At 70.2% G+C, this 40,864-nt stretch carries 38 protein-coding genes (1 of these 38 cut by a window edge); 13 read left to right on the top strand and 25 right to left on the bottom strand.

Annotated features, from left to right (window positions below; all coding sequences use genetic code 11):
- Window positions 1-138 precede the first annotated feature (138 nt).
- On the top strand, window positions 139-702 hold the full coding sequence (locus ACZ63I_RS27010; RefSeq protein ID WP_469341649.1) for a GNAT family N-acetyltransferase: 564 nt from the start codon (window positions 139-141) through the stop codon (window positions 700-702).
- Window positions 703-717: 15 nt separating this feature from the next.
- Here the strand turns inward: ACZ63I_RS27010 and ACZ63I_RS27005 are convergent, their stop codons facing one another.
- The 6 genes from ACZ63I_RS27005 to ACZ63I_RS26980 all read right to left on the bottom strand — a co-directional run bounded on the left by ACZ63I_RS27005 (window position 718) and on the right by ACZ63I_RS26980 (window position 8,140).
- Entirely contained in the window at window positions 718-2,361 is a 1,644-nt protein-coding gene (locus tag ACZ63I_RS27005) for a TraM recognition domain-containing protein (protein ID WP_469341648.1), read from the bottom strand.
- A gap of 1 nt (window position 2,362) precedes the next feature.
- A complete protein-coding gene (locus tag ACZ63I_RS27000; protein WP_469341647.1) occupies window positions 2,363-3,811 on the bottom strand; it encodes an ATP-binding protein in 1,449 nt (482 codons plus the stop codon).
- Window positions 3,812-3,843: 32 nt separating this feature from the next.
- Complete coding sequence (locus ACZ63I_RS26995) at window positions 3,844-5,397, bottom strand: SCO6880 family protein (RefSeq protein ID WP_469341646.1); 1,554 nt, start codon at window positions 5,395-5,397, stop codon at window positions 3,844-3,846.
- Window positions 5,394-6,800 (bottom strand): hypothetical protein, encoded by a 1,407-nt coding sequence (locus ACZ63I_RS26990; RefSeq protein ID WP_469341645.1) that lies wholly within the window; start codon window positions 6,798-6,800, stop codon window positions 5,394-5,396. Before ACZ63I_RS26990 ends, ACZ63I_RS26995 begins: the two co-directional genes overlap by 4 nt.
- Window positions 6,790-7,650 (bottom strand): hypothetical protein, encoded by an 861-nt coding sequence (locus tag ACZ63I_RS26985; RefSeq protein ID WP_469341644.1) that lies wholly within the window; start codon window positions 7,648-7,650, stop codon window positions 6,790-6,792. Before ACZ63I_RS26985 ends, ACZ63I_RS26990 begins: the two co-directional genes overlap by 11 nt.
- 181 nt (window positions 7,651-7,831) lie before the next feature.
- Complete coding sequence (locus ACZ63I_RS26980; RefSeq protein WP_041986745.1) at window positions 7,832-8,140, bottom strand: hypothetical protein; 309 nt, start codon at window positions 8,138-8,140, stop codon at window positions 7,832-7,834.
- A gap of 478 nt (window positions 8,141-8,618) precedes the next feature.
- On the opposite strand from ACZ63I_RS26980, the gene ACZ63I_RS26975 reads away from it, so the two are divergent.
- From ACZ63I_RS26975 to ACZ63I_RS26955, 5 genes are all read left to right on the top strand, one after another.
- Window positions 8,619-9,005 (top strand): hypothetical protein, encoded by a 387-nt coding sequence (locus tag ACZ63I_RS26975; RefSeq protein WP_469341643.1) that lies wholly within the window; start codon window positions 8,619-8,621, stop codon window positions 9,003-9,005.
- Complete coding sequence (locus ACZ63I_RS26970) at window positions 9,002-10,900, top strand: alpha/beta hydrolase (protein ID WP_469341642.1); 1,899 nt, start codon at window positions 9,002-9,004, stop codon at window positions 10,898-10,900. The genes ACZ63I_RS26975 and ACZ63I_RS26970 overlap by 4 nt, the downstream gene beginning before the upstream one ends.
- Window positions 10,897-11,511 carry a hypothetical protein gene (locus tag ACZ63I_RS26965; protein WP_469341641.1) on the top strand — a complete coding sequence of 205 codons (615 nt, stop codon included), beginning with the start codon at window positions 10,897-10,899 and terminating at the stop codon, window positions 11,509-11,511. Before ACZ63I_RS26970 ends, ACZ63I_RS26965 begins: the two co-directional genes overlap by 4 nt.
- Before the next feature lie 68 nt (window positions 11,512-11,579).
- On the top strand, window positions 11,580-12,602 hold the full coding sequence (locus tag ACZ63I_RS26960) for an NlpC/P60 family protein (protein ID WP_469341640.1): 1,023 nt from the start codon (window positions 11,580-11,582) through the stop codon (window positions 12,600-12,602).
- Between the two features lie 272 nt (window positions 12,603-12,874).
- Window positions 12,875-13,597, top strand: a complete 723-nt coding sequence (locus ACZ63I_RS26955; protein WP_469341638.1) for a phosphatase PAP2 family protein — start codon at window positions 12,875-12,877, stop codon at window positions 13,595-13,597.
- Between the two features lie 20 nt (window positions 13,598-13,617).
- Here the strand turns inward: ACZ63I_RS26955 and ACZ63I_RS26950 are convergent, their stop codons facing one another.
- From ACZ63I_RS26950 to ACZ63I_RS26935, 4 genes are all read right to left on the bottom strand, one after another.
- The gene (locus ACZ63I_RS26950) at window positions 13,618-14,283 is read right to left on the bottom strand and encodes a sortase domain-containing protein (protein ID WP_469341637.1); all 666 of its coding nucleotides are present in this window, start codon (window positions 14,281-14,283) and stop codon (window positions 13,618-13,620) included.
- Window positions 14,284-14,285: 2 nt separating this feature from the next.
- Entirely contained in the window at window positions 14,286-15,257 is a 972-nt protein-coding gene (locus ACZ63I_RS26945) for a COG4315 family predicted lipoprotein (protein ID WP_469341636.1), read from the bottom strand.
- Window positions 15,258-15,367: 110 nt separating this feature from the next.
- A complete protein-coding gene (locus ACZ63I_RS26940; protein ID WP_469341634.1) occupies window positions 15,368-16,984 on the bottom strand; it encodes an FAD-binding oxidoreductase in 1,617 nt (538 codons plus the stop codon).
- A gap of 213 nt (window positions 16,985-17,197) precedes the next feature.
- Window positions 17,198-17,386, bottom strand: coding sequence for a hypothetical protein (locus ACZ63I_RS26935; protein WP_469341633.1), 189 nt, complete (start codon window positions 17,384-17,386; stop codon window positions 17,198-17,200).
- A 123-nt stretch (window positions 17,387-17,509) separates the two neighbouring features.
- Here ACZ63I_RS26935 and ACZ63I_RS26930 point away from each other — a divergent pair, with 123 nt between their 5' ends.
- Both ACZ63I_RS26930 and ACZ63I_RS26925 read left to right on the top strand, forming a co-directional pair.
- Complete coding sequence (locus tag ACZ63I_RS26930) at window positions 17,510-18,334, top strand: SCO4651 family lipoprotein (RefSeq protein WP_469341630.1); 825 nt, start codon at window positions 17,510-17,512, stop codon at window positions 18,332-18,334.
- A 227-nt stretch (window positions 18,335-18,561) separates the two neighbouring features.
- Complete coding sequence (locus tag ACZ63I_RS26925) at window positions 18,562-18,735, top strand: hypothetical protein (protein WP_469341629.1); 174 nt, start codon at window positions 18,562-18,564, stop codon at window positions 18,733-18,735.
- Between the two features lie 65 nt (window positions 18,736-18,800).
- Here the strand turns inward: ACZ63I_RS26925 and ACZ63I_RS26920 are convergent, their stop codons facing one another.
- Complete coding sequence (locus tag ACZ63I_RS26920; protein WP_469341628.1) at window positions 18,801-19,157, bottom strand: metal-sensitive transcriptional regulator; 357 nt, start codon at window positions 19,155-19,157, stop codon at window positions 18,801-18,803.
- Window positions 19,158-19,355: 198 nt separating this feature from the next.
- Between ACZ63I_RS26920 and ACZ63I_RS26915 the strand changes: the two genes are divergently transcribed.
- Window positions 19,356-19,976 (top strand): DUF47 domain-containing protein, encoded by a 621-nt coding sequence (locus ACZ63I_RS26915; protein WP_040023684.1) that lies wholly within the window; start codon window positions 19,356-19,358, stop codon window positions 19,974-19,976.
- Window positions 19,977-19,981: 5 nt separating this feature from the next.
- Entirely contained in the window at window positions 19,982-20,980 is a 999-nt protein-coding gene (locus ACZ63I_RS26910; protein WP_469341627.1) for an inorganic phosphate transporter, read from the top strand.
- A gap of 138 nt (window positions 20,981-21,118) precedes the next feature.
- Here ACZ63I_RS26910 and pstB read toward each other — a convergent pair whose 3' ends face one another.
- The 8 genes from pstB to mshD form a co-directional block, all read right to left on the bottom strand.
- Complete coding sequence (gene pstB, locus ACZ63I_RS26905; protein WP_469341625.1) at window positions 21,119-21,895, bottom strand: phosphate ABC transporter ATP-binding protein PstB; 777 nt, start codon at window positions 21,893-21,895, stop codon at window positions 21,119-21,121.
- A 23-nt stretch (window positions 21,896-21,918) separates the two neighbouring features.
- Window positions 21,919-23,001 (bottom strand): phosphate ABC transporter permease PstA, encoded by a 1,083-nt coding sequence (pstA, locus tag ACZ63I_RS26900; RefSeq protein ID WP_469341623.1) that lies wholly within the window; start codon window positions 22,999-23,001, stop codon window positions 21,919-21,921.
- A complete protein-coding gene (pstC, locus tag ACZ63I_RS26895; RefSeq protein WP_469341622.1) occupies window positions 22,998-23,993 on the bottom strand; it encodes a phosphate ABC transporter permease subunit PstC in 996 nt (331 codons plus the stop codon). Before pstC ends, pstA begins: the two co-directional genes overlap by 4 nt.
- A 157-nt stretch (window positions 23,994-24,150) precedes the next feature.
- Complete coding sequence (pstS, locus tag ACZ63I_RS26890) at window positions 24,151-25,293, bottom strand: phosphate ABC transporter substrate-binding protein PstS (protein ID WP_469341620.1); 1,143 nt, start codon at window positions 25,291-25,293, stop codon at window positions 24,151-24,153.
- A 341-nt stretch (window positions 25,294-25,634) separates the two neighbouring features.
- Window positions 25,635-26,135, bottom strand: coding sequence for an NUDIX hydrolase (locus ACZ63I_RS26885; RefSeq protein ID WP_469341619.1), 501 nt, complete (start codon window positions 26,133-26,135; stop codon window positions 25,635-25,637).
- Window positions 26,136-26,192: 57 nt separating this feature from the next.
- Window positions 26,193-27,302, bottom strand: coding sequence for a CHAD domain-containing protein (locus tag ACZ63I_RS26880; protein ID WP_469341618.1), 1,110 nt, complete (start codon window positions 27,300-27,302; stop codon window positions 26,193-26,195).
- Window positions 27,289-29,517, bottom strand: coding sequence for an RNA degradosome polyphosphate kinase (locus ACZ63I_RS26875; RefSeq protein ID WP_041986702.1), 2,229 nt, complete (start codon window positions 29,515-29,517; stop codon window positions 27,289-27,291). Before ACZ63I_RS26875 ends, ACZ63I_RS26880 begins: the two co-directional genes overlap by 14 nt.
- A gap of 315 nt (window positions 29,518-29,832) precedes the next feature.
- Entirely contained in the window at window positions 29,833-30,804 is a 972-nt protein-coding gene (mshD, locus tag ACZ63I_RS26870; RefSeq protein ID WP_469341617.1) for a mycothiol synthase, read from the bottom strand.
- A 196-nt stretch (window positions 30,805-31,000) separates the two neighbouring features.
- Here mshD and ACZ63I_RS26865 point away from each other — a divergent pair, with 196 nt between their 5' ends.
- A complete protein-coding gene (locus ACZ63I_RS26865) occupies window positions 31,001-32,842 on the top strand; it encodes a bifunctional metallophosphatase/5'-nucleotidase (protein ID WP_469341616.1) in 1,842 nt (613 codons plus the stop codon).
- Window positions 32,843-34,777: 1,935 nt separating this feature from the next.
- A complete protein-coding gene (locus ACZ63I_RS26860) occupies window positions 34,778-35,080 on the top strand; it encodes a hypothetical protein (RefSeq protein WP_469341615.1) in 303 nt (100 codons plus the stop codon).
- Between the two features lie 975 nt (window positions 35,081-36,055).
- Here the strand turns inward: ACZ63I_RS26860 and ACZ63I_RS26855 are convergent.
- From ACZ63I_RS26855 to ACZ63I_RS26845, 3 genes are all read right to left on the bottom strand, one after another.
- Complete coding sequence (locus ACZ63I_RS26855) at window positions 36,056-36,280, bottom strand: DUF397 domain-containing protein (protein ID WP_469341613.1); 225 nt, start codon at window positions 36,278-36,280, stop codon at window positions 36,056-36,058.
- Window positions 36,281-36,407: 127 nt separating this feature from the next.
- A complete protein-coding gene (locus ACZ63I_RS26850) occupies window positions 36,408-36,632 on the bottom strand; it encodes a DUF397 domain-containing protein (protein ID WP_469341612.1) in 225 nt (74 codons plus the stop codon).
- A complete protein-coding gene (locus ACZ63I_RS26845) occupies window positions 36,604-37,443 on the bottom strand; it encodes a helix-turn-helix domain-containing protein (RefSeq protein ID WP_469341611.1) in 840 nt (279 codons plus the stop codon). Before ACZ63I_RS26845 ends, ACZ63I_RS26850 begins: the two co-directional genes overlap by 29 nt.
- A 181-nt stretch (window positions 37,444-37,624) precedes the next feature.
- On the opposite strand from ACZ63I_RS26845, the gene ACZ63I_RS26840 reads away from it, so the two are divergent.
- Window positions 37,625-38,047 (top strand): ATP-binding protein, encoded by a 423-nt coding sequence (locus ACZ63I_RS26840; protein ID WP_469341609.1) that lies wholly within the window; start codon window positions 37,625-37,627, stop codon window positions 38,045-38,047.
- 11 nt (window positions 38,048-38,058) lie between these two features.
- On the opposite strand, the gene ACZ63I_RS26835 is transcribed toward ACZ63I_RS26840, so the two are convergent.
- From ACZ63I_RS26835 to ACZ63I_RS26825, 3 genes are all read right to left on the bottom strand, one after another.
- Window positions 38,059-39,501 (bottom strand): sensor histidine kinase, encoded by a 1,443-nt coding sequence (locus tag ACZ63I_RS26835; RefSeq protein ID WP_469341608.1) that lies wholly within the window; start codon window positions 39,499-39,501, stop codon window positions 38,059-38,061.
- The gene (locus ACZ63I_RS26830) at window positions 39,498-40,319 is read right to left on the bottom strand and encodes a response regulator transcription factor (RefSeq protein WP_469341606.1); all 822 of its coding nucleotides are present in this window, start codon (window positions 40,317-40,319) and stop codon (window positions 39,498-39,500) included. The genes ACZ63I_RS26835 and ACZ63I_RS26830 overlap by 4 nt, the downstream gene beginning before the upstream one ends.
- A 90-nt stretch (window positions 40,320-40,409) precedes the next feature.
- Window positions 40,410-40,864: the 3' portion of a S1C family serine protease gene (locus ACZ63I_RS26825; protein ID WP_469341605.1), read on the bottom strand. Its footprint extends 649 nt past the window's final position; 455 of the gene's 1,104 nt are visible here — the last part of the coding sequence; its start codon lies off the right edge, out of view — the gene reads right to left on this strand; the stop codon is at window positions 40,410-40,412.

Here is a 40,864-nt window from a genome sequence, read left to right as displayed (position 1 = left end):
GGGGACCCTGTGGGAGAGTAGGACGCCGCCGAACAATCTTTGGTAAGAACAGGGAAGCCCCTGCACCTCACGGTGCGGGGGCTTTTCTGCGTTCAAAACAAGTTGCCTAGCCGGCCGGTCTGCCCGCACGATCTGTGCATGAACCATGTGATACGGGCGGCTCGTGCCGACGAATGGGCCAAGGCGCGGGAGCTTCGGCTGATCGCGCTCCAGGATCCGGCCGCTCCGGTCGCCTTCCTCGATACGTACGAGAACGCCCTCCAAGAGCCCGACTCGTTCTGGCAGGAGCGCTCCGCGCGAGCCACCGCCCTGCCCGGCGCCCCGGCCGGCCAGTTCATCGCCGAGGCGCCGGACGGCAGTTGGGCCGGCTCGGTGGTCCTGTTGATCGAGGACGCGGGGACGACGGACTTCGGGGGCGTCGAGGTGAAGGAGGCGCAGGGGCTTGTCGTCGGTGTCTTCGTACGGCCCGAGCAGCGCGGCACCGGGCTGATCGGGAAGCTGATCGGCGCCGCCCTGGACTGGGCGTGGTCGGTCGAGGCGCCGAAGCTGGGCCGCGTACTGCTCCATGTCCACCCGGAGAACCTGCGGGCGCAGGGGGCCTATCGGCGGATCGGGTTCGAGCCGACCGGCGGCACCGTCCGGTTCGCGTCTCATTCCTCGGTGGAGGAGCTGGAGCTGGCGATCGCCCGCCCCGAAGACTGACCGTTCACACGCCGCTCACCCAGGGGGCGAAGGCCGGAGTGGCGCCTCGTGGAGCGGCTCCTCGTACGGCAGCTCGTGGTCCGGCCAGCGGTCGCGGCCCTGTTCCCGTGAGCGCAGCAGCGCCAGCGCGGGCAGGCCCTGCGATCTGCCCGTGGCGAGCAGTTCCGGCAGGGACGGCAGCGGGGCGACGGCCGCCACATCGTCCAGGACCAGGGTGAGTGGTGGGTCGAGCCGGCCGTCAGATGACCGTGCGGCCATGCGGCGGCCGTGCTCGACCACGCTTGAGGAGAGTGCCGTGAGCAGGGGCATCGCGCCGGGGCGCGAGCGGGGATCCTCGATCGGCTCGCCCACTACGTAAAGCGTGCCCCCCTCGGCGACGAAAGATTCCAGCGTCAGCGAATCTGTCCGATTCGGCGTGCAGGTCTCGCGGATATGGATCGAGGACAGCGACGACAGTGCCCGTGCCGTCAACTGCTGGGCGATCTCCCGCCGTTGAGGGTGCGCGGTGTACGCGGACTCCAGCAGTCCCGCCAGTCCCGACGCGGCCTTCGCGTGCGTACGCAGGATCCGTACCGCCTCTTGGGCGCTGCCGCCCTGCGCCCATCTGTGTACCTGCTTGAACGGCCGGCCGTCGACCGCCGCCGCGTGCAGCCAGCAGCGCAGCAGGGTCTCCGCCGTGTCGGCCATCGCCGCGTCGATCAGGGCGCGGGGCCGTACGGGGGCCAGCAGCGCCGCCGCGCGGGCGGCCGCGGTCGTGGCGTCGGTGCAGCCGGCTGTCGGCGACCAGTGCAGCCGGGCCGGGGTGTCGCACAGGTGCCCCGGGTCGTACACGAGGACCGGCCCGAGCTTCGCCCGCGCGTCCTTGGTCTCGGCCCATACGGTCGGGTCGGACGTGACGACGAGCGCCGGGCCTTCGGCGTCCCGGATGGCCTGTATGGCTGCCGGGCGGCGGGTGTGCCGGTCGCCGTAGCGCACCTGCGGGGCAGCGCGCGGCGCGGGGACGGCCGCAGGGACGGCGGCGATGACGATCCGCTCGGGTTCGGCGGCGGGGGGCTGTTGCTGTACGTGCTGTTCCTGGACCGGCATCGGCTGGACCGGCATCGGTTGGACCGGCGGCTGAGGCGGTGCCTGGGTCGGCACAGGGGCCGGTACGGGCGCCGGAGGCATCTGCCGCTCCACACCCGTGCCCTGTCCCCCGCCCGCGCCGGCCGCCGGGCCCCCGGGGTGCTCCGGGTACTGCGGATACTCCGTGTACTCCGGGTACTGCTTCCGCCGCTTCCGTACCAGCCGCCAGCGCGTCAGTACCCCCATGGCGAAGACCGTCAGCACGGTCAGCACCATGAGCTGGCTGATCAGCAGCCCCCAGAACAGCCCGTATCCGGAGAGCTGCGCGGGCGGCGTGGCCGGCCAGGCGCCCGCCACGTCGTGCGGCTTCGTCACCAGTTCGCGCAGCGCCAGCGGCGTCCGGCCGAAGGTCACCCCGTCCGGCCAGCCGCCGTGCGAGAAGAGCCCGGCGAGACCGGTCGACGTCCAGACGAGGATCGTCAGGCCGAGCAGGAAGGCGAGCAGCGCCAGCAGCAGGCCGTCGGGGATGCCCCCCTGCCGGCCCGAGCCTGCGCCCGCACCGGCGCCTGACGGTCGGTCGTCGCGGGCCGGCATGTCACGCCACCGTCGACTCGGAGGACTCGTTGAACTGGCGTTGCCGCTCCATCAGGGCCGCCCGCTGTTCCGCCTCCCACTCGGCGGCCTGTACGTCGGCGGGCAGTCCGCCGCCGGCTTCCAGCGCGTCGGCCGCGTCGGACGCCTCCGAGTTCTCCGTCATGGCCCGGTCGGTGAAGACCAGGGGGCGTTCGGCCTCCGTCACCAGGTGTTTGACGACCTGGACGTTGCCGTTGACGTCCCAGACGGCGATGCCGGGGGTGAGCGTCGGGATGATCTCCACGGCCCACCGCGGCAGCCCGAGCACCCGGCCGGTGGCTCTCGCCTCGTCGGCCTTCTGGGCGTAGATCGTTCGGGTCGAGGCCATCTTGAGGATGGCCGCGGCTTCCCGCGCGGCGGCTCCGTCGACGACGTCCGAGAGATGGTGGACGACGGCGACGAACGAGAGGCCGAGCCGCCGGCCGAACTTCAGCAGCCGCTGGAAGAGCTGGGCGACGAAGGGGGAGTTGATGATGTGCCAGGCCTCCTCGACCAGGAAGATGCGCTTCCTGCGGTCGGGGCGGATCCAGGTGTGCTCCAGCCAGACGCCGACGATCGCCATCAGGATCGGCATCGCGATCGAGTTGCGGTCGATGTGCGAGAGGTCGAAGACGATCAGCGGCGCGTCGAGGTCGATGCCGACGGTCGTCGGGCCGTCGAACATGCCGCGCAGGTCGCCGTCGACCAGGCGGTCGAGGACGAGGGCGACGTCCAGGCCCCAGGCCCGTACGTCGTCTATGTCGACGTTCATCGCCTCGGCGGACTCGGGCTCGGGGTGGCGGAGCTGGTCGACGATGTCCATCAGGACCGGCTGGCGCTCCACGATGGTCTCGTTGACGTAGGCGTGCGCGACCTTGAGCGCGAAGCCGGAGCGCTCGTCCAGGCCGTGGCCCATGGCGACTTCGATGATGGTGCGGAGCAGGGCGAGCTGGCCGGTCGTGGTGATGGCGGGGTCGAGCGGGTTGAGCCGGATCCCGTCGTCCAGGGCGGCCATGGCGTCGAGACGGATGGGGGTTATGCCGAGCTGGCGAGCGATCAGGGCCCATTCGCCCGCGCCGTCCTCGCCCTGGGCGTCGAGGACGACGACCTGGCGGTCGCGGAAGCGGAGCTGGCGCAGGACGTACGTCTTCTCCAGCGCCGACTTGCCGTTGCCGGACTCGCCGAGCACCAGCCAGTGCGGGGCGGGGAGCTGCTGCCCGTAGAGCTGGAAGGGGTCGTAGATGTAGCCCTTCCCGCTGTAGACCTCGCGGCCGATGATCACCCCGGAGTCGCCGAGGCCGGGTGCGGCGGTGGGCAGGTAGATGGCCTGCGCCTGGCCCGTCGAGGTGCGGACGGGCAGCCGGGTCGTCTCCACAGCTCCGAAGAGGAAGCTGGTGAAGGCGTCCGTGACGATGGACAGCGGATCTCGCATCACAGGCCCCTTTCTCGGCAGTCGGCCATCGGTTAGCGGCGGATGCCGGTCGCGAACGGCAAGGTGTTCACAAAGGCCCGGTGGTGTTCGCGGTCGCACCACTCCAGCTTCAGATACGACTTGCCGGCCGAGGCCCTGATCGTCCTTTTGTCCCTGGCCAGGGCGTCGGGGTTACGGGACGACACAGTGATGTACCCGACGAGGTTGACGCCGGCCGCACCGCTGGCGAGATCTTCACCCCGCTGGTCCATCCGGCCGTGGGCCGCCATGTCGCGCGGGTCGACCGTGCGGTTCATCTTGGCCTGGCGGTTGCGCTCGGCCTCGTCGTTCGTCTTCTCCGTCAGCATCCGCTCGATGGCGATCTCGGTGGGTTCGAGATCCATCGTGACGGAGACGGTGCGGATGACGTCGGGGGTGTGGACGAGCAGCGGGGCGAGGAAGTTGACGCCGACCGGGGTCATCGGCCATTCCTTGACCCAGGCCGTGGAGTGGCACCAGGGCTGGCGGGTCGACGACTCGCGGGTCTTGGCCTGGAGGTACGTCGGTTCCATCGCGTCCAGCTCGGCCGGCCAGGCGTTTCGTTTCGTCATGGCCTGGATGTGGTCGATGGGGTGGTCCGGGTCGTACATGGAGTGGACGAGGGAGGCGAGCCTGCCCTGGCCGAGGGGCTGGCGTACCCGGATGTCGGCCTCGGCGAGGCGGGCGCAGATGTCGGTCAGCTCGCGGGCCATGACGACGGCGAGTCCCGCGTCGTTGTCGAGCTTCTTCGGGCCGCCGGCCTGCCGGGCGGCGCGGGCCATGGTCTGGGCCTCGGCGGCGAGTTCGCGGGTGAAGTGCATGCAGGCGACGAGGTACGCGCGGTGCTGCTCGCTGGAGGTGGAGACCATCGACTGGAGCTGGTCGTACGACTCCTGGAGCCAGCCGGGGGAGGCGGCGTCGCCGCGCTGGGCGACGTCCTTGGCGTGGGCGTCGGGGTCGGCGGGGAGCGTGCGGGCGAGCATCTGGAGGCGGGTGACGAAGCCGTCGCCGTTGGCGACGTGCTTGAGGAGGGTGCCGAAGCGGTCGACGAGGGCTTCCTGGTCCTCGCTGTCGCGCAGTCCGACGCCGGGGCCCTCGATCTCGATGGCGGCGGTGACGGTACGGCGGTCGGCGTGGAGCAGGACGGCGATCTCGTCGGGGCCGAAGGGCGCGGCGAGCCAGTTGATCCGGCCGATGCCGGGCGGCGGGCCGACCTCGACCTCGCGGCCGTCGATGTGCGTGCCGGACTCCATGGCGGCGGAGCGGTAGGTGGTGCCGTTGCGCAGGGTGCGTTTGAAGCTGCGGTTGATCTCGAACCACTTGTAGAACGTGCGGTGCTTGTACGGCACGTACACCGCGGCGAGCGCGATGAGCGGGAAGCCCATGAGCGTGACGATCCGCAGCGGCAGGACGGGCACCAGGAGACCGCACATCATGCCGAGGAACGCGCCGCCGATGATGAGCGCGATCTCGCCGGTCTCGCGGTTCTTGCCGACGATCGCGTTCGGCCGGGCGCGGCCGACGAGATACGTACGGCGGGGCGCGATGGGTTGGGCCTGGGTCGTCAACGCCCGCCACCTCCTGTGCTCTTGTTACCTGGACCGCCGGGGCCGCCGCTGTGGCGGGCGCTGTGCGGGGTGCCGCTGGTCGGGCTGCTGCTGCGGGGCGGGGGTGCGGCGGAGGGGACATGTCCGCCGCCCGACCCGCCCCCGGACTGACCCCCGGACTGGGGCGTACGGGAACTGTGCGCGGCGACGCCGCCGGCGAGTGAATTCCCCGACCGGCCGCCGCCGCCCCCTCCACCGCCGCCTCCGCCGTCGCCGTTGTTGCGGCTGCTGTGGGTCTTGATGCCCTGGGAGACGAGGGCGGCGGGGGAGCTGATGAGGGCCGCGGCCTGGGAGCCGTCGGTGGCCTGCTTGCGGTTGGTGCGTGACGAGGCGATCTCGTCGCCGAAGCCGGGCACGAAGCGGTAGATCATCGCGGAGGCGAAGATCGCGAGGAGGATTATGGCGAGTCCGGAGACGACGGCGGAGAAGCTGTCGGGGCCCTTGTCGGAGGAGAGCGCGCCGGCGAGGCCGAGTACGACGACGATCACGGGCTTCACCATGATCACGGCGATCATGATGCCGGCCCAGCGGCGGACGTGGCCCCACATGTTCTTGTCGACGAGCCCGGCGTAGACGACGGTGCCGAGGAGCGCGCCGACGTACAGCAGGGCGGCTCTGATGACCAGTTCGAGCCAGAGGACGCCGGCGGCGAGGATCGACACCAGCGAGACGACGATGAGCATGATCGGCCCGCCGCCGATGTCGTCGCCCTTCTTGAGGGCGTCGGCGAAGCCGCCGAAGAAGACGTCGGTGTGGCCGCCGGTGGAGCTGGAGATGACCTGCGTGACGCTGTCGGTCGCCGAGACGACGGTGTAGAGGATCAGCGGCGTGAAGGCGGAGGCGAGGACGGTCAGCCAGAGGAACCCGATGGCCTCGGAGAGCGCGGTGGACAGCGGCACCCCGCGAATGGCCCGCTTGGCGACGGCGAGCAGCCACAGGACGAGCGTGAGCACGGTGGAGGCGGCGAACACGACGGCGTACTGCCGGAGGAACGCGGGGTTGGTGAAGTCGACGTTGGCGGTGGAGGTGACGGCGTCGCTGAGCTTGCCGATGATCCAGGAGGCGGCGTCGGCGCAGCCTTTGGCGAGGGAGGAGAGGGGGTCGAGGGCGGTGTCCGCGTTCGGTGGCCCGCCGCCGCCGGGGGTCGACGGGTCGTCCTCGCAGTACTCCCTGGCCATCCCCTTGATGAGGTCGCAGGTGTCTTTGCTGGCGGTGGGCGAGGGGCTGGGAGACGGTGCTGCGGCGGCTCGGGCGGCGAGCAGGAACAAGGACGCCTGCACGCCGGTGAGCGTGAGGAGGAGCGAGCGCGCGAAGCGCCGTGGGCCGCTGCCGGTGATGCCGGTCAGGCCGGTGCTACCGGGCATAGGTGAAGCCTCCGTATCCCTGGACAGCCTTCGCGATGTCGCCCGCGGAGGAAGCGCGGTTGTCGCCGCTGACCGGCGTGGGGCCGTCGACCTGGCTGGAGGACGAGATCTTCCAGTCGTTGCCGAGCCACTTGAGCTTCTCCGTGAGGGTGAACCACGTCTCGGTCACGGGCTTGGTCGACGCGGTGCCGGCGAGTCCCACGAGACCGGTCGACCACACCTCGACGGTGGCCATGTCGCCGTTCAGCTCGGTGACCTTGGTGCCGACGGGGATCGTCCGGGACACGAAGGTGAGCCCGGGGGGTGTGCTGCCGTCCTCGTTGAGACCGATGTTCTTGAAGAAGGCCGCTGAGTAGGCCTGGTCGAGGCTGCTGAGGAGGCTGTTCACGGTCGCCGGGTCGTACGTGGCGGTGACGATGTCCCGCCGGGAGGCGGGGTTGAACATGCCGTCCGAGCCCAGGGCCACCGCGTAGTTGGCCGCCGCGCTCGCCGCGCCCTGTTCGTCCTTCGCGAAGCCCGCCGGGATCGCCCCGTTCGTGCCGTTCGCCCCCGTGACCGGCTTCACGCCCGAGGCCGCCGTCGGGTCGGCCGCCGCGCCCTTGGCGCCGGCGGACGGCGTCTTGTCGTCCCCGCCGCCGCGATTCGCGAAAGCGATCGCCGCGATGAGGACGACGACGACCCCGACCACTGTGACCAGCGAGCGCGAAGCGCGCGCGGGCCGGCGCCCGCCGCCGTACGCGTCGCCGCCGCGGCCGTCGGGCAGGCGGGTGCGCGTCTGCCCGGAGCCGCCGAAGCCGTCGTCGGCGCGGTTCGCGTCGCCGCCGTAACCCTGCTCGTCACCGAAGCTCATGCCGCGTGTGCTCCCTCGACCGATTGCGGTGCCTCGTAGTACGACGGTAGCCGTCCTGGTTCCCGCGCGGGCGGGGTGTGGTGACTGGACATCAGGGAGACGCAACCTCAGCCGGTGGGCGCGAAGGACGGGTGGTGTCGGTGGCGGGGCGGGGGATGGGACGGGGGGATCGGACGGGTGGTCAGACGGCCATCCCGTACACGATGGTGAACAGCGTGCCGAGCGAGCCGATGATGAAGACGCCGGTCAGTCCGGCGACGATCAACCCCTTGCCCTGCTCGGCGCTGAACGTGTCCCTCAGTGCTGTCGCGCCGATCCGCTGCTTCGCCGCGCCCCAGATCGCGATACCGAGGCAGAGGAGAATGGCAACGGCCATCACGACCTCGATCATCACCTTGGCTTCGTTCCCGAGACTGCCGAACGGACCCCAGTTCGGGGCGATGCCACCGATGATGGTGGAGATGTCGCCCTTGTCGGCCGCCAGGTACATGTAACTCACCACCCCTGTTGGGTTGTTCACTGCCCGTGCCGCACGGCATGGGTCACGCTCTATCTTCGCTGATGGAACCGGCCTCGTATGCCGCTTGGCGGGTCTCTTTACCCGATCCCCGCACATATGACCGACCGCAGTGCTCTGACCTGGCGCGGACCGGTGTATGTGAGGACGCGCATGGTGACTCTGTGTATCACGGTGCGTGACTCCGGGCAATGACTGTCGTTGTTCCACCTTGGCGCAAGATCACTCGGCACGACGGGTGGTGACGGTCCGTCGGTTGGTCCGCCCACCGTACGGGTGAACCTCACGAAGGGTGCCGCGCCGCCCGCCCGTCCGTCGAACGGCCCATCACATGGGCGAATATGCCCGCCGCGGAGGGTCTCCAGTCCCGGTCCGCCGCCGGCCGGCCCGGCATGTCATCGGTTCGGGCTTTGGGAGGGTGCCGCCGGAACCGGAAGAACGGGGCGAGGGCATGACGGCGCATTCGGATACGGGCAAGTGGCGATCGCTGATCGAGGAGGCGGGGCTGGGGGCGGCCGGCAGTGGCCCCTCTCTGCGGCACAGCGCGGGGCCGTGGACCAGCGCGGCGGGCGCGGCGGAGGCGCTGCGTACGGACCTCGGGCGGGTACGGGAGGACTTCGCGGCGGCGCACGACGGTCTGACGGCGGGTACGGCGGGCCTGGGCGTCGCGGCGGTGCTGGGGGCGGTACGGGGGTCGTGGGAGCGGCGCGTCGAGCGGGCGATGGGGGAGTGCGGCGGGCTCTCGGCCGGCCTGCGGGCGGTGGCGAGGGACCAGGGTGAGATCGAGACGGCGATCAGGTCGTCGTTCGGGCGGCTGGCGCCGGGGGACGGCCGGTGACGCCGGACTGCGCGGGAGGTCTGACGCTGGCCCAGTTACGGACGCTGGACTGCGCGGAGCTGGAGGGCGCGGCCGACGGCTGGGGCAGGGCGAGCAACCGCGCGGACGCGGCGCGGGACCGTATCGACAAGCAGGTCCTGGTCGGGCTGGCGACCACGCAGGAGGGCGCGGCGGCGCAGGCGGCGGTGGCGCGGCTGCGGGTGCTGAGCCGGGACTTCCAGTACATCTACACGGAGTGCGGCCTGGTCCGTACGACGCTGAACAGCTTCGCGAACGAGCTGAGGGCGCCGCAGCGGGAGCTGCGCCGGGCGCTGGACGACGCGGACGGCCTGCGGTTCAGCGTGCACGAGGACGGGTCGGTGAGCTACCCGCCGGCGGGCGAACCGACGCTGACGGCGCAGCGGCCGCCGGGCGGCACGAGCGCGGGCCGGCTGCTGCGCCCGCCGGACCTGGGGCCGGCGCCGTCGCCGCCGTCGCCGTCGGCGCTGCCGGGCCCGTCGGGCCTGAACCCGAACGCGGCGAAGGCCCAGGAGATCGCGGACCGCATCGCGCGTGCGCTGTTCGAAGCGCGGGACATCGACAGCCGGTACACGCGCACGCTGCGAAAACTGACGGCCCAGGAGGGCCTGGGGGTCACGTCGGCGACGTGGACGGATACGTACGGGGACGCGGCCGCGGTCCGGGGCCTGGCGGACGAGTACCTGAGCGACGCGATCCCGGCGGACAAGTCCCCGGCGGCCCGCAAGGCCTGGTGGGAGGGGCTGACCCAGGAGGCCCGCGAGGAATACCTGGCGGTCTTCCCGGACCGGATCGGCAACCTGGACGGCATCCCGTCGGACGTACGCGACGCGGCGAACCGCGACAACCTCCAACTCCTGATCGGAAAACTCACGGCCCAGGATGACGCGGAGTCGCGCACGCGCCTGGAGGGCCTACGGGAAATCGACCGCCAGCTCAGGTCGGTGGACCCGAGGGTGCCGCCGATGTATTTGCTGGGAATCGGAGACGAGGGGAACGGCCGGGCGATCGTGGCGTACGGGAATCCGGATACGGCGAGGAATGTATCGGCGTATGTACCGGGCTTGGGGACGGCGCTGGACAAAGGGTTCGCGGTGAATGACCTCGCGAGGGCACGGGAGACGGCTGTTGGGGCACGCGAGTATGACCCTTCCAGTGCGTCGATCGTGTGGCTCGGATACGACGCACCGCAGCTTTCCGCCGATGACATCACGGGCAACTCGGATGTCATGTTCGCGGACCGCGCGGTGACCGGAGCAACCGCGTACAACGAATTCATGGCCGGCATCTCGGCAACGAACCAGGCGGAAGACCCTCACGTGACAGCGATCGGGCATTCGTACGGGTCGCTCACCGTTGGTCAGGCGGCGCAGCGGCACGGCGGCATTCCGGGCGCTGACGACATTGTTCTGGTCGGGAGCCCAGGCACCGGAGCCAAGACTGCGGACGAGCTGGGGGTCGGACGCCATCACGTATTCGTCGGTGCGGCGGACAACGACCCGGTCACGGCGATGCCGGCCAAGATCGAAGGGCGTGGCATGGCGCAGGGTGCGATGGGCGGCGCAATGATCGGCAGTGTCGTGGGCGGCCCCGTGGGGGCCGGTGTCGGAGGTGTCCTGGGAGGCGCGACAGCCTTCCTCGCGCAAGACGCACAGGCCGACGACCGCGAGCTCTGGTACGGGACGGACCCAGCGCATGCGGCCTTCGGCGCGCAACGTTTCCGGGTGGGGGATGGGCCGCGCCCCATCGCTGACATGGGCGGCTTTGACGCGCACTCGGGGTACTTCGAGGAAAAGAAGGACGAGGAATCTGCTCAGAACATCGCGAAGATCGTAGCTGGCCAGAGCCACAAGATCAGTACTCAGGAGCCCCGATGAAAGCCGTGCGCCTCGTTGTCGCAATCCTCCTGCTAGTCATGGTGGAAGGATGCGGGGGGAATCCGGACGCAGATAAGGTTGAAAAGGACAGGCGTGGCATGAATATGCAGGCGGCAGCCGAAAAAGCGGACATGATCATGCAGCAGACGCTCTCCGGAGTTACGCCGGAACTACGCTGGACCCACGGGCCGTCGAATGAAAGCTCGTGCACCGACTTCAAGAATGATTCGCAGGGAACTGGTTCGGTGAAGCGTCGCATCGCAGTCATGACCGTCGTCTCAGAAGTGAGGCGCGGAAGTCTGCTCGGTGTCGTGGAGCGCAACTGGAAGAGGCACGGATTCCGGATCACGAGCGTAGATAACGACAAGGACTTGCCAGCGATTTTTGCGTCAACACCGGAAGACTTCCGGATGCGCGTCGCCGTAGGCGGCCGCGGGCAGTTCTTTCTCTCCGTCACCACCCCCTGCTTCCGCGAATCGCCCGTCTCCGCCCCGGCGACCCCGCCGAACACGCCCGACCGGGCCGGTGAGTACCCGCAACCACCAGACGTGCACGACGACTTTTGGTCATCCAGCGAACCTCTTGCGTCGTCCTCGCCCGCCACCCCCTGATCCCTCCCCTCCCCGCCTACACTGGCCCCTGACAGTCGTGGTGTCCCTCTCCCGAAGGGCGTTTGACGGTGCGTAAGGCCTGGCTCGTCGCGGGGGCGCTTGGTGGGGTCGGGGTTACGTTCGTCGGGGTTCTCGTCGTCGGGACCTTTGCCGCCGCCTCCGGGATCGCCGGGGCCGGGGGTGGGGGGGCTGTCGGGTTGGCCAAGGGGGCTGTGCCCGCCGCGTACCGGACGCTCGTCCAGCGGGCCGGCGAAACCTGTCCCGCCGTCAACTCCGCGCTGATCGCCGCGCAGATCTATCAGGAGAGCGGCTGGAACCCCTCCGCGCAGTCCCCCGCCAACGCCCGCGGCATCGGGCAGTTCATCCCCGGCACCTGGGACGCGCACGCCGTCGACGGGGACGGGGACGGCGACAAGGACATCTGGGATCCCGCCGACGGGATCATGTCCGCCGCCTCCTACGACTGCGAGTTGGCGAGCTACGTCAAGGACGTCCCCGGCGACGTCACCGACAACATGCTCGCCGCGTACAACGCGGGGGCGTACGCCGTCATCAAGTACCGCGGGGTTCCGCCGTACAAGGAGACGCAGAACTACGTCAAGACCATCCGCACCCTCGCCAAGAGCTTCACCGCGCCCGCCGGGCGGATACTGCCGTCGCAACAGGCCGCGGGTGCCATCGAGTTCGCGCAGCAGAAGCTCGGGACGCCCTATCTGTGGGGTGGGAACGGCACGCCCGAGCAGGGCGGGCGGTTCGACTGCTCCGGGCTGACGCAGGCCGCGTACCGCAGCGTCGGGATCGAGCTGCCGCGCGTCGCGAACGATCAGTACAACGCCGGTGAGCATCCCGCACGCAATGAGCTGTTGCCCGGTGATCTCGTCTTCTTCTCGGACGATCTCAACAATTCCCGGGCCATTCACCACGTCGGCATGTACGTCGGCGGCGGATACATGATCGACGCTCCTTACACCGGCGCGGTGATCAGGTTCGACAAGATCGACTCCCCGGATTATTTCGGCGCGACGCGAGTTACCGACGACGGCGCGAAATCGCTGCCCACCGACCTGCCGAAGAGCCGGTCAGCGGCCTGACGCCGATCGCGGCGCGGACCGCGCCGACCCGGTCCGATGGCTGGAACTCTCCGTCGGGCGCGGGTCCTGAACTGCGACGACGTGTCACTCTTCGATAACGTCATGGTGATCTTTCGGTGGAGTGCGGAACGTAGACGGTGAGTGGGCCGTTCCCTGGACTGTGACTGCGGTACTGATCACGCAGCACGTCTCGTACTGACCACGGGGGTTGGTAGAAGCGACGCACGAGGAAGTGCGGTCGCAGCGGGCAACAAGGCAAGGGGCCGCAGCAGATGGCTGGACTCGTACTGGATGGGTCGAACCCCGACGTCAGTCTGCTTTACGACATCAACGGACTCGCGAAGGACGCCCCTTCGTGGTTCGACCGCGTCATGGAATTCGTCGGCGAATACGGCATTCTTCTCGGGCTCGTGCTCGTCGTGCTCTGGAGCTGGTGGAGTGTGCGCAGGCGCGGCACGGCCGGGGACTCCGTCTCGGGTGTCGCCGGGCTCGTCTGGGCGCCGCTCGCCGCCGGTGTCGCCCTGCTCGTCAACATCCCCATCCGGGACTTCGTCGGGCGCAACAGGCCGTTCGTCGACCACAAGGGCCTGGACGTCCTCGTCGCGGGCAAGGACGACTTCTCGTTCGTCAGCGACCACGCCACGATGGCGATGGCGATCGGCGTCGGGATCTTCATCGTCCACCGCAAGTTCGGGCTCGTCGCGATCGGCCTCGCGCTGCTCGAAGGGTTCTGCCGCGTCTACATGGGGGTGCACTACCCGACGGACGTGATCGGCGGGTTCGCCCTCGGCACGGCCGTCACGCTGCTGCTCACGCCCGTCGCGCTCGCGCTGCTCACCCCGCTGATGTCGGCGGTCTCCCGGTCGGGCCTCGCGGGCTGGTTCGTACGCTCCCGCTCCGCCCGCGCCGCGGACGCGGCGGCGCTCACCGCGGGCGGTACGCGCGCGCTGGACATCCCCGAGCCCCGGCCCGACGACAACAACCTCGCCGCCTGACCGCCGCCAGCCCCTGCCCGTCAGCCTTCTGGGGCGGTCTGTACGGCGCTGACCACCACGTTCGAGTCCCAGTGGCCCTGCGCGTCGATCACGCCGCCGCAGGTGATCAGCCGTAGCTGCGGCTGAGCCACGGGCCCGTACACCCGGGCCGTCGGGAACCGCCGCGTCCGGTAGGTCTCGACGGACGTCACCCGGAACGGCAGCCGCCGCCCGTCGCCCAGCTCCGCCTCGATCCTGGCCCCTTCGTGCAACCGGCCGATCTTGGCGAAGACGCCCTTCCTGAGGTGGTTGCCGCCGATGCGCCTGCCGTGCTCGTACTCGTTGGCGGGGGCGTCCCGGTGGCCGACCAGCACAGCGGGGCCGCGCTGGCCGGGGCGCGGGCCCAGGGCGTACCAGCCGACCCGCATCGGGTTGCGGAACCCCGGCACCTCCAGCGCGCCCGTCGCGTCGAGCCCCAGCGGCAGGATGTCCGCGTCGACACCGAGCGACGGGATGTGCAGCCGTACCGGCACGGAGTGCGCGTCCGTCACCCGGATCTGCCGCGGTTCGGCCGCCGACTGCGCCGGTGCCTGCGGCGGCGCGGGGCGCGGGGCGAGAAGCTGGAGCAGTACGGCGGCCACGGCGCACAGACCGGCGACGGCCAGCAGCACCTTTATCGCGGTGTCCGCGGGCGCCGTCGCCTTCACGGTCAGTGGTCCCCGCCCGCGGCTCGGCGCTGGAGCCGGCGGATGACGAGCAGCGAGCCCGCCGCCGCTGCCGCCGTGGCGCCGATCGCGAGGGACAGCTCGGCGGGACCCGTCGGGGCCGAGGCGTCGGCCGCCTGCGCCGGATGGTCGGCGCCGCCGCGCGCGGCGCCGGACGGCGTCACCTGGACCGCCCCCACCACCGCGGAGGCCGACCCCGGCGGGGAGGCGATGCCGGATGCGACTCCCGTCGCGGTTCCCGACGACGGCATGGTGGACCGGGTGGCGGACGGGGTCCGGGAGGACGTCGCGGTCGGCCGGGGAGTCGCCGCCGGGTGGGAAGTCGCCGGGTGGGAAGTCGCCGCCGGGCGGCGCGATGCCGTCGTGGAGGCCGTCGCCGCCGGTCGGCGGGATGCCGAGGCCGTCGCCGTCGCCCGCGGCGTCGAGGACCGCGTCGCCCTCCCCGTCACCTCCGACTTCGGCCGCGACGTCGACGAGATCGTCTCCCCGGTCCCCGGCTCGGCCGCCGGGAGCGGCGAGCCGTCCGGGGCGATCAGGCTGAAGCCCGCCACGTGCTGGCCCTGCGGGTGCTTCGGCTCGTCGTTCCGGTAGTAGTACAGCGGGTGCTGGTCGTAGATCACCTGCGGCAGCCGGGTGCCCGGCACGAGCCGCTTCGTCTGCCCGGTGTCCCCCGTCACCCCGCGTGCCTTCGTCGGGAAGCCCACGGCGGCCGGCCAGGTCTTCGCGCACGTGCCCGTACAGCCGGACACATCGGGTTTGTCGGCCTTCCGCAGATACAGCGGGTTGCCCTTCTCGTCCGCCAGGGCCGCGCCGCTCGCGGTGTTGATGAGCGTCAGCTCGCGCGGCTTCGTCGGCCGGTCGACGGCGGTGGCCGCCGTACCGGTCGCGAGACCGAGGGCGAGCAGCAGAGCGGTGGTGACGACGACTGCGGCAGACCGGGGTCCGTAACGGTGCATGCATACAGGCCACCGGCAGCCGGTCCTTCCGGCCACTTCGGTGGGCCGTACGGGCTACCGGAGCGGCCGGGTCCGCAGCGCTGCGGCGACCGCGTCCGCGGCGACCGCCGTTACAGCGCCTGCGGGAAGTCGAACAGCCGGTCCGGGTCGTACTGCTTCTTCAGCGTCGTCAGCCGCCCCGCCGCCGAGCCGTAGTACGCGCTGCGCCAGTCCTTCAGCGTCGGGTCGATGTAGTTCTGGTACGCGGCGCCCGACGCGTACCGGCGCATCGCGCCGTGCGCGCCCTTCAGCCAGCCCTGCTGGGCCGAGCCCGAGGTGCCCTGCTGCCAGGAGCCGATGTACTGCGCCAGCATCCGCGAGCGCCGGTGGACGAAGGCCGTGGCCGACGGGTCGACGCGGTTGACCGCGCCGCCGAGCGCCGTGAGGGCGACGGAGCCGCTGCCGCCGCCCTGGCTCGTCGGGATCTTGGTGAAGTCCTCCACGGCGGATATGAGGGCCTGCCGGCCCGCCGGGGACAGCGAGCGGTCGTAGAAGTCCGACGCCGCCGCGTACGTCTCGCGGTGCAGCCCGCCCTGCTTGCTGCGGCCCGGGGTGCTGCCGGGGAGCTTGCACTGTTCGGCGGTGAGGCCCGAGCAGCCCGCGTACACCTGCATCGCGTCCTCGTAGCCGCGCGGCTTGATCGAGACGGAACTCGCGGGGCCAGGCCCGCCGGGGCCGTCGGCGAGCCGGTCGACCGCGTTGTGCAGCCCGGCCTCGTCGCCGAGCGAGAAGACCGAGAGGGAGAGGGTGGGGGTGACACCGCCGGGGCCCGCGTCCAGGTGCAGCGACGACCAGATCTCGTCCGGCTGCTCGGGGCCCCACTCCTGCCAGGCGGCGAGCAGGGTGTCGGCCTTCGACCAGGGCCAGTTCATGAAGCCCGCGATGCCCTCGGGGGCCGGGTGGGTGTCGAAGCGCAGCTCGGTGACGACGCCGAAGTTGCCGTTGCCCGCGCCGCGCAGCGCCCAGAAGAGGTCCTTGTTCTCGTCGGCGTCGGCGGTCAGCCGCCGGCCGTCGGCCGTGATGAGGGTTGCGGACGTCAGGCTGTCGCAGGTGAGGCCGTACGCGCGGGCGGTGACGCCGTGGCCGCCGCCGAGGGCCAGTCCCGCGACGCCCACGGTGGGGCAGGACCCGGCCGGGATCGTCCGGCCGTGGTCGGCCATGGCCCGGTAGACGTCGGAGAGTTTGGCGCCGGCGCCGACCGTGCCGTCGCCGGCTCCGTCGAGCGAGTTGAGCTTCGATATGTCGATCACGAGCCGGCCGTTGCCGCTCGACCAGCCCGCGTACGAATGGCCGCCGCCGCGTATGGAGACCGGTGTGCGGTGCGTACGGGCGAAGGCCAGGCACTCCTTGATGTCGCCCTCGCCCGTGACGTAGGCGACGGCCGCGGGCTTCAGGTTGTCGAAGCGCGTGTTGTAGAGCTGGCGCGCCGTGGCGTAGTCGGCGTCCCCGGGGCGTACGAGTTCGCCGTCGAGCCCCTTGGCCAGCGCGCCCCAACTCGGCGCGCCCGGCGAAGCGCTCGCCGAAGCGGCGCCGCCGGCCGGCCCGGTGCCGCCCGACGGGGAGCCGCCCGGGGAGTCACCGCCCTTCCCGGCAGTCGCGTCGTCGGGGGAGCAGGCGCTCAGCGCGCCGGTGGCGGCGAGCGCCGCCGCCGCGCCGAGCAGCGTACGGCGTTGGACGGTACGAACCATGGGACGGCCTTCCGAGCGGGCGGCGAACCGGCGAACCGGGGGACCTGGGCGGTCCTCCCCGGAGCGGGACGATCCCCGGGAGCCGCCGGGTTCCGTGGACGAGGTGAAGAGGTGACAAAGGAGGGTGGCAAAGCGCGACAAAGGGACAAGGGGCGCGCGGCGCACGGGTCCTGCGTGCGTCGCGCCTCTTGCGGGTGTCCCGGCTTCGCCGTCTCAGTCCTGCGTGACCTGCGGCTGTTCCTCGATGTGGGCCTGCGCGTCCCTGCGGGCGAGGTCGCGTGATCTTCGGGCGGGGCCGGCCCAGCCGCAGGCGCAGCGGGCGGTGCAGAACGAACCGCGCTCGACGGTCGACGTGGTGTGGGGGGACGCGGTCTGGGCTTCGGAGATGCCTTGCTCGCACACGCCTCCACCGTACCGGGGTCGCCTCGCCGGGTGGTCCGGCGTGACGGGCGACGCCGGGCGTCGTTATCCGGAACGGGTGGAGTTTCGGACAAGCAGCGGTAAGGCGTTGGGGGTTGGCAGGCGATGGCGGTGCGGCAGCACGGACACAGGGGTGTGGCCCTGGCGGCGGTGACCATGGCCGGGGTCGTCGCGACGACCGGCGGATGCACGACGGGCGCGGGCGCGGCGGCCGACGACCGTCCGGGCGCCGACCCGGGGGCGGTGCGCAAGGCGGCCGATGTGCTGCTCGCCTCGGGGAGTGCCAAGGCCCGTACGTCGATGGAGATGGCGGCCGGCGGCACCCGGGTGACCATCAGGGGCGAGGGCGGGTACGACTTCGGCCGCAGGCGCGGCCGGCTCACCGTGACGCTGCCCAAGGACCCGGCGGGCGCGAGTGAGCACCGGCCGATCACCGAACTGCTGTCGCCCGGCGTGCTGTACATGAAGAACCGCGGCGCGGGGGTGCCCGCCGACAAATGGGTCAGGGTCGATTCGACCGCGCTGGCCGACGGAAATCTGGTCACCGGCGGGGTGACCGATCCGCTCGCCGCCGCCGAACTGCTGCGTACCGCTCGCGATGTGAGCTTCGTCGCCGAGCAGGATCTGGCCGGCACGCGGGTGTGGCACTACCGGGGTGTGACGGAGATCGGGCAGGCGGCGAAGGTGGCGTCGGCCGGGACGCGGGCGGCGCTGGCCGCCGCGGCGAAAGGGTTCGCCAAGGACGTCGTCCCGTTCGACGCGTATCTCGACGCGGCGGGACGGCTGCGCAAGGTGCGGCACCGCTTCAGCTATGTCAACGAGGGGAAGACGGTGGTGGTCTCGTCGACGACGCTCCTCTTCGGCTTCGGGACGCCGGTGACGGTGGCGCTGCCGCCCGGCGCCGACATCTTCGCCGGGAAGGTCACGTAGCGGTACGTACCGTTCAGGTAGCGGGATCTTCGCCCGCAAGCACGGCCAACCGGCGGCAAATAGTGGCAAAAGCGGGTAATCGGGGTATCAGGGCCTCTCGGTGACCGGAAATCCTCCAAGATCGTGGCGGAAATGGTCCGGACGTGCCATGCGCGGGGAGTGTCGTGCTCCCTACGCTGGGAAGCCGACACCGGCAGGAAGACACCGGCAGGAAGAGGTGATAGCACGTGGCTCCGTTGCCTACCGCGACAGTCCAGGACCACGTGGCCCTCGCCGAGATCGAGTTGTGCGGAGAGTTGATGATCGCGGCGTCCGCCGCCGACGAGGACCGGCTCAGCCCTGACCGTATCGACGAGGTGCTGAACGTCGCGGCCGAGAGTGGCCGCGAGTCGTCAGAGTGACCCGAGTGGTCATGTGACCATCCGACGCAGGGGTGCGGCTCGCTGCGCCCCTGCGCCCGACGCTCTCAGGTACGCAGCAGCCGGGCGATCGCCTTCGTCGCTTCCTCGACCTTCGCGTCGATCTCCTCGCCGCCCCGTACGGCGGCGTCCGCGACGCAGTGCCGCAGGTGCTCCTCCAGGAGCTGGAGCGCGAAGGACTGCAGGGCCTTGGTCGAGGCCGAGACCTGGGTGAGTATGTCGATGCAGTAGACGTCCTCGTCGACGAGCCGCTGCAGACCGCGGATCTGGCCCTCGATCCGGCGCAGCCGCTTGAGGTGCTCGTCCTTCTGCTGGTGGTATCCGTGCACCGCGTGACCGGTTTCACCCTCCGTCGCGGAGGGCGCTTCGCCGGCCGTCGAACCGGCCGCTTCGGTGGTCGTCATCGCGTCCTCCTGTGGGGTGGCTGGCTGAGATCTTTCGGTGTCCGAAACGGGGGTATATACCCCAGGTAGGTATATGATACCCCGTCGGCAACCTGGTGGCAGGGGGCCTGTTCGGATGGTGTTTCCTGATGAGCGACACTGGGGGCGCACTCATCTAGCATCAGCCTGACCGAATTCCATGTAACCCGAGGACCCCAGGTGCGATTTCGTCTGACCCCAAGGGAGACGAGCTTCTACGACATGTTTTCCGCCTCCGCGGACAACATCGTCACGGGCTCCAAGCTCCTCATGGAACTCCTCGGGGCGGATTCCTCCGCCAGAGCCGAGATCGCGGAGCGGATGCGGGCGGCGGAGCACGCGGGGGACGACGCCACCCACGCGATCTTCCATCAGCTCAACTCCTCCTTCATCACGCCGTTCGACCGCGAGGACATCTACAACCTGGCCTCGCAGCTCGACGACATCATGGACTTCATGGAGGAGGCGGTCGATCTCGTCGTCCTCTACAACGTCGAAGAGCTGCCGAAGGGCGTCGAGCAGCAGATCGAGGTGCTGGCCAGGGCCGCGGATCTCACCGCCGAGGCCATGCCGCACCTGCGCACGATGAACAACCTCACCGAGTACTGGATCGAGGTCAACCGCCTGGAGAACCAGGCTGACCAGATCCACCGCAAGCTGCTGGCCCATCTCTTCAACGGCAAGTACGACGCGATGGAGGTGCTCAAGCTCAAGCAGATCGTCGATGTGCTCGAGGAGGCCGCCGACGCGTTCGAGCACGTCGCGAACACGGTGGAGACGATCACGGTCAAGGAGTCCTGACCCACGTGGACACCTTCGCTCTGATCGTGACCATCGGTGTCGCGCTCGGTTTCACCTACACCAATGGCTTCCACGACTCGGCGAACGCGATCGCGACCTCGGTGTCCACCCGTGCGCTGACTCCTCGTGCCGCTCTGGCCATGGCCGCCGTGATGAATCTCGCGGGCGCGTTCCTCGGGCAGGGAGTCGCCAAGACCGTCAGCGAGGGGCTGATCGACACGCCCTCCGGCGACAAGGGGATGGGCATCCTCTTCGCCGCGCTGGTCGGCGCGGTCGTCTGGAACCTCGGGACCTGGTACTTCGGCCTGCCGTCCTCGTCCTCGCACGCCCTGTTCGGCGGGCTGGTCGGTGCCGCGCTGGCCGGTGGCAGCGATGTCATCTGGTCCGGGGTGGTCGAGAAAGTCGTCGTGCCCATGTTCCTCTCCCCGATCGTCGGCCTCGTCGTAGGCTATTTGATCATGGTCGGGATCATGTGGCTGTTCCGCAGGTCGAACCCGCACAAGACGAAGCGCGGCTTCCGGATAGCCCAGACCGTCTCGGCCGCCGCCATGGCGCTCGGCCACGGTCTCCAGGACGCCCAGAAGACGATGGGTGTCGTGATGATGGCCCTGGTCATCTCCGGCTCCGAGAACTTCAGCGACCCGATCCCGGTCTGGGTGAAGGTCGTCTGCGCGCTGATGCTGTCGCTCGGCACGTACGCGGGCGGCTGGCGCATCATGCGCACGCTCGGCCGCAAGATCATCGAGCTGGACCCGCCGCAGGGGTTCGCCGCCGAGACGACGGGCGCCGCGATCCTGTACTCGACGTCCTACATCTTCCAGGCGCCGGTCTCCACGACCCATGTGATCACCTCGGCGATCATGGGTGTCGGGGCGACGAAGCGGGTGAACGCCGTGCGGTGGGGCGTCGCGAAGAACATCATCCTCGGCTGGTTCATCACGATGCCGGCGGCGGCCGTGGTCGCGGCGGTCAGCTTCTGGATCGTGAACGCCGCCTTCGGCTGAGCCGGCGCCGTACACGTACCTCCGCGCCTGAACGTATGTGGGCCCGCCCCCTGGGAGAGGGGGCGGGCCCTTTCGTCATGCGGTGGCACCGCCATGCAGCACCGCAGACGGCTTGCCGACCGATCGGATCTGTTCGAACTATCCGAAGCGGCCGGAGATGTAGTCCTCCGTCGCCGGCACGGACGGGTTGGAGAATATCCGCTCGGTTTCGTCTATCTCGATGAGCTTGCCGGGCTGGCCGACCGCCGACAGGTTGAAGAAGGCCGTACGGTCCGAGACGCGGGCCGCCTGCTGCATGTTGTGCGTCACGATGACGATCGTGAAGCGCTCCTTCAACTCACCGACCAGGTCCTCGATCGCGAGCGTCGAGATCGGGTCCAGCGCGGAGCACGGCTCGTCCATCAGCAGCACGTCCGGCTCGACCGCGATGGCGCGGGCGATGCACAGGCGCTGCTGCTGACCGCCGGAGAGACCGGAACCCGGCTTGTTCAGCCGGTCCTTGACCTCGTTCCAGAGGTTGGCGCTCTTCAGGGACTTCTCGACGATGTTCGAGAGCTCCTGCTTGCCGTAGCGGCCGTTCAGCCGCAGCCCCGCAGCGACGTTGTCGAAGATCGACATCGTCGGGAACGGGTTGGGCCGCTGGAACACCATGCCGACCGTACGGCGCACGGCGACCGGGTCGACGGTCGACGCGTACAGGTTCTCGTCGTCCAGCAGCACCTTGCCCTCGACCCGCCCGCCGGGCGTGACCTCGTGCATCCGGTTGAGCGTGCGCAGGAACGTGGACTTGCCGCAGCCGGACGGGCCGATGAAGGCCGTCACCGAGCGGGGCTCCACGGTCATCGAGATGTCGTCGATCGCCCGGTGGCTGCCGTAGTACGCGGAGAGTCCGCTGACGTCGATTCGCTTGGCCATGTCAATCACTTCTTTCCGTGGCCTCAGCGGCCGGTCTTCGGGGCCTTCCAGCGGGCGATACCGCGGGCGACGAGGTTCAGGATCATGACGAACGCGATCAGCACCAGCGCCGCGCCCCAGGCACGGTCGTAGCTGGCCGGGTTGCCGTAGCGGTACTGCTCGTAGATGTAGAAGGGCAGCGACGACTGGGCACCCTCGAACGGGTTCGTGTTGATGAACTGGCTGCCGAACACGAGCAGGATGATCGGCGCCGTCTCACCGGCGATACGCGCGACGGCCAGCATGACACCGGTGGTGATACCGCCGATCGCGGTCGGCAGGACCACCTTCAGGATCATCCGCCACTTCGGCACGCCCAGGGCGAGCGCCGCCTCACGCAGCTCGTTCGGTACGAGCTTGAGCATCTCCTCGGTGGAGCGGACCACCACGGGGATCATCAGGATCGTCAGCGCGAGCGAGCCCTCAAGGCCGGAAGGCCCCGCCTTGATGATCAGGACGATCGACAGGATGAACAGACCGGCGACGATCGACGGGATACCCGTCATGACGTCCACGAAGAACGTGACGGCCCTGGCCAGCGCGCCCTTGCCGTACTCGACCAGGTAGACCGCGGTCAGCAGCCCGATCGGCACGGCGATTACGGTGGCGATACCGACCTGCTCCAGCGTGCCGATGATGGCGTGGTAGACACCGCCACCCGCCTCGGTGTTGATGACCCCGCCCATGGAGTGGGTCAGGAAGTTCCCGTCGAGGACCTTCACCCCGCGCTTGATCGTCGTGTAGAGCAGCGAGAACAGCGGGATCACGGCGAGGATGAAGCACACCCAGACGATGCTGGTGGCGAGCCGGTCCTTGGCCTGGCGCTTGTTCTCGACGGCGGTCGTGACGACGTACGAGATGACGATGAAGGCGATGACGGCGATCAGGCCCCACTGGACCTTGCTGTCAAGACCGGCGCCCGCGCCGGCGGCCACGCCGACGACGATCCCGGCGGCGGCGAAGCCCGCCCCTGCCCAGCGCGGCAGCCGGCGCGCGCTCATGCTGTTCTCGCCGTGGTCCGGCGGGGGAACGGGAGAGGGCTTGTCCTGTACGGCTGTGTCGCTCATGCGTTGGCCCCCGAGTACTCCTTGCGGCGGGCGATGATCAGCCGGGCGCCGCCGTTCACCAGCAGAGTGAGGACGAAGAGGACCAGGCCGGAGGCGATCAGGGCGTCCCGCCCGAACTCGTTGGCCTCGTCGAACTTCGCCGCGATGTTCTGGGCGAACGTACCGCCGCCCGGGTCGAGCAGGTGGAGCGACATCAGATAGCTGGGCGACAGGACCGTCGCGACGGCCATCGTCTCGCCGAGCGCGCGGCCGAGGCCCAGCATCGAGGCGGAGATGATGCCGGAGCGGCCGAAGGGGAGCACGGAGAGCCGGATGACTTCCCAGCGGGTCGCGCCCAGCGCGAGGGCCGCCTCTTCGTTCATCCGCGGCACCTGGAGGAAGACCTCGCGGCTGACGCTGGTGACGATCGGCAGGATCATGATCGCCAGCAGGATGCCGACGGTGAACATGTTCCTGGCGACGCCGGGCTGCGTCTGGTCGAAGATGTACGTCCAGGCGAAGTAGTGGTCGAGCCAGAGGTTCAGGCCCTCAAGGTAGGGCACCAGGACGATCGCACCCCAGATGCCGTAGATGATGCTGGGAACCGCGGCGAGCAGGTCCACGACGTAGGCGATCGGCGTCGCGAGCTTGCGGGGCGCGTAGTGCGAGATGAACAGGGCGATACCGACGGCGATCGGCACCGCGATGATCATCGCGACGATCGAGCTGACGATCGTGCCGACCAGCAGGACCGCGATGCCGAACACGGGCGGGGTGAGCCCGGTGTTCCATTCGAAGGTGGTGAGGAAGTTTCCGTGGTCGCCCGAGATGGCGATGGCTGCCCGGTAGGTCAGGAAGCCGGCGATGGACGCCATGACGACGAGCAGCAGGATGCCCGAGCCCCTGGAGAGGCCCGAGAAGACTTTGTCGCCCGCCCGGCCGGTCGAGGTGCCCGAGGGCCGGTTGACGGGCGGCGCCGGCGGGGGCGTGTCTATCGGTGTGGTGGTAGCCATGGTCTTTCCGGTCTGTGTGGGGGAGCTTCGGCTCCCCTGGCGGCGGTGCACCGGATGAGTGGACGACGGAAGGCCGGTCCCGGCAGGAATGCCGGGCCGGCCGCCGTCAACCTTCAGATGAGCAGGACGGGCCGGCTCGTACGTACTGTCGGTAGGACTAGGAGAGCGCGGCGATGGCCGTGCGGACCTTCGCGTTGATCTCCGTGGGGATCGGGGCGTAGCCCGCGGCTGCGAGCTGCTTCTGGCCCTCGTCGCTGGCCGTGTAGTTCAGGTACGACTTGACCGTGCCGAGCGTGTCGGGCTTGTTGCCCTTGTCGCAGACGATCTCGTACGTGACGAGGACGATCGGGTAGGCACCGTCGGCCTTGGTGGTGTAGTCGAGCTTGAGCGACAGGTCGCTGCCCGTGCCGACGACCTTCGCGGCGGCGATGGCCTTGGACGCGTTGTCCGTGGTGGCCTTCGCCGGGGTGGCGGCACCCGTGTCGATGTCGACCGTGGAGATCTGCTGCGAGGTGGCGTAGGAGAGCTCGAAGTAACCGATCGAGCCGTCGACCTGCTTGACCTGCGTGGCGACACCGGCGGAGCCGGAAGCGGCCTGGCCACCGGGGGCGGGCCACGACTTGCCGCCCTCGAACGTCCAGTCCTTCGGCGCCGCGGCGGTCAGGTACTTGCCCAGGTTGTCCGTGGTGCCGGAGTCCTCGGAGCGGTGGAAGGGCTGGATCGCCTTGCCGGGCAGCTTCGCGTCGGGGTTGAGCGCCTTGATCGCCGGGTCGTCCCACTTCTTGATCTTCGTGGCGAAGATCTTGGCGAGGGTCGGGGCGTCGAGCGTGAGGTTGTCCACGCCCTCCAGGTGGTAACCGATCGCGATCGGGCCGCCGACCATCGGGAGGTCGATGCCCTGGCCGCCGGTGCAGACCTTCTTGGAGTCGGTGACCTCTTCGGGCTTCAGCGGCGAGTCGGAACCGGCGAAGCCGACCGAACCCTGGTTGAAGGCGGTGATGCCCTCACCGGAGGAGGAGGCCTTGTAGTTGATCTCGACGCCGGGGCAAGCGGCCATGTAGCCCTTGGCCCACACGTTCTGGGCGTTGGCCTGCGCACTGGAGCCGGAGGCGCGGAGCTGGCCCTTGGCGCCGTCGCACGCGGCGTTGGCCGCCGGCGCGCTCGCGGCTGCCGACGAGCTGCTGTCGCCGCTCGTGTCGGTGTTGTCGTCCGATCCGCACGCCGTGAGAACCAGGGCGCCGGAGACGGCGAGGGCACCGAGCGCGGTGGCGCGCAGCCCGTTCTTGCGCAAAAGCTTCACTTCGGGTGATTCCTTCCAAGAGCCGCCGGTTGTCGTATTTCTACGGCGGCGTGCGTCGGGGTGGTCGGTGCGGCACTGCGCCGGTCACCGTGTACGTCCGAAATTAGGCAGATCAGGTGAAGCCGCCGACGGGGGCGAGTGAACGGAAGGTGAACCGTGATGGACGGCCTGGTGCGGCTCTGCTCGGGAGGGCGTACGCGGGCGGAGGAATCGGTTCCGGCGGCAGATCAGCACGCTACGGAGGCCCGGCGGGGGCGGTGGGCGGACACGCCGTCGGGGCGGAACCGGGCGGGGCCCGAGGCGGGAAGGGCGCTCCCGGTCGGGAGCCGGGGTCGGAACGGTCAGGCGGTGTGGAGGGCGGTCAGCAGGGCGTCGACCAGCAGCCGGTCGCGGGGCTGGGTCAGCCGCTCACGCGCGGCGGCGGGGGACAGCCACAGGACCCGGTCGACCTCGTCGTTCGCCCGGAACGCGCCGCCGGACGCCTCGGCCGCCCAGTAGTCGACCTGCTTGGCGCGGCCCTGCACGGGATAGCGGACCGTGCCCAGGCGTGCGCCCGGCACGCAGTGGTGGCCCGTCTCCTCCAGCACCTCGCGCAGCGCGGCCGCCAGCGGGTCCTCGCCGCGGTGCAGCTTGCCCTTGGGGTGGGACCAGTCGTCGTACTTGGGGCGGTGCACCAGACACAGCTCAAGCCCGGCGTTGCCGTGCGGGGCGCGGCGCCACAGCACGCAGCCCGCGGCGAGCACCGTGTTCGGGCTGCCGCCTGTGTCACCCGTGCCGTTCGTGCTGTTCGTGTCGCCCGTACCGCTCTTACCGGCTGAGCCGTTCGTGCTGTTCACCGACATGTCCGGACTCCCGTCTGTCCCGTCGTGCCGAACCCGCCGCTTCGGGCGCTTACCCGGTCAGGACGCGGCCACCGCCGCCTCCTGCCACACCTGCTGGAAGGCGAACCTGGCCGCCTCCACCTCCAGCCGCTGATCCGCGTGGAGCACACCGAGGGCGTACGCCGTGGCCGGCGCGATCCGGGGCGTGCGCGCCGCGTTCGCCGCCGCTGCCGCCGCCTCCGCCGCGTCCCTGTGCCGGTCGAGCGCCTGCCCGGCGCCCGCGAGCAGCGGGTCGGGCGCCCCGCCTGCGCACCACACCTCTTGCGCGTACCTGTGCAGCCGCAGCAGGTGCCGTACCTGGTGCCAGGGCGCGTCCTGCGCCTCGCCGTCCGCCGCCGTGGCCAGCCCGTGCACCAGCGCCTCGGCGTTGTACGGGTGGGCCGCGACCGCGAGCGGCAGCGCCGACACGGCTTCCAGGAGCTGCCGTTCGGTGGTGGTGAGGGGGATCGCGAGGACGACATCGGCGGCCTCGGCAGCGGCCGGCGGCGCCAGCGGCACTTCGGAGGCCAGTACGGCGACGGCGTCGGCGACCGCGTGGAACCGCGACGAGCCGAGCGCCTGGAGGGCCGCCGAGTGCGAGCGCGTCCGGGCGAGGGTGAGCTGGCGCTCCAGCAGCGCGCCCGCGCGCGAGGCCCCGACGGTCAGCGTGCTGGTGACGGCGGGGGCGGCGGGGGCGACCGTCGGCGTACCGCCGGGCAGCGCGCGTCCGTCGCCGTTCGCGCCTTCCGCGCGCGTCGCGGGTACGGACACGGCGACCGGTACGGCCTCGGGCCCGGCGCCTGCCGCCGCTCCCGCCCCCGACAGCCGGGCCAGCGCGCCGACCAGCCGGTGCAGCCGGGCCGTGCACGCGTGTTCCTGGGCGAGGGTGCCGGACAGCCAGCCCAGCTCCTTGCGGAGCTGGTCGGCCCAGGCGGGGTCGAGCAGCGCGCGGTACGTGTGCAGACTCCCGCCGATGCGCCGGGCCGACGAGCGCAGCGCGCGCGCCGCCTGGTCGGCGGCTGCCGTGTCCGAGCCGCTTTCGCTGTACAGCCGCAGGCTGCGCAGGAAGTCGGCGGCACGGGCGTGCAGATAGCCGGCCAGGACCTCGCCCGCCGTCAGCCGGTCGGTGTCCGTGTCATGGTGCTGCACGCCGGCGCCTCCGGGCGTCTATGAGCATTTCCTGTACGTGCCGCAACGGCTGGCCTTCCGGGTCCGTGGCATGCCGGGTCCAGTTGCCGTCAGCGCCGAGGTGCCAGGAGGAGGTGGTGTCGGACATTCCGGTCTCCAGCAGCCGGGTCAGTGCCGCGCGGTGGGCCGGGTCGATGACCCGGACCAGCGCTTCGATACGGCGGTCGAGGTTGCGGTGCATCATGTCGGCGCTGCCCAGCCAGACCTCGGGCTCGCCGCCGTTGCCGAAGGCGAAGACCCGGGAGTGCTCAAGGAAGCGGCCGAGTATCGAGCGCACCCGCACGTTCTCGGACAGGCCCGCGACCCCTGGCCGTACGGCGCAGATGCCACGCACCCAGATGTCGACGGGCACGCCCGCCTGCGACGCCCGGTAGCAGGCGTCGATGATGGCCTCGTCGACCATCGAGTTGACCTTGATCCGCACATAGGCGGGGCGTCCCGAGCGGTGGTGGGCCGCTTCCTTGTTGATCCGGGTGATCAGCCCGTCACGCAGGGACTTCGGTGCGACCAGCAGCCGGCGGTAGGTCTCCCGGCGGGAGTAGCCGGAGAGCCGGTTGAACAGGTCGGAGAGGTCGGCGCCCACCTGCGGGTCGGCGGTGAGCAGGCCGAGGTCCTCGTACAGCCGGGCAGTCTTGGGGTGGTAGTTGCCCGTGCCGACATGGCTGTAGCGGCGGAGGTTCTCGCCCTCCTGGCGCACCACGAGGGACAGCTTGCAGTGCGTCTTCAGCCCGACGAGCCCGTACACCACATGGCAGCCGGCCTCTTCGAGCTTGCGCGCCCATTTGATGTTGGCCTGCTCGTCGAAGCGGGCCTTGATCTCGACGAGGACCAGCACCTGCTTGCCGGACTCGGCGGCGTCGATCAGGGCGTCCACGATCGGTGAGTCGCCCGAGGTGCGGTACAGCGTCTGTTTGATCGCCAGCACGTCGGGATCGGCGGCGGCCTGTTCCAGGAACGCCTGCACGGAGGTGGAGAACGAGTCGTACGGGTGGTGCAGCAGGACGTCGCGCTCGCGGAGAGCCGCGAATATGTCCGGTGCGGAGGCGGACTCGACCTGTGCGAGATCGCGGTGGGTGCCCGCGATGAACTTGGGGAACTTCAGCTCGGGCCGGTCCTGGGCGGAGATGCCGAAGAGCGCGGTCAGGTCCAGCAGCCCGGCCAGCGGATACACCTCGGCGTCGGACACCTTCAGCTCGCGGACGAGCAGGTCGAGGACGTACGGGTCGATGGACTCCTCGACCTCCAGGCGCACCGGCGGGCCGAAGCGGCGCCGCATCAGCTCCTTCTCCAGCGCCTTGAGGAGGTTCTCTGCGTCGTCCTCCTCGACTTCGAGGTCCTCGTTGCGGGTGACCCGGAACATGTGGTGCGCCAGCACCTCCATCCCGGGGAACAGCTCCTCCAGGTGGGCGGCGATCACGTCCTCCAGCGGGACGAACCGCGCGGGGGACGCCTCCAGGAACCGCGACAGCAGCGGCGGCACCTTGACCCGGGCGAAGTGCTGATGGCCGCTGACGGGGTTGCGTACGACGACCGCGAGATTCAGCGAGAGGCCCGAGATGTACGGGAAAGGGTGCGCGGGGTCCACGGCCAGCGGCGTCAGGACCGGGAAGATCTGCTGCCGGAAGAGAGTGAACAGGCGGGCCTGCTCCTTCTCGGTGAGTTCGGGCCAGCGGATGATGTGGATGCCCTCGTCGGCGAGGGCGGGGGCGACGTCCTGCTGGTAGCAGGCGGCGTGCCGGGCCATGAGTTCGCGGGACCGGGTCCAGATCAGGTCCAGCACCTCGCGGGGCTGCAGCCCCGAGGCCGAGCGGGTGGCGACCCCGGTCGCGATGCGGCGCTTCAGCCCTGCCACCCTGACCATGAAGAACTCGTCCAGGTTGGACGCGAAAATCGCGAGGAAGTTCGCCCGTTCGAGGAGCGGCGTCGCGGGATCCTCCGCCAGCTCCAGCACGCGCTCGTTGAACGCGAGCCAGCTCCGCTCGCGGTCGAGGAACCGCCCCTGCGGCAGCGCGGCGTCGTCGGGGTCGCCGTCCTCCTCGTAGGTGTCGAGATCCGCGTCGAGATCGGGCTCCAGATCGGAGACGGCGGCGGCGACGGTATGGGGCCGGTGCGCGGCTATGAAACCGACGGACGGCTGGGGCTGCTGGACCGGAACCTCGGCGGGCTGCTGACTCATGTCCCTATTCTTCCGCGCTGAGGGGACAGGAGGCGCGTCGGAGAGCGCAGGAAGGAGTGGGTTCGGATTCCTGCCGTTCGGGGTGGGGGGCACAGCGGGCTGCATTCAGCGAGCGTCGCAAGGCCGTCTGAATGGCTGGTAACGGGGACATGACGTGGAGGGAAGCGGGGCGGGGCTCCCAGGGGGCGGGGGTGCGGGTGCCGGGCGGAAAAACGGGCGGGGAGCGCCGGGCCGGTCACTTACGGTCACGTGTGGGCGCGTGGATACGTAAAGTGGTCCGAGCCGGTCTCGTCGCTCCTGGGCTCGGGGGGACGCTCAGGTCTCGGTGCGGTACATCAGGTCGACCTCGTACGTGCTGAAGCCCAGCCGCTCGTACACCGTGAGCGCCGCGATGTTGTCGGCGTCCACATAGAGCATCGCGGTCGGCAGCCCCTCGGCCGCCAGATGGCGCAGTCCGATCGCGGTGAGCGCCTTGCCGAGACCGCCGCCCTGCGCGTCGGGGCGGATGCCGACGACGTACACCTCGCCGAGCTGCTCCTCGGCGTGCACCTTGGTCCAGTGGAAGCCGAGCAGCTCGGCGGGTCCTTCGCTTCCTCCGCTTCCGTCGCTTCCTTCGCTTCCTTCGCTTCCTTCGCGCTCGGCGAGGAAGAAGCCCTTGGGGTCGAACCACGGTTCGGCCTTGCGGTCGTCGAGGTCTCGCTGCGTCATCCCGCCCTGCTCGGGGTGGTGGGCGAAGGCGGCGGCGTTCACGGCGAGCCACGCGGCGTCGTCCTGCCCCGGCACGAACGTACGGACGGTGACGCCCGCGGGCCACGTCGGCTCCGCGATGTCCAGGGGGCTCAACGGGCGGCGCAACTGCCGCAGTTCGCGGAACATCGTCAGACCGAGCACCTGCGCGAGATGCCGGGCCGCCGACTTGCCGCCGTGCGCCCACACCCGCATCCGCTTCCCCGAAGCGGCCATCAGCGCGTTGCCCAGCGCCCGGCCGTGGCCGCGGCCGCGGCGCTCCGGGTGCACGACCAGCTCGGCCGCGGGCGCTTCGACCGGGTCGGTGTCCTCCAACTGCGCGTAGCCGACGAGTTCGTCACCGACGGTCAGCAGGAAGTGCCGTACGCCCTCGCGGTGACCGCCGCGCAACTGGAGCCTGCCCTGCTCGGAGACGGCCTGGACGCCGTCGGAAGCGGCGGCCTCGGCGAGCAGTCCGGCCACCGCGGCGGCCTGCTCGGGGGTGAGCGCGTCGAGGGTCTGGATCTGCCGGCCGGGCTCGCGGGCTGCTGCGTCAGTCATGCAACGAGGGTACGGCGCGGGTGCCGGTAGGCAGGCGAGGCGGCGAGGTCGTAATGGCAACCAGCTCGTAACCCGGGAGCCCCTGTCGCGCTACGCGCGTTGACTCTAGGCTGCGGCTGACATTCCTCATGAAGATTTCATGAACCTGTACAACCTCACGACTCTCCATGCTCACGCTGAACTCACAAGGGGAACGATGTCAGCGACACCGCAGAAGAACCGTGCGGCCCGGCGGATGTTCACCGCCGTCGCCGGTCTGGCCACCGTGGGCGCGCTGATCGCCGCCGCCCCGGTTGCCCAGGCGCACGGAAACGGATCTGGCCACGGACACGGTTCGGGCCACAACTCCGGTCACCACGGCCACCACCAGCCGCCGCCCCGCACCGTCGACGTCCAGATGCTGTCCTTCAACGACCTGCACGGCAACCTGGAGCCGCCGGCCGGCTCCTCCGGCAGCGTCACCGAGATACAGCCCGACGGTACGACGAAGGCGATCCCGGCCGGTGGCGTCGAGTACCTGGCCACCTCGCTGCGCAACGCGCGCAAGGGCCACCCGTACTCCATCACGGCGGCGGGCGGCGACATGGTGGGCGCGAGCCCGCTGCTGTCCGGCCTCTTCCACGACGAGCCGACCATCGAGGCGCTCAACAAGATCGACCTCGATGTGACGTCCGTCGGCAACCACGAGTTCGACGAGGGCGCGACGGAGCTGGCCCGCCTGCAGAACGGCGGCTGCCACCCGACGGCCGGCTGCTACGAGAAGGGGAAGAAGTTCCCCGGCGCCGACTTCCCTTACCTCGCGGCCAACGTGACGTCGGAGAAGACCGGCAAGCCGATCCTCAAGCCGTACACGGTCTGGAAGAAGAACGGCGTCAAGATCGGCTTCATCGGGGTGACCCTGGAGGGCACGCCGAACATCGTGACGGCCGAGGGCGTCAAGGGGCTGAAGTTCCACGACGAGATCGAGACCGTCAACAAGTACGCCAAGGAACTGGACAAGCAGGGCGTCAAGTCGATCGTCGCGCTGATCCACGAGGGCGGCCAGCCGGCCTCCACGTCGTACAACTACAACTGCGACAGCCCGGGTTCGGGCGACGGCATCTCGGGACCGATCGTCGACATCGCCAAGGGCATATCGCCCAAGGTCGACGCGCTGGTCACGGGCCACACGCACCAGGCGTACGTCTGCACGATCCCGGACCCGGCGGGCAAGCCGCGCATGGTGACGTCGGCGTCGTCCTTCGGCCGGCTGTACACGGACACGACGCTGACGTACGACCGCCGTACGAACGACATCGTCCGTACGGGCGTGGCGTCGGCGAACCACGTCGTGACGCGTGACCAGCCCAAGGCCAAGGACATGACGGACCTGATCGCGAAGTGGAACACCATCGCGGCGCCGATCGCCAACGCCCCGCAGGGCTTCATCTCGGCGGACATCGGCCGCAGCGGCCCGGAGATGCCGCTGGGCGACGTGATCGCCGACGCGCAGCTCGCGGGCATGTCGGCCGCGGACAAGGGCGGCGCGCAGTTCGCGTTCATGAACCCGGGCGGTATCAGGACCGACCTGGTGTACGCGGCGTCGGGCAGCGAGGGCGACGGAGTCGTGACGTACGGCGAGGCGTTCGCCGTGCAGCCGTTCACCAACATGATGACGGCGATCGACCTGACGGGCGCGCAGGTCGTGACGGCCCTGCAGCAGCAGGTCAGCGGCGCGAACGAGGCGTCGCCGAAGATCCTCCAGGTGTCGAAGAACTTCAACTACACGCTGGACATGACGAAGACGGGCGCGGCCCGGATCGTCACCGACTCGATCCGCCTGAACGGCGAGCCGATCGACCCGGCGGCGACCTACCGCGTCGCGATGAACGAGTTCCTGTCGGGCGGCGGCGACGGCTTCGCGGTCCTGGGCCAGGGCGCGAACAAGCTGGTGGGCGCGTCGGACCTGGACATGTTCAACACCTACCTGGCAGCCAACTCCACGGCAACGGCCCCGCTGGCCCCGCCGGCCACGAACCGGATCACGGTCGTGAAGTAACGGGCAGTCGGTAGTACGTGATTGAGGGAGCGGCGGATACGCGAGGGCGTATCCGCCGCTCTTTGCTGTGGGGCGGGGCCGTCAAGGGCGGCGCGCGCCAGTTGCATGGGGCGACTCGGCCCGTCTCGGCGTCCACCCCCACCGGGTAGTAGCTGAGACTCATGCCCCGCTGGTCACTGGGGGTGGCCGGGTGCGGGTCAATGCGCATGGGCCCGAAGCTGTGTGGGCCGGAAGGGTTAGCCGCCCGTTGGGCCGCCCCCTGAGGTTTCAGTGTCGCGGTTGCGGTCCGGGCGTCAAGGGCGCTCCTGCGCCTCCACCGCAAGTACCTCTTTTTGGGGGGCGGCCGGGGGTCCACGGGCGGGCTGGGTTCGTGGTGGCGGGTGCTTGGCCGGGTGCGGGTGCCGCGCGGCGGTTGTGTGGGGTGACTCGGGCTGGCTAAGCGTCCACCCCCACCGGGTAGTAGTTGCGACTCATGCCCCGCTGGTCACTGGGGGTGGCCGGGTGCGGGTCAGTGCGCATGGGCCGGGGACTGTGTGGACCGGAGGGATTAGCCGCCCGTGGGGCCGCCCCCTGAGGTTTGAGTGTCGCGGTTCCGGTCCGGGCGTCAAGGGCGCTCCTGCGTCGCGTCGGCTGCGCCGATGACCTGCGGTCACCCTTGACCCCCGAACCTCCACCGCAAGTGCACTTTTTTGGGGGGGCGGCCGGGGGGACCACGGGCGAGCTGTGCTCGCGGTGGCGGGTGCTTGGCCGGGTGCGGGTGCTACGCACCAGTTGCATGGGGTGACTCGGCCCGTCTCGGCGTCCACCCCGGTCGGGTAGCGGCTGAGTCTCATGCCCCGCTGGTCACTGGGGGTGGGTGGGGGACGGGAGGGTGCCCTGGTGACGGGTGGTTGGGCCGGGGCGACGGGCCGGTGGATGGGGCGGGTGTGACTGGGGTGACGGGGGATGGCCCGTGGGGTATCGATCCCGAGCCTTTTGCGTGGGTGGTTGCGTTCAGCGCGCCATAGGGCGCACCCGGCCGGTGGAGCGGCCCCGGCGGTGGGGCGGGTGTGACGGGAGGGACGGGGGATGGCCTGTGGGGCGACTGTCCCGTGCCTTATGCGTGGGGCGTTGCGTTAGGTGCGCCGCAGGGCGCCTGGGGCCGGTGGGAGCACCCGGTGGGTGGGACGGGTGTGACTGGGGTGACGGGGGATGGCTCCTGGGGCAGCCATCGGGCGCCTTATGCGTGGGGCGTTGCGTTAGGTGCGCCGCAGGGCGCCTCGGGCCGGTGGGAGCACCTGGTCGGTGAATGGATGTGACGGGAGGGACGAGGGATGGCCCGTGGGGCGGCCGTCGGGCGCCTTATGCGTCGGGCGTTGCGTTAGGTGCGCTGTAGGGGCACCCAGCCCACGGATGGGCCTGACGGCGGGGGAGAAGTGGCCGGTTGGCCGGGCCTGGTGCGCGGGCGGGTACCCGCAGCCCCTGCCGGGCGCCCCCCTGGGCGCACAGGTCACACCGGCCCCGCCGCTCGGACGCTCCACCGGCCTGATGCGCCCCGACGCGCGCTTAACGCAACCATCCACGCATAAGGCTCCAGATGGCTGCCCCAGGAGCCATCCCCCGTCACCCCAGTCACACCCGTCCCACCCACCGGGTGCTTCCACCGGCCGGGTGTGCCTGGTGGCGCGCTGAACGCAACTCCCCACGCAAAAGGCGCCCGACGGCTGCCCCCACAAGCCATCCCGCGTCCCTTCCGTCACACCCGCCACACCGCCGAGGGCCCGCGCCGGACTGATGCGCCCTGCGGTGCGTCTAACGCAACTCCCCACGCATAAGGCGCTCGACGGGATGCCTCACAAACCCGCCCCGTCCCACCAGTCACACCCGCCCAACTCACCCATCACCGACGGGCATCGGGATAGGATCCCCGGCAAATGATCACCGGGGCGGGGAGCCATGATCAGGCAGTGGTACACGGCGCTCGGCATCAACCTGCTTCTTGGCATCCCGGCCGTCGTGCCGTTGTGGATGCTCTACTACATCGGCTTGACGTGGGTAGATCCCGCGCAGGAAGAGAATGACGGCTTCGGTGTCGTCCTCTTCGGGCTGGGGATCCCCGTCGCCGTCTGCGGATTCCTCTGGTGGCTGGCCAACCTGCCACTCGCCCGGCGCACCCGCCTCCAGCCGACCCAGTACTGGGCACTCAGCCTTCTCGGCACATCCGTCCCGACCGTCGCCCTCATCGGCAACAGCCTCTGAGCCCAATGGCAGGGGTGGACGCCGAGCCGGGCCGAGTCCCCCCAGCAGCCGTCGCGTGGCACCCGCAGTCGGCGATGCACCCGTCACGACGGCCGATCTGGTCCGTGGAGCCCGGCGCACAGGTTCGGGCCCATGCGCACTGACTCGCACCCCACCCCCACTCGGAGTGACCAGCGGGGCATGTGTCTCAGCTACTACCCGGTGGGGGTGGACGCCGAGACGGCCCGAGTCGCCCCATGCAACTGCCGCGTGGCACCCGCACCCGGCCAAGCACCCGCCACCGCGAACCCAGCTCGCCCGTGGTCCCCCCGGCCGCCCCCCCAAAAAAGAGGTACTTGCGGTGGAGGTTCGGGGGTCAAGGGTGGGCGCAGCCCATCGCGAAGCGACGCGACAAAGGAGCGCCCTTGACGCCCGGACCGGAGCCGCGACACTCAAAGCTCAGGGGGCGGCCCTACGGGCGGCTAATCCTTCCGGTCCGCACAGGACCCGGCCCATGCGCCCTGACCCGCACCCGCCAACCCCGAGTGATCAGCGGGGCATGAGTCGCAACTACTACCCGGTGGGGGTGGACGCCGAGACGGCCCGAGTCGCCCCATGCAACTGCCGCGTGGCACCCGCACCCGGCCGAGCAGCCGTCACCGCGATCCCAGCCTGCCCGTGGTCCCCCCGGCCGCCCCCCCCAAAAAAAGAGGTACTTGCGGTGGAGGTTCGGGGGTCAAGGGTGACCGCAGGTCATCGCGGAGCGACGCGACGTAGGAGCGCCCTTGACGCCCGGACCGGAGCCGCGACACTCAAACCCCAGGGGGCGGCCCTACGGGCGGCTAATCCCTCCGGCCCACACAGCCCCCGGCCCATGCGCACTCACCCGCACCCGTCATCCGAGAGTGACCAGCGGGGCATGAGTCTCAGCCGACACCGACGGCGGACGCCGAGCCGGCCCGCCACCACGAGTCCCTGGGCTTATGCGCCTGACGGTCAGTCGCGCAGCTCACCGTGCTTGATCCCCTGGACGAACAGCGACCAGCCGTCGTGCGGGAAGACAAGCGCGGGCCCGTGCGGGCGCTTGGAGTCGCGGACCGGGACCGTGCTGTGTCCGTCGGCCACTTCGAGGCAGTCGTCGTTGTTCGGCCCGCTGTAGCTGGACTTGCGCCACCCGAGCGGGGCGGCGGCGTTGACGGTCACGTGCTCAGTGCTGTTCATGTGCGTACTCCTCTGCCACGGTCTTGATCACGGTCACCGACCATTGCCGGTTCGCCGAAGACATGCCCGGATTGTGGCCGCCTCCAACCAGTCGCGGGCTCATGACACTGAGTGGCGGTTGGGTGCGTCAGATGAGCAACTCCCCGGCCTTGACGCCCGCGACGAATGACGACCAGCTACCTGTCGGGAAGGTCAGTGCCGGACCGTCTGGACGCTTGGAGTCACGGACCGGGACTGTGCTGTGTCCGTCAGCCACTTCCAGGCACTCGCCCTGACCGCCCCCGCTGTAAGAGGACTTGCGCCAACTGACGGCTGGCTCCGTGTCAAGGGCGCGGTGTTCTGCGCTGCTCAAGCTCGTATTCCTCCGCTATGACCCTGACCATGGCCAGTGACTCCTTGTGTGACAACGCATCGCCTAGAGCCAGATCGTAGGCGGACTGGCAGCCACGCACTGCGGCCGGATCATCCATCAAGTGCCCCGTGCGCAGGCCCTCGACGTAGGCGATCGGTGCGGAATCGGCGAAGTGCAGAAGGTAAAGCATACCTTCGAGCAGTGCATGCTCGCCTGACGCGAAAGTCAAGACATGCAGGCGCAAGCGGCCCGCCTCGGCCATGTCGGCGATCTTATGCAGTTGTTCCGCCATGGCGGACGGGCCGCCGATTTTCCGCCGGAGCGCTGCCTCGTCCAGCAAGGTCCAAGCGACCGGTTGGCCCGTTCCTTCGAGGAGTTGAGCGCGCTCCGTGCGGATGACACTGCTCTGGTCAAGCTGCTCGGCTGTGTGATTCGGGCTGTACGCGCGAAAGACCGCGCGTGCGTATGCCGACGTCTGGAGGAGGCCAGGGATGAGTGAGGCCCCGTACTGGCGGATTTCCGTGGCCTGCCGTTCCAACTCCGCGACGCCCGCGAAGTGGCTGGCGTACTTCGAGTCCAGGTCCTTCAACCACCGTACGAAGAACCCGTCCGTCCCCAGCGCCTGATCAATCCGCTGCGCGTCCTCCGGGTTCGGTAGCCGGCGGCCCGCCTCGATGTGGCTGATCAGGGTGGGGGAGCACACCACCAGCTCGGCCAGGGCCTCCTGGGTCATGCCTGCCGCCAGCCGCCGGAGTCTCAGCTCCTCCCCGTACTTCTGCCGCGGTGTGAGGGACTTACCGGATCTCGCCATTTACTCAGCTCCCACTTGACAGTTGTGCGGTCAGGCCGTCACCCCTGGTAACGGTAGCCGCGCAAGCCCCACGCTGTGAGGGATTCGTCACAGAGAGTGGGAGATTCGTCGTGCCGCCTGCCATTGACCGTCCGTCTCGAACCGCCCCCCGGCGCCGGGTTCCCCGTGGGGAGGTGGCGTGATGGCCCCGGCCCCCCGCGCCGCCGTCGTCCTCCGCTGGTCCCGTCATCCCCGGTGCGTCCGCCTCGCGCGGCTTGAGCTTCGCAAGGCTCTCGCCGGTTGGGGGTTGGGGGTGCTGGAGGACTCCGCCGTGCTGGTGCTCTCGGAGTTGCTGACCAACGCCGGGCGTCACGCCCGGGTGTCTCCGGGGCGGGAGATCGAGACGTGGTTCCAGCCGTTGCCCGGCGGTCTGCGTATCGAGGTGCATGACGCGTCGTCCGAACGGCCCGAGCCGCGGGCTGCCGATGCTGATGCCGAGGGGGGCCGGGGGCTCGCGCTCGTGGCCGCGTTGGCCGACGAGTGGGGTGTCGCCGAGCGCAACGGGGTCGGGAAGCTGGTCTGGGCCGAGTTGTTCCTGCCCACCGGCGCGGCGGGTGGGGGCTGATCAGGGGCCCGTCAGACCGGGGTCTCCGGTGGCGGCGTCGGGGCTCCTGGGATGCGGATCGATGCCACCGTGCCGCCCCCCGGGGCCGGGCGCAACGTCACTTCGCCGCCTGCCTGTTGGACCGTGCGGGCCACGATCGACAGGCCCAGCCCCGAGCCCGGTAGGGCTCGGGCCGAGGACGAGCGCCAGAAGCGTTCGAAGACGTGGGGGAGGTCGTCCGGCGGGATGCCGGGGCCGTGGTCGCGGACCGTCAGGTCGCCGGTTTCGGTCAGGGTCACCTCGACCGTGCCGCCCTCCGGGCTGAACTTCACCGCGTTGTCCAGGATGTTGACGACCGCGCGCTCCAGCGCCGCCGGTTCCGCCCGTACGAACCAGGGGCGCAGCCGGGCGTCGATCGTCAGGCCGGGGCCGCGCAACCGGGCGCGTTCCAGGGCGGTTTCGGCGATCTCGTGGAGGGCGACGACCTGGAGGGGGCCCGGGGTGGGGGCGTCGGGGCGGGACAGTTCCTGGAGGTCGCCGATCAGGGCGGCCAGTTCCGTCATCTGCGCCTTGACCGACGTCATCAGCGCCTTGCGATCGGCGGGCGGGATCGCGCGGCCCGTGTCGTCGCTGCGGGCCAGCAGCTCGATGTTCGTACGGAGCGAGGTGAGCGGGGTGCGCAGCTCGTGCCCCGCGTCCGCGATCAGTTGCGACTGGCGGTCGCGGGAGGACGCCAGCGCCGCGGTCATGGAGTTGAACGACCGGGACAGCCGGGCGATCTCGTCCTCGCCCTCCGCCGGGATCCGTACGGTCAGGTCCTCCGTACGCGCGACATGCTCGACCGTACGGGTCAGTTGGTCGACCGGCCGCAGTCCGGTCCTCGCGATCCACAGCCCGGCGGCGCCCGCGCCGAGCACGCCGACGCCGGCCACCGCGGTGAGCAGCAGGGCCAGCCGGTTCAGGGACGTCTCGATCTCGCCGTCCGGGCGGGAGACGGACACCGCGACGGGACCGTTCAGGTTCGGGCTCCGGATGGTGACGACGGAGGTGTGGACGCGGACGTGCTCGCCCTTGTCGGTCGTGCTGTCGTGGAGCGTCATGCTGCTGATGCCGTGCAGGGTGAGGTTCCTTGCGACCTCGACGTCCGCCGGCTGGACCTTCACCGGCTGGGCGCCGGGGGTGACGCACCGGCCGCCGTTGGACAGGACGACCTGGGTGTAGGCGAAGCCCCGCTGGGCCGTCTCCGAGGGGTTGGCGCCGCTCTGGCAGCTCTCCAGCGCCTGGACCACCTGGCTGTCGGAAGCGCCGATGTTCTTCAGCGACGTGTCGAGTTCGTTGAAGAGCTGGGAGCGGGTCAGCAGCCAGGAGCCGACGGCCACCGCGGCGACCGCGATGGCCACCGCCACCGCGACCAGCAGCGCGAGCCTGGACCGGATCGGCAGCGCGCGGAACCGGCGGAGGGGACCACCGCTCACGCCGCGCCACCCGGGCCGGTGCCGGTGCCGGTGCCAGGACCAGGGGCAGGGGCGGGGGCGGGCGCGTTACCGCTCGGCGCGTTGCCGGCCGCACCCGTCGCACCGTCCGCCCGCAGCGCGTACCCCACGCCCCGCACCGTGTGCACGAGGCGCGGCTCCCCGCCGCCCTCCGTCTTGCGCCGCAGATACATCACGTACACGTCCAGCGAGTTGGAGCTGGGCTCGAAGTCGAATCCCCAGACGGACTTGAGGATCTGCTCCCGGGTCAGCACCTGCCTGGGGTGCGCCAAGAACATTTCGAGCAGGGTGAATTCGGTACGGGTCAGGTCCACCCGCCGCGTGCCGCGCGTGACTTCGCGGGTGTTCAGGTCCATCCGCAGATCCGCGAAGGACAGGATGTCGTCGTCCGGCTGCTCGCCGATGGAGGTGGCGTACGAGCTGCGCCGCAGCAGGGCCCGGATGCGGGCGAACAGCTCGTCCAGTTCGAAGGGCTTGACCAGGTAGTCGTCGGCCCCCGCGTCGAGCCCGGTGACCCGGTCGCCGACCGTGTCGCGCGCGGTCAGCATCAGGATCGGTACGGTCGAGCCGCCGGCCCTGAGCCGCCGCGCGGCGGTCAGGCCGTCCATCCGGGGCATCTGGATGTCGAGGACGATCAGGTCCGGCTGGTACGCCTCGGCCTTGGTGAGGGCGTCGTACCCGTCCACCGCGACCTCGGTCCCGTAGCCGTCGAAGGCGAGACTCCGCTGCAGCGCCTCGCGTACGGCGGGCTCGTCGTCGACGATCAGGATTCTCTGCGGATCGCCTTCGGCGGGACTCATGGCGCGTCCTCTCTCGGTTTCGTCGGCTTCGTCGGCGGTTGTCCGCCGCCGCTGCGCTGGACTCTCTTCAGGAGACCATGGAATCAGGAATCAGTTGGAGCCGCCGTCACGCAGGTTCGCCAGGTCGGCCTTGATGGTGTTGGCGGGGATCGCGAAGCCCAGGCCGATGCTGCCGCCGGACCCCGAGTCGCCGCCGTCGGCGCTCTGCGCCGCCGCGTTCGCCGAGTTCAGTCCGACGACCTGGCCGTCCATGTTGAGCAGGGCGCCGCCCGAGTTGCCGGGGTTGATCGCCGCGTCCGTCTGGATCGCCTTGTACGTGGTCGTCGAGCTGCCGGTGTCGCCGTTGAACTGCTGCCCGCCGAACTGGAACGGCCAGTTGTCGCCGCCGCCCTGGCTCTGCTGCTGCTCCTGCTGCTGCTGTGCCTCGCTCTGGCCGTCCTCCTTGGGCACGGTGACGTCCCGGTTGAGCGCCGAGACGATGCCGGTGGTGACCGTGCCGGTCAGGCCCTCGGGGGAGCCGATCGCCACGACCTGGTCACCGACCC

The sequence above is a fragment of the Streptomyces sp. NPDC087906 genome, from assembly GCF_055584925.1.
Note: the sequence above shows the minus strand (reverse complement) of the source record. Positions and strands in the feature narration are given on the sequence as shown.

Coding starts and splice junctions, on each gene's coding strand:
- ACZ63I_RS26920 (WP_469341628.1), bottom strand. CDS start 19,157: ATGACGACCACCGAAGCGGCCGGTTCGACGGCCGGCGAAGCGCCCTCC.
- ACZ63I_RS26845 (WP_469341611.1), bottom strand. CDS start 37,443: ATGGCGAGATCCGGTAAGTCCCTCACACCGCGGCAGAAGTACGGGGAG.
- ACZ63I_RS26965 (WP_469341641.1), top strand. CDS start 10,897: ATGAAAGCCGTGCGCCTCGTTGTCGCAATCCTCCTGCTAGTCATGGTG.
- pstC (WP_469341622.1), bottom strand. CDS start 23,993: ATGGCTACCACCACACCGATAGACACGCCCCCGCCGGCGCCGCCCGTC.
- pstA (WP_469341623.1), bottom strand. CDS start 23,001: ATGAGCGACACAGCCGTACAGGACAAGCCCTCTCCCGTTCCCCCGCCG.
- ACZ63I_RS26980 (WP_041986745.1), bottom strand. CDS start 8,140: ATGTACCTGGCGGCCGACAAGGGCGACATCTCCACCATCATCGGTGGC.
- ACZ63I_RS26930 (WP_469341630.1), top strand. CDS start 17,510: ATGGCGGTGCGGCAGCACGGACACAGGGGTGTGGCCCTGGCGGCGGTG.
- ACZ63I_RS26945 (WP_469341636.1), bottom strand. CDS start 15,257: ATGCACCGTTACGGACCCCGGTCTGCCGCAGTCGTCGTCACCACCGCT.
- ACZ63I_RS26975 (WP_469341643.1), top strand. CDS start 8,619: ATGACGGCGCATTCGGATACGGGCAAGTGGCGATCGCTGATCGAGGAG.
- ACZ63I_RS27010 (WP_469341649.1), top strand. CDS start 139: ATGAACCATGTGATACGGGCGGCTCGTGCCGACGAATGGGCCAAGGCG.
- ACZ63I_RS26855 (WP_469341613.1), bottom strand. CDS start 36,280: ATGAACAGCACTGAGCACGTGACCGTCAACGCCGCCGCCCCGCTCGGG.
- ACZ63I_RS26840 (WP_469341609.1), top strand. CDS start 37,625: ATGGCCCCGGCCCCCCGCGCCGCCGTCGTCCTCCGCTGGTCCCGTCAT.
- ACZ63I_RS27000 (WP_469341647.1), bottom strand. CDS start 3,811: ATGCGAGATCCGCTGTCCATCGTCACGGACGCCTTCACCAGCTTCCTC.
- ACZ63I_RS26875 (WP_041986702.1), bottom strand. CDS start 29,517: ATGAGTCAGCAGCCCGCCGAGGTTCCGGTCCAGCAGCCCCAGCCGTCC.
- ACZ63I_RS26985 (WP_469341644.1), bottom strand. CDS start 7,650: ATGAGCTTCGGTGACGAGCAGGGTTACGGCGGCGACGCGAACCGCGCC.
- mshD (WP_469341617.1), bottom strand. CDS start 30,804: ATGACTGACGCAGCAGCCCGCGAGCCCGGCCGGCAGATCCAGACCCTC.
- ACZ63I_RS26955 (WP_469341638.1), top strand. CDS start 12,875: ATGGCTGGACTCGTACTGGATGGGTCGAACCCCGACGTCAGTCTGCTT.
- ACZ63I_RS27005 (WP_469341648.1), bottom strand. CDS start 2,361: ATGCCGGCCCGCGACGACCGACCGTCAGGCGCCGGTGCGGGCGCAGGC.
- pstB (WP_469341625.1), bottom strand. CDS start 21,895: ATGGCCAAGCGAATCGACGTCAGCGGACTCTCCGCGTACTACGGCAGC.
- ACZ63I_RS26940 (WP_469341634.1), bottom strand. CDS start 16,984: ATGGTTCGTACCGTCCAACGCCGTACGCTGCTCGGCGCGGCGGCGGCG.
- ACZ63I_RS26865 (WP_469341616.1), top strand. CDS start 31,001: ATGTCAGCGACACCGCAGAAGAACCGTGCGGCCCGGCGGATGTTCACC.
- ACZ63I_RS26860 (WP_469341615.1), top strand. CDS start 34,778: ATGATCAGGCAGTGGTACACGGCGCTCGGCATCAACCTGCTTCTTGGC.
- ACZ63I_RS26830 (WP_469341606.1), bottom strand. CDS start 40,319: ATGAGTCCCGCCGAAGGCGATCCGCAGAGAATCCTGATCGTCGACGAC.
- ACZ63I_RS26885 (WP_469341619.1), bottom strand. CDS start 26,135: ATGTCGGTGAACAGCACGAACGGCTCAGCCGGTAAGAGCGGTACGGGC.
- ACZ63I_RS26990 (WP_469341645.1), bottom strand. CDS start 6,800: ATGCCCGGTAGCACCGGCCTGACCGGCATCACCGGCAGCGGCCCACGG.